This window comes from Marinobacter sp. M-5 (assembly GCF_032911545.1).
Taxonomy (GTDB): domain Bacteria; phylum Pseudomonadota; class Gammaproteobacteria; order Pseudomonadales; family Oleiphilaceae; genus Marinobacter; species Marinobacter goseongensis.
Genome location: NZ_JAWJEK010000002.1, coordinates 1 through 57,671, shown reverse-complemented (window position 1 = coordinate 57,671; position 57,671 = coordinate 1). Strand labels below are relative to the sequence as shown.

Genomic DNA, 57,671 nt, shown 5'->3' with positions numbered 1-57,671 from the left:
TGCTGCAGGTGCGCGAACAGATCCAGGCGCGCCAGGCCCTGCCGCTGCTGCCCACCGGTGATCTGGTGGACCAGTTTCTGGAAGAACTGCCCTTTCGCCTGACCGGGGCCCAGCAGCAGGTGGTGCGTGACATTCGCCAGGATCTCAGCCAGCCATTGCCGATGTTGCGGCTGGTGCAGGGGGACGTGGGATCCGGCAAGACGGTGGTGGCCGCGCTTGCCGCACTACAGGCGATCGGGGCCGGCGCCCAGGTGGCATTGATGGCGCCAACGGAGATACTGGCGGAACAGCATTACCAGAATTTCTGCAGCTGGCTGGAGCCTCTGGGTATCCGTCTGGCGTGGTTGTCCGGCAAGGTCAAGGGCAAGGCCCGTCGTGAAGCACTGGAGCAGGTCGGCAGCGGTGAGGCCCGTGTAGCCATCGGCACCCACGCGCTGTTTCAGGACGAGGTGGTGTTCAACCGTCTGGCGCTGGTGATTGTGGACGAGCAGCACCGTTTCGGGGTTCATCAGCGCCTGGCGTTGCGGGAAAAAGGCGTAGGCGGCACCCTGGCACCCCACCAGTTGATCATGACGGCTACGCCAATTCCCCGCACCCTCGCCATGAGTGCTTACGCCGATCTCGATACCTCGGTGATTGACGAACTGCCCCCCGGCCGTAAGCCGATCGAGACCGTGACCATTCCGGACAGTCGCCGGGAAGACGTGATCGGGCGGGTGCGCAATGCCTGCCGGGAGGGGCGTCAGGCCTATTGGGTGTGCACCCTGATCGAGGAATCCGAAGCGCTGCAGTGTCAGGCGGCAGAGGTGACCGCGCAGGAACTCACCGAGCGCCTGCCGGACCTGTCCGTGGGGCTGGTTCACGGTCGCCTGAAGGCGGCAGAAAAAGCCGCAATCATGGCGCAGTTCAAGAATGGTGAGCTGGATTTGCTGGTGGCGACTACAGTGATAGAGGTGGGGGTGGACGTGCCCAACGCTTCGCTGATCATCATCGAGAACCCCGAGCGGCTGGGGCTGGCCCAGTTGCATCAGTTGCGGGGCCGGGTGGGGCGGGGCGAGCAGGCCAGTTTCTGCGTGCTGATGTATCACCCGCCGCTATCGCAGAACGGCAAGGCCCGCCTGCAGGCGCTGCGGGACAGCCAGGATGGCTTTTTCATCGCCGAGAAAGACCTCGAGATCCGTGGTCCGGGTGAAGTGCTGGGCACCCGCCAGACTGGCATGATGCAGTTCCGTCTGGCGGACTTCGAGCGGGACAAGGGCTGGATCGAGCCGGTTCGTGCCATGGCGCCGTCATTGATGGCAGATTCGCAACGGGTCAATGGTCTGGTGCGTCGCTGGTTGGGTGAGAGGGTCCGGTATGGTGACGTTTAGCGGTAGCCGCGCGCAGGAACGCAGGATTAACCCGGGTTAGATCAAAACCCCGGGTGTTTTACTGCCGTATACTGAAGAAACGACCATCCTGCCCTGCGTGGGCACCTTATTGTGTTTTGGAGAGGCTTATGGAATTACCTGTTGTGGTCCGGCAGGCACTGGGTGAAACCGCGGGGGAGGTGTCTCTGCGGGATGTCAGCCAGGCCCGTAACGACCAGCTGCTGAGAATGGTGTTGCTCAGTGACGAACAGGGAAACCTTCAGGCGGTCTGCCGGCAGGATGATCTGCTTGATATCAATGCCCTCAATCAGCAGCTGGGGCGGGATCTTCAGGTCATGAAACGCCGTGATCAGGTACGAGCGCAGGAACGTGCCGGGCTGGCCGAGCTGCCGGCGTTGCCGTCACTGACCGGCTGGCCCAGCGTGGTGGACGAGCGGGTGGACAGCCTGCAGGCCGTGGCGCTGTCGCTCGGCGCACAAAATCTGGCCATGGTCATGCCCGCTGCAGATTTCCGTGCGTTAACGGCCAATGCCGAGCGGGCTGCCTTTGCCGTTGTGCCGGAGACCATTGCCGTTAATCTGGATCGTCCCGAACGGGATCGGGACCAGCTTCATTCAGCCATCAAGAAGTTCACCGGCCTGCGGATACAGCAACGGCTGGAAGATACCCTGGAGCTGCCACCCCTGCCGGAAACGGCTCAGCGGATTATTCATCTGCGGGTCAATCCCAACGCTGTGATGGGCGACCTGGTGGATATTGTGGAGAGTGATCCGAGCCTTGCCGCCCAGGTGGTCAGCTGGGCGTCATCCTCTTTTTACGCCGCGGCGGGGCAGGTCAAATCCGTTCACGACGCGGTTTCCCGCGTGCTGGGTTTTGATCTGGTGATGAATCTGGCCATGGGGCTGGCGCTGGGGCGCGCCCTGAAACAGCCTCAGGATCACCCTGAGGGGTATGTGGATTACTGGCAGCAAGCCATCTGGCAGGCCCAGTCAGCCGGTATTCTGGCCAGCATGATGCCCCGCACTGAGCGCCCGGCCTTTGGCCTGGCCTATCTCGCCGGGCTGCTTCACAACTTCGGCTATCTGGTGCTCGCCCAGGTCTTTCCGCCACACTTCAAGCTGGTGTGCCGATTGCTGGAAGTGAATCCCGGCATGGACTCGTCGGTGACCGAACATTACCTGCTCGGCATTACCCGTGAGCAGATTGCGGCGGAACTGATGCAGAACTGGGGGATGCCGGACGAAGTGACCCTGGCCATCCGCTACCAGAAGAACCCCGGCTACGATGGCCCTCACAGCGTCTACGGCAAATTGCTGTGGCTGGGGCGCCAGTTGCTGGCCACGCGGGGTGTGGCCATTGGCGCCGGCGAGGAGGTATCGCCGGCCTTCTACGCATCGCTGGGACTGGACAAGACCAGAGTGGAGGAGCAATTCGACGAGCTGGTCAATAACAAGGCCAGTATCATGGCCATGGCCGGCATGATGACCTCCTGATTCGACGTTTTCGCAACCCGAACCCGCAAAAAAGCCGGCCCTTAGGCCGGCAAGCTCACCCGCTTGTTGCAGAGTCGTCCAAACTTTTCAGGAGAAAACAACGCAAGGTGTCCGCAGAGAATGGTTCGGGCCACCTTGTCTTTAAATCTAGCTCATGAAGTCGGAAATAAAAGTCAACCCTTCCGCCAGAATGACCCTGATCAACGTGTCACATTTTTTTCATATCGGAATGCGTTGATTTCCAATACTAAATGGCGCGATCCCCGGCCTTTTCTGTTACAAAAAATTACAATCAGGTCTGGAAACAGCCAGTTGGACACTTCGTGAACAGGCGCTTCCTCAGAAGGCGTGCTGTCGGAGCGCGGTGGCGGCGCGGCGGATGGTGTCCGCATGCTGTTTTTCCAGGGCCAGCCGCTCCTGATCCATCTTTTCAATGAAGCGGGTGTCGGTGGCCTGTCGCGCCCGGTGGGTGGGCATGTGCTGCAGCTGGTCGGATATTTCCCGGAAGATACGGTAGGGTGACCGCTCCAGCAGCTCCGGCGCCACGTGATCCAGCAGGCCCTTGAGGCGCAGGCAGGCCTCCGAGTACTCCACCTGATCCTCTTCTACCGCCATGGCGATTACCTGAATGCTTTCGACCATGGATTGTCTGCGTTTTTCGCGGAACGCACGGTTCTTGTCATCCCGCCGCCGGCTCAGGCTGAGCAGCCGGCTCTGGCGCACAATGAAGGCAATCAGGGTCGCGATTGCCAGCAGACCCGCGATGATCAGTGTCCATTGCAGCCACAGGGGCATGGGTAACTCCTTTTGCGTCAGGCGCGTTTACGCTGACGTTCCGCACGCCAGACTTTAACCTTCACTTTCTGTCCATTGAGTACGGAGGTACCCACCAGCGGATCAGTCTGTTGGTCGCTGAGCACATCATTGATACTGGCGCCCGCATGGGCGGCGGCCACGGTCTGGCCAGTGCCTTCGCGGTGGTGACCCCACCCATGGGGCACCGAGACCACCCCCGGCATGATGTCTTCGGTAATCTCCACCGTCAGTACAATATTTCCTTTGACCTCTGGCGCCTGGGAGGTGACCTCCGCCGAGTCCCCGGCCTGCAGGCCACAGCGGGCGGCATCTTTCGGATGAATCATCAGAGTGCAGCGGTCCTTGCCTTTCACCAGTCGCTGGCTGTTGTGCATCCAGGAATTGTTGCTGCGCACGTGACGACGGCCAATCATCAGCAAGTCCTTGCTGACCGGGCTGGCCAGCAGGGCGTGCAGGCGATCCAGATCCTGCAGATAGCGCCGTGGTCCCAGGTTGACCTTGCCATCCCGGGTAAACAGGCGTTCCGGCATGCAGGGGCGCAGGGCGCCGAGATCCACACCGCTGGGATTGTCGCGCAGTGCCCTCAGTGACAGCCCTTTGGGCAGGTCCTGCCAATGGCGGTTCAGCGGGCTGAGTTTGGCCAACCCCTGCAACGGATGACGCTTGGGCAGGATGTCCATCACCAGATCGATGGCCGGTTGCACCAGGCCGCGAGCCGGCCCGATATCCGCGCCGTAAGGGCCGGAGCGCAGCAACAGATCCAGAAGAGTGTCGGGCCCGATCTGCTTGAATGCCCGCCAGCCCAGCTCCGCGCGCAGCGGCAGTCGACCGCCCTTGCGGTTTCTCTCCAGACGGTGCGCCAGCTCCAGCAGGATTTGCCAGTCATGGCGGGTATCCTCGCCGGCATCGAACAGGGCATCGCTGTATTTGGCAACGTTGCGCACCGCGAACATGCTGAAAATCAGGTCGTAATGGCTACGCTCAAGTGCCGCGGTCGGTGGCAGGATTACATCGGCATGGCGGGTGGTCTCGTTCAGGTAGTAATCCACCGAGACCATGAAGTCCATGCCCTCCAGCGCCTGATCCAATCGACCGCCATTGGGGTTGGACAGCACCGGGTTACCGGCCACGGTCACGAACGCCTTGATCTGGCCCTCGCCCGGAGTGAGCATTTCGTCGGCCATAGTACTGGCCGGGTACTCACCGGCAAATTCCGGCAGCTTTTTTACCCGGCTGAAGCGGTTACCGAAATGCCCCTGCTGGCCCGACAGGCCGCCCAGGGCGATCAGATCGATGGCCGGCTGGGTGAACATCATGCCGCCGGTGGCATCGAGCTTGCCGGTGAGAATGTTCAGGCAATAGGCCAGCCAGGTCGCAACGCCACCGAACGCCTGGGTGCTGGTCCCCATGCGGGTATACAGAGCGGCTTTGCGGGTGTTGGCGAGCTGGCGCGCCAGTTCCCGAATGTCGTCGGCACCCAGGCCGGTGTGTTCGCTGACCGCTTCCGGCGTAAAGGCCAGGGACGCCAGGCGCAGCAGATCCACATCCTTGGTCCAGTGTTCCGCATGGCCCAGGTTCACCAGGTTTTCATCAAACAGGGTATGCACCATGGCCATCAGCAACAGGGCATCGGTGCCCGGGCGGATGAAGTGGAACTCGTCCGCCAGCTTGCCGGTTTCGGTGCGCCGCGGATCCACCACGACCATCTTGCCGCCACGGCTTTTCAAGGCTTTCAGCCGGCCGCGCACGTCCGGCACCGTCATCAGGCTGCCATTGGAGGCCATCGGATTGGCGCCAATGCAGATGAACAGGTCGGTGCGGTCGATGTCCGGGATCGGGAACAGGATCTGGTGCCCGAACATGTCGAGGCTGGCCAACATGTGGGGCAGCTGATCGTTGGAGGTGGCGGAGAACCGGTTCTGACTGCCGATGGCCCGCAGAAACGGCATGGTGGCAATCAGCGAGCCGTGGTTGTGCACGTTGGGGTTGCCCAGGTACACGCCAATGCTGTTGCGGCCATGTTCCTTGCGCACCCGGTGCAGGCGGTCGGCCACCAGATCGAAGGCTTCGTCCCACTCCATTTCCTGCCAGCCGCTGGCGGTGCGGCGAACCGGTTTCTTCAGGCGGTCCGGATCTTCGTGCAAATCCTGCAGGGCTATGGCTTTGGGGCAGATATGCCCATGGCTTAACGGATCCTCCTCATCGCCTTTGATCGAGGTGATGTGGCCGTCCTGAACCTCGATGGCAACGCCGCACATGGCTTCGCAGAGGTGGCAGGTACGATAGTGGGTTCCGTTTTCCATGGTTTCGCTCTCCAGGTGATTGTTGTTATCTGACTGTCGTAAGCACAGGCCTGTGGGTACGGGGTTCGGAATTCAGTAGTTGGTTTCAACAGGCAACCAGATTAGCAGGAAATGGTGCCGAGGGGAAAAGTCCGAACCGGCAGAAACCCCACGAAAAAGGCCAGCCCGAAGGCTGGCCTGAAATGCGGGTGAGGTCCGCAGGTTAGTACTCTTCCGGGATCTCCTTGATCGGATTCGAGATGAAGTTGAGGTTGATGCCGCCCGCAGGGATAACGAGCGGAATATTGATCACCGCATCACTGTCTCCTCCGCTAAGAAGGTTCGCGAGGAGCTCAGTGATAGTACCGACAACCGGCACGCCGACCTTGACCTCAACGGAAAGTGCGACTTCGTTGAGATTTTGCTCCGTAATTTGCATGCGTCCATCATCGAAGAACTTGACCGGTCCGTCGAGACTCACAGGGACCTTCAGGCTATACAGGTTGTGCTCCAGCAAGGTTCCACCGTCCGGTAGTGCGAGATTTGGTGCGTCCAGACTCAGTTCGGTTGTCGTCCGGAACCGGGGGCCATTCTCGCCCTCGAAGACCACGCCTTCGACGAGGCCCAGCGGGTTGTCTTCGGTCGGTTCGGCATAGACCAACCGCAGGACCTGGGGGCCCGTGACTTGTTCACCAAAACCCGTCAGGAAAACACTGGCGGATGTTGTCGGCAGCATAGTGGGGTAAAGCAGGATCCTGACGCCGATCTCGTTGCCGTTGTCATCAAGTTCAGGACCGACCACCTCAACGTTGAGGCCGAAGGTTTGGTAGATGAACTTGTTTTCGGGGCAGGATTCGCTCGCGGGACAGCCAACGCTGGCCTGAAGCAGGCCGGGCAGGCCCAGTACCGTAGCTGCCTGGCCAACCACTTCCAGTTTCGCTGCATTTTCTGAAGGTAAGAACCCGCCTTCGCCGTCCGATGGATGATTGAACGGCTCCAGACAGTCGGTGCCGCCAAGTTCCGGGCAGTCGACCACGTAGTTGGAGTTAGTGTCCCTGACAGGCAGGTTCCGCAGTGGCGTGAATACCATGCTGGTGGATTCCACCCCGCGGAAGAAGATCTGCATATCCGGTCCGCCGACCCTCTCCGGATCGATCAGCAGGTCGGTCTTGAACGCCAGGCCGTTTTCGCCGCAGATGAAGTTGTCTGACGCACCATCGGTACATACGCCTTGATCACTTGAACTCATCGTGTAGCGATAGAAACCGCCGACTTCCCAGGGTTCATCCGGGAAGAAGCGGATGCGTTGGTTGTTTTTCTCCAGGCGGCCACTGACCGAGCTTTCCACTGCGCCACTGGCGTCCACCTTTTCGACGGTAAACGTCTCATCAAGCCGAATGGAATCGAGGTTCATCGACTGAGAGAAGACCACAACAATAGGGCGGTCTTTCGGCATGGTCGACAGCGGCAGTACCTGACCCAGAGGACCATCGGGCGCAGCGTCTGCACACTGGCCGTGGGTGCCTGCATTCAGATCGACCGGGGTATCCTCCTGATCGACGTAGCAGGGGAAACCCGGAAACGTGGTCAGCGCGACCGGTGACCGTTGCGTAACTTCGTTTTCCGCACCGATGTCCGGCAACCGGAACGTCAGGGCCGGCACGTTGGCGGCGTTACCCGAGGTGTCGGTCACGCCGTTGACGGTTACGGTGTAATCAACGCCGTGCTCGAGACCACCGGTCGGGTTGATGACCAGCACGGTACCGTCCACTTTGGTTCTGAGACCGGCCACATCGCCCTCGCTGGTGGAGAGTGTGACGTTGCCCGGCACTGAGTCGTGGTCCAGCGGCTCATCAAAGTTCAGTACTACCGGGTCACCCGGGCGCTGCATGTCCTGCCGCGTCGGCGGGAAGGCATCTACGGGCCCGGGTACCCAGCTCACCAGCGTCGGGCCGGTCAGGTCTTCCAGCTCATCGTCGCGTTGATCGGCAGCGTCGAGCTGTGAGGTGGCGTCTGTGTCCGCCTGAATCCGGAAGGCAATGGTGGAGTCTGTGAGCTCCTGTCCCAGCAGATTGGGCTCCACGATGCCGATGGCGTCGATGGTCAGAACGCCATCCTCCACCAGGGCGATACCCGTCAGTTCAACGCCGAGGAGGTCCTGGGACAGCGACGCGTTGGGCTGGGCCGCCTCGGTGTTCATGGAGACGTCCATGAACAGGCGAACGTGGCGCGGGGCACTTTGGTCATCGGTGTACGGATTGGGCGAGAGATAACCGGTGGCATCGGAGATCATAATGACCTTGATGTCGCCGGTCTGCTGAATGGCGCCTGTGGCCTCGTCAATGATCGGCACGAGGCCATTAACGCGGACCGCCAGATTGCTACTGCTCAGCAAGCTGCCTTTCGGCACGCGCAGCGGAAGTGGCTCGTCCGCCTCGAAGCCCGGCGCAAACGCCAATTCCGCGAACAGCCCGCCGGTTTGTTGCGAGGTGTCCGTCGTACCCTGCAGTACGGAGTTGAGGACAATACCGTTGACCACCTGCCCGTTCAGTTTGGATTTGCTGGCTTCCTGGGTGGTGTCGCCTGCGTTCAGGCCGGAATCAATGACTTCCTGGAACAGAACCACTCGGGGGCCGGTGTCGCGGGGCGTAATTTGCTGACTGAAGCTTTCCACGACGCCACCGTTGATGCCGGGCAGGTTGCGCACAGAGACGGTGTAAGTTTCGCCGGGAGTCAGGAAGTCGTCGTCCCGACCGCAGAGTTCCGGTGTGCCCGGAACGCACGGATCGATCGTGACCAGTCGACCCTTGACCAGAACAATCGCTGGCACCGTTTCGCCGTTGCTGTCGGTGATTTCAATCACGCCGCCCCGTTCTTTCCATTCCGGATGAACCGGGTGAGTGAGACGAAGCCGGAATGTGGAAATGTCCATCGGACGGAACACGGCGTCGGGCGCCGGAATCATCTCGGCGACCTTGAAGCTCTCATCGGTGTTGTCCAGACCGGCAATGCCGGTCAGCCCGCCGCGAGTGGAGAACTGGATGCCCTCGGGCCCCTCCGCGTTGGGCGTGCCAATAATCCGGTTGCCCTCGGCGAGCAGACCCTCGGCAAACTCGATGTTGTACTCGGTGCCGGGTTCGAGCTCACGCTGGGGCGACAGTTTGAGGCTGCGGTTGCCGTCGACACCTTCAACGGTGAACGGCACCGCGGTTTCGCCCGCGGTCACGCGGATCTTGCTGGTCAGGTCGTCATCGGACACGGCGTGGGAAAAGCGCAGCACCAGGTCGGCCTTTGGGCTGACCTCACGCTGACCATCCGCCGGATAGGAGTAGACCACTGAGCCCTGAGTGCGTGGCTCGTTGATTTCCTGTCCATCCCCGCCGCCACAGGCGGCGAGGATGGCTGCGGGTAACAGTGCCAGTGTATTTTTGTAGTTCATGGCAAGCCTCTCCTCAGAACTTCAGGGTGATCGAACCACTGACGACGTGGATGTCGCCGTCGGCGGTCGCCTGCTGTTCGTTGCCGTCAAAGTCGACGATGGTGAAATCCCGCTCTTGCAGTTGCTGGTACTGATAGCCAAGGTCCAGGCGAACCGGATAGGCCAGCAGACGTGTGCGGCTATAGGTGGCGCTGAGGCCCAGGCCGACCACAATTTTGTCCGTGTCCAAATAGTTCAGCTCAGGGTTGCGGGTAGTTTTGAGCGGAGATTCCTCATAGGCCACACCGCCACGCAATGCGAAATGCTGGCCGAACTCGTATTCTGCGCCAATCCGGGGTATCAGCACGTCATCAAAGCGGATGCGGGCAGCGGCACTGACACTTTGCTGGTCGCGAATGGTGTCGCGGCTGAATTCGTCTTCCAGTTCCGACCAGTTCTGTTGCTCAATGCTGCCACCAATACGCCAGCCGTCACCACGGTACTGAGTGCCGAAGGAGAAGGTTTCCGGCTGGAAAGAGTCAATCGTGGCCACTGCCAGGCTCAGACCGGGATCCGGAATGGTCTGAGTGACGATGATATTGGAGTTAACAGAGGTAGACGCTGCTGACTTGGTGCGGTAGCTGAGAGCGGATTCCCAGCCGTCCAGGAAGCAGCTGCTGTCGGGGCAGAACGTTTCGCCCCACTTGATGGTAGTGCCGAGAATGGACTTCAGCGAGGGCTCAGCATTGACGGACAGTCGCTCGCGGGTGGTTTCGCCACCCAGCGTAGAGACGGCGTCCAGCTGCGCCACAGCTTCAAGTGTTACCCGCGCAGAGAAACCAACAGAGATGCCCCGCCAAAGCGGCGTTGCACCACCCACGTTCAGAAACAGCGGCTCCTTGCCATACTGAAGGAATTCTCCGGTTTCTGAGGTCTCAGATGAAAATGCCAGCAGCTCCTTGCCATACTTTTCCACACCGACAATGAAACCCAGGTAAATCGGGTGATTGAATCGCGTGAGGGAGCCAAGGTTGGTTTTCAAACCGAGCAGCAGGTGTTGACTGGGTGAATCTGAGACGATGTCACCATCGGCATCCGAACGACTGGAGCGCAGCTCCTGTTCAGAGTGCAGAATGCCGCCTGTCAGTTCCCCACGTTCATCTGCGGTCAAATAGGACGGGTTGTAATAGGTGACAGAAACCTGGTCGTTAAACATGGACAGTGCCTGTGCCGTGGCGACGTCCACAGGCATCACGCCGTAGGCAGTGCCGAGGTTGCCCATGCTGGCTGAGGCGGTGGTTGCAAGTCCTGCTGAAGAGGTGGCGATGGCAAGCGTAAGCGCCCGTACTACGAAACGGTGAGAACCGGACATGAATCTGACTCCTGTTATTTTTGTCTTTCATGTTCACGTGACTCAGGCCAGGGCCGGGTCACATTTATTGGGTATTGGTACAACTGTTTCAGAGTGTAGTCGCCTTGTCTTTTTGGGACGTTGGCCTCAATGACAGGGAATGTCGTCTAAAAGATCACCTGTAGAGTGCCCTTACAGGATTGACCAGTCTCTGATTTAGCGCGAGGCCTGAACAGACAGGGTTTGTAGGGAAAGTGTCAGGGAGTGCGACACTTTGTTGCTGTTCAGCACCCAAGGGCCGGGCGGCTCTCGGGTGCTGAACGGTTTCGGACTGTCAGTTCTGGGTGTACGGAGAGATGTAGTTCAGACGCAGTTTGCCGGCGGGAATTTCCAGATGAATGCGGGTGTTCGCATCGATCGCGGAGTTCGCTATGCCCTCACACAGCCAGCTGAAAAGAACGCTGCCGCAGATACCGCTGGTATTCGCGGATGTGATGTTGATCTGACCTGTGACTTCGACATCGATCGGAACCGGGTTCAGATTTTCCAGGGCAATCTGCATCCTGCCATCGTCCAGAAAGGTAATGGGGCCCCTGAGTTCAAGGCCATTGATCGGGTAGCTCCTGAGATTGTGGCTAAGGTTGGCCGGCCCTATGCTCGGATTCAGGAAGGGCGCGTCGAGGTAAACGTCCAGTGTTGTAGCAAAGGTCAGCTCCCCGTTGTCGTTCGTGAGGATCTTGCCGCCAGGTGGCACAGGGTTTCCCTGCTCATTTTCGACGTAGCGAATGCGCATCAGCATCGGACCCGTGGCGATTTCTTCATTTTTCTCCAGATCCACGCTCAGCACGAAATCGGGAAACAGATCGACGAAGCTGGTATCAATGAATGCCCAGACGCTGTTGGACGTCGTGGCGAGAATGGAGGGCAGGATATCGACTGGTATGCTGCCATCCTCGTCTGTGTCACCCGCAACAAGCGTGTCCAGCATGGCAGACAGGTAGATAAACTGACTCTGCTCGCAGTTCAGCCCAACGGCGCAGCCAATATTTGCACCCTGCACCAGGGTTTCGTCATTGATGGCGCTAACGCCGGCCGCCCGCAGCCCGGCCGCGTTTGCGACACTTTCACCCGAAACGGAGCCAGCCTCCAGCCCGGACTGGTAATCCAGGTCGGCATTGGCGTCCGCTGCTGGCAGGTTGCGCAGGGGCAGGGCAACACGATCCGTCTGGGGTGCGGCTCCGGTGAAGTAGTTCACCATGGGCTCGCCGCCAAATGTGCGGTTATTCTGATTGCGCGTCCCCTGGGTCAGTATCTCGGTTTGCAGTGGCAGTCCGGATTGCGATCGCAGTGGGGTATTGGCGTTCAGTGTGTAGCGGTAGAGTGTACCCTCGGTCCAGCCCAGCACCGGCGTTACGGTCAGATGCCGCGGACCGGTGTCGACCACGTAATCTGAGGTCGGCACAGGCATCCAGCTGCCATTCTGAAAGGACTCAAACGTCAGAGAATTGCCCACGGAAATGCTGGCCGGGTCCATGTTCTGGGAAAAACGCACCGAGACTGGCCTGTTGTTCGGGTGCGCGGGGATTGGCAAAACGTCATCGGAGCTCTTGCCGCCAGCGCATCGGCCCTGGTACCCGCTGGCGGTGTTCACCGCCGCTTTGGTGCAGGGGAAGCCCGGCAGGGTGGTCAGCGCAATCGGAGACTGTGCCGCTGATGTGCCCTCCAGGGTTGGAGGCAGCACAAAATCAAGTTGGGGAGCGGCCACTGCGTGGCCGGCCAGATCGGTCATGTCGTCAAGCACCAGGCTGTAGTCTGCATCATGCTCCAGCGGGAGGGCGGGCGTAACCACCAGTGCTGAGCCATTCAATGACTGTGAGGCCGTCTGTTCAACCCCATCCCTATACAGTTTTACAGAGGCGGCGGTCACCGAGCCGGGCAGAAGCGGTTCGGAAAAATACACGATAACCGGGTCACCGGGGCGCATCTTGTGCTGATTGTCCTCACCGGGCACCCAGCTCTTGATGGTTGGCGCGTCGTTGTCGGCAAAACTCGCCTCTGGCGGTGCGTCGTCCGGGTTGCGGTAGCCCTCCAGCCGGAATGAGATAAGCCCGGAGGCGACGTCAACGCCCATCACGTCCGGCTCGATCACACCCACGGCCTCAATGGTCAGAGTGCCGTTTTCCACCAGCGCGGTTCCGACCAGATGCACGTGCATCAGCTGTTGCCCGAGGGCGGCGTTGGCAATTGTGTTCTCTGTATTCAGGGCCATATCGATGTAGAGCTCGACCAGTCGTGGCGAGTTCTCGTTGTCGGTGTAGGGGTTGCTCATCAGGAACCCGTCGGCATCGGACAGGAAGCGCACCTGGATGGCTTCGGAGGAGAAGCCGGCCGGCAGTTCTCCCGCGACGTTTACCACGACATCCGACCCGGTCATCAGTGCGCCTCGATCAATGCGCAGGGGCACGCTTTGTCCGGCCTTATCGAATTTGGGAATAAAGCCCAGTTCGGCGAAAACGGTCCCGGTTGCCGTCGTGGCGTTGTTGCTGCCGAGCAGCAGCGAGCTGAGTTTTACCGAATTGTAGGTCTCGTTGGAGAGCGCGAGCTTGCCGGTATCGGTTGTGGCTTTCTGCGCCATGCGCTCACGCTCGCCATTTGGCGAGGTGGAATCCAGCGGACGGAACGTCCAGGGTGCCTCGGGCGGAAGCTCCAGGCGTGCTTCGGCGATGGTGCTGCGAATGCCGGTGGTCAGGCTGATGGTATAGGTCTGAGCCGGATCCAGGTCTTCCTCCGGATCTACGGTCACGCGATGGCCCTGAAGGTACATTTGTGCGGGCACCGGTTCGCCATCAGTATTTAACAGGCTGATGGTTTCGCCATATCGAAGAGAGCTCTCATCCACCGGCTCGGTAAACTGAATGCGCAGCACCGACATGTCTGTGACCGGGTAGATATCATCTCCCGTTGGAATGAAGCGGGCGACCCGGAAGCCGTTGCCCTCGGTGCGATCCAGTAGCGGGCCGCTGTTGGCGGGGGCGGTGGTAAACGAGATTCCGCCACCGGGCAATTCGATGTCTCCAATGCTGGTGGAGAGCCCCTGATTGGTCAGGGTGTATCGTGTGCCGGGCCTCAATGGTTCCACAGGGCGTGCGGCAATGCCGCGCTGTCCGCTGGTCATGGTGACGTCGGTCAGGGGGACCACATCGCCCTGATCACTCTGCAACTGCAGCATGTCTGGCGCCAGCTCGCTCTCGTCCATGCTCAGTTCGCGGGTGAAGCGCATGAACACTGGCGCCGTCACCGGCACAGCTGCCTGATTCGCAGAAGGGTAGCTGAAATAGAGTTCACCGGCTGAGCGATCCGTGTCGCGGATTGACTGCTTGTCTCCACCGCATCCAGCGAGGCCTGCCACCGTCAATGCGAGGGTGAGAAGCGCCTTGCAGGAGGAGTGGGTAAGTTGAGACGGGGATGGGTGCTTGCAGCCGCGGGAGCGGTACATCATGACAATACTCCATTATTGTTGTGGGTCGTTGCAGCGTTCTCTGCCGCAGGATCTGTTGTGGAGATGGTAGGCCTGAGCATTGGGGCAAAGGTGTGGCTTGGTTGACGCCTCCGCTGTCTGAGTAAGGTCAACCTGACCTGTAGCCAGCATGGTTACGCGCTTTGCAATAATTATCGAGAACAGTGTGTTATGGTTCATGTTGTAAAAGTGTGACGCAGTTAACACTCCTCTCCGGCAAATCCTACTCTGTATAAATTGCTGACATCCGTTTGCTCTGCCTCGAGTCCCGCAGGATATCGGGGTAGCGATCGCGCGCGCCGCCATTGTGTTTTCACGAACTGTCGAAGTTTCTTACAGTTATTGGTCCGCTCCCCGGTGACAAAACGGCTGAGCCCCCGCTAACCCCCTGTTTTGCCTATTCGGAAATATGTTGGCTCGGCCTATGCTTCCCTTCAATAAGAAGTCATTTCCAGGTTACGTGACAAACCGCGGTTGGAACCCTGACTGTCAGGAGTGATACGGGCAAATAGGGAATGTCTGTTTGAACGCTGATCATTAACAGGCAATGTGTGGAAAATGGAGAGACCCAAATGAAAACGTTCTCAAAATCCTTGGTACTGGTGGCGGCTGCGTCGTTTGCGGGTGCCGCATGGGGAAACCTGATCGGGGGCGTTGATGTCGGGGATCTGGATCCTTTGACAGCTCAGACCGGAAGCTTGTCCCCCTGTGGTCCGGGCAGCAGCGAAGCGGCAGAGGCGTGCTGGATTGGAAGCGTGGTGGGAGCAGGCGTAACCTATAACGAAAAGACCGAGACGGTGTCCTACCAGATGGTTGATGGCAGTTCCTCGCTCATCGGATTCCAGCTCACGAGTGCAAGCGAGTATTTCATGATCAAGAACGCCACCTGGTGGGGGCTGTTCCAGAACAACGCGGATCTTAACTGGGCGGTCATCGATACCAGCCTGTTGAATGCTGGCTTCAACCTCCCGTCTGAAGATTTCGAAATCAGTCACGTTGCCACCGTTGGTGATGTGGCAGAGGTGCCGGAGCCGGGTTCCCTGGCGCTGATTGGCCTTGGCCTGCTGGCACTGGGCATCCGCAGCCGCTGGAACAAAACCCGTAGCTGAGCATCAGGCCGTCGACCGACGGTTTACAGGAGTTATGCAGGAGCGCCTCTGAGTTCAGGGGCGTTTTTGTGTCTGGAGTGGTGGGCCCACCTGGACTCGAACCAGGGACCAAAGGATTATGAGTCCTCTGCTCTAACCAACTGAGCTATAGGCCCTTGCGCAGCGAAAGCTGTTCAGGAAGTGCGGTGCTGAACCCGGGCGGGAACAGCAAAGCGGGCGACATTATACCGGTGAGGTGTGGCGCCCGCTACTGTTGTGGTGCTTCTTATCCGTTGCCCTGATCGTCAATAAAGCCACGCAGGTGATCGGAGCGGGAAGGGTGCCGCAGCTTGCGTAGCGCCTTGGCTTCGATCTGACGGATACGCTCCCGGGTGACGTCGAACTGTTTACCGACTTCTTCCAGAGTGTGGTCGGTGTTCATCTCGATGCCAAAGCGCATGCGCAGGACTTTCGATTCGCGGGCGGTGAGGCCGGCGAGTACCGAGCGAGTGGCTTCGCGCAGACCCTCGGCGGTGGCAGAATCCACCGGAGACAGGGCCTGGATGTCTTCGATGAAATCGCCCAGGTGGCTGTCTTCATCGTCACCGATCGGTGTTTCCATGGAGATCGGCTCTTTGGCGATCTTCAGCACCTTACGGATCTTGTCTTCCGGCATCTCCATGCGCTCACCCAGCTCTTCCGGTGTGGGCTCGCGGCCCATCTCCTGCAGCATCTGGCGGGAGATGCGGTTGAGCTTGTTGATGGTCTCAATCATGTGCACCGGAATACGGATGGTGCGGGCCTGATCCGCGATGGAGCGGGTGATGGCCTGACGAATCCACCAGGTGGCGTAGGTAGAGAACTTGTAGCCGCGGCGGTATTCGAACTTGTCTACCGCCTTCATCAGGCCGATGTTGCCCTCCTGGATCAGGTCCAGGAACTGCAGGCCGCGATTGGTGTATTTCTTGGCAATGGAAATAACCAGACGCAGGTTGGCCTCGACCATTTCTTTCTTGGCGCGACGGGCCTTGGCTTCCCCAATGGACACCCGGCGGTTGATTTCCTTGATGTCGGCCACGTCCAGATCCACTTCGGTCTGGATATTGGCAATCCGCTTCTGCAGGCGAACGATTTCGTCAATGCGCTCGCTCACGGCGGCGGCGTAGGGCTTCTTGCTCTTGCCGATTTTCTCGGCCCAGTCGTGGCTGGTCTCGTTGCCGGGGAAAGACTTGATGAAGTCCTTGCGCGGCATTTTGCTTTCCTTGACGCAGATCTGCATGATCGCGCGCTCGTTTTCGCGCACCAGATCGTTGGTCGAGCGAACCACGTTTACCAGTTCTTCAAAGGCTTTGTTAGCCAGCTTGAACGGTGCGAACACCTGGCCCAGTTCGTTCAGGGCAGCCTGAGTTTTCTTGTCACCGCGGCCGTGCTTTTCCAGCGCCTTGTGGGCGGCGTCGAGCTTTTCTTTCAGCAGCTCGAAGCGCAGGCGGGTCTCTTCAGGATCCGGGCCGTTATCGGTTTCTTCTTCGCTGTCGTCATCGTCGTCATCGGAGGAGGAGTCGGAATCAACGCTGCTGTCCGCCGGTGTCTCTTCACCCATGAACGGCTCGGCGTCGTCCGGGTCGAGAAAGCCGGTCACGATGTCGCTGATGCGACCTTCGTTCTCGATGATGCGCTCGTAGGCCTGCAAGACCGTGCCCGCGGTGCCCGGGAAGTGGGCAACGGCGGCCATGACATCACGGATGCCTTCCTCGATGCGTTTGGCGATGACAATTTCGCCCTCGCGGGTCAGCAGTTCAACGGTACCCATTTCCCGCATGTACATGCGGACCGGGTCAGTGGTGCGGCCAGCGTCGGTTTCAACGGCGGCAAGAGCGGCAGCAGCTTCGGCGGCAGCGGCTTCGTCAGCGGTGGAGTCGCCCTCGGTCATGATCAGGGTATCGGCGTCGGGTGTTTCCTCGCACACCTGAATGCCCATGTCGTTGATCATGCGAATGATGTCTTCCACCTGATCCGGATCAGCAATGTCCTCCGGGAGGTGGTCATTTACCTCGGCGTAAGTCAGGTAACCTTGTTCCTTGCCTCTTGCAATGAGGTCTTTCAAACGTGATTTCTGCGAATTGCCTGACATAGACACCCTGTGGACTCGCTGGTAAAAGGAAAAAAGTTAAGCAGCCATTATAGCTGTCGCTCGGTTGCTCTGCCACCGGATGGTTAGATGGTGATCAACGCTTCAAGTTTCAAGTGCAATACGGGGCGAACCCTGTACTTTCCGGTTTTTACCGGCGGTCTTGAGAGGCCGTTCAATCGTCTGTGCCCCCGCTCAGAGCTTTCAGTTCCTGGCGTTCTTCCGGACTCAGATCCGCAAGACTGCGCTTGGAGGCGAGCAGCGAGGTTAGCCGCTGTTTTCGTGCGGCCTCCTGGTTCGGGCTCAGTAACTCCCGTGCGCCGGCGAGGGTTCTTTCCCGCGCCGGTATGTGTTCGATACCGTCAAACAGGTTGTAGAACCGGTCCCGGGCCTGTCGGTCCGTGGCCAGTGTGCGCACCAGGGTGCCCCGGTCGCTGATGCCGCGGTCCAGAATCCATTCGGCGAAGCCCCGGGCCAGCCGGAAATGCCTGGACTGGCGCGCCAGTTCAACCACGTCGCTGGCCATGTCCGGCGCCTCCACCAGAGCCAGGCACAGAGTGCTGTCCTTGCTGAGCCGCACATCAATGCGGTCTTCCTGAACCCGGTCCCGGCGGTCGCCGAAGCGTCGCTGGCCCGGCTGCGGGCGGCGGTTCTGCCAGTCGTTCCGTCCGCTGCACAATCGCAGCATCTCGTGCCACATGGCATCCCGCAGGGTGCTCTTAGGCATCTTGTTCAGCATCGGCTCAACCCGAGCCCTGAGCTCGCCCCGATGCTCCGGCAGTTGCAGGTCCAACCCTTCACTCTGTCGATCAAACAGATAGCGGGACAGCGGCGTGGCGCTCTCGATGCGCTTGCGGAACGCCTCGGGCCCCTCCTTGCGCACCAGCGTGTCAGGATCCTCGCCATCAGGCAGCATCAGGAATTGCAGGTGCATGCCGTCGGCCATCAGTTCCAGTGCGTTTTCCATGGCGCGATCGGCGGCCCGGTACCCGGCCTGGTCGCCGTCAAAACAGAACACGATGTGCCGCACCTGCCGCAGCAGGGCGGTCAGGCTGTCCTGATTGGTTGCGGTGCCCAGCGTCGCCACTGCAAAATGGATGTCGTGCTGAGCCAGCGCGATCACGTCCATATAGCCTTCTACCACCAGCAGCTTGTCCAGCTGGCGGATGGCCTGTTTGGCTTCGAACAGGCCGTATATCTCGCGGCTCTTGTGAAAGACATCAGACTCCGGAGAGTTGATGTACTTGGCCTTGTCGTCGCCGAGTGTGCGGCCGCCGAAGGCGATGGTCTTGCCCCGGCTGTTGCGGATGGGAAACATCACCCGGTTGCGGAACAGATCCCGCGGTCGGCCATACTTGTCAGAAACCGTGCCGGTCTCGATCAGTGGCGCCTGCAAATCCTTGCTGCAGGTATCAAACAGCGCAGTGCCGGTACCAGGGGCAAAGCCCAGTTGGTACAGCTGAATGATGTGGTCGTCCAGCCCCCGTTGCTTGAGGTAGTCCCGCGCCAGTTTGCCCTGGGCGCCCTGCAGCGACGACTGATAAAAGCGGCTGGCGTAATCCAGCGCATCCGTCAGTGTGCGGGCTTGCTGGATCTCCTGGCGCGCACTCTGGTCGTAAGGCACTTCCAGACCGGCGCGCCGGGCCAGCTCCTCTACCGCATCGGTGAACCCCAGTCCTTCAAACTCCCGAACGAAACTGATGGCGTCGCCATGGGCGCCGCAGCCAAAGCAATGGTAGAAGCCTTTGTCTGGGCGAACGTTGAAAGACGGTGTTTTCTCATCATGAAACGGGCAGCAGGCCTTGTAGTTGGCCCCGGCTTTCTTCAGCGTGATGCGTGATCCGATCAGCTCCGCCAGATCGATCCGGTCCAACAGATCTTCAACAAAGCGTTGAGGGATCAGTCCGCTCATGATGACTCCGGTTGCGCAGAAAGTGCCGGCTTAGCGCCGCCAATAGCCAAAAATGCCGCCGAAGCCAGGCCTCGGCGGCATTTTGGAATCGCTCTGTGCAGCCTGTGGCTTGAACAGGCGATCAATGGTTTGCAGTCAAGCGGCGTCAGCTGAAACTTAGTACAGACGCTCGAACTTGCGCTGTTCCCGCTGAAGCTTCTTGAGATGACGCTTAACGGCAGCTGCTGCTTTGCGCTTACGTACGGAAGTCGGCTTCTCGTAGTGCTCACGACGACGGACTTCGGACAGTACGCCTGCTTTTTCGCAGGAGCGCTTGAAGCGACGCAGTGCTACGTCAAACGGTTCATTCTCTTTCACTTTAACAGCTGGCATTCGAAAATCACCTACCTGATGTATTCGGTTTCTGTTTTGTCTGATCGACTCGTGCGTCAAATCGACTCGATACCTGGTCAGATTGGCTAAAACTCGACCAGTGCATATTTAAGGGCGGCAATGATAGCGCCTGCTTGGGGGAAAGGTCAATGTTTGTTCTGTGAATCTGCAGACCACCAGAGCGAGAGGTTAACAGGTTTCAGGTTAATGGGTTTCGGCTTTCTGTTAAAATGGCGTCCCGAACCTATTAATACCATCGTTGCGACCTTAACTATGCTGATTCTCGGAATTGAAACCTCCTGCGACGAAACCGGTGTTGCGCTGTATGACAGTGCGCAGGGGCTGATGGCCCACGCCCTGTTCAGCCAGATCGACATGCACGCGGATTACGGCGGTGTAGTGCCGGAATTGGCCTCCCGCGACCACGTGCGCAAGCTGCTGCCTCTGTGCGATCAGGTGTTGGCGGAGGCCGGCCGCACTCGTGCCGACATCGACGGCATTGCCTACACCGCCGGCCCCGGCCTGGTCGGGGCGCTGATGGTGGGCGGCTCGGTTGCCCACGCGCTGGGCTTTGCCCTGGGAATCCCGGTGCTGGGTGTTCATCACATGGAGGGCCACTTGCTGGCACCGATGCTGGAGCCTGCACCGCCGGCCTTTCCGTTTGTGGCGTTGCTGGTGTCCGGTGGCCATACCCAGTTGGTGCGGGTGGACGGCATCGGAGAATACGAATTGCTCGGTGAATCGGTGGACGACGCCGCCGGTGAAGCCTTCGACAAAACCGCCAAGATGTTGGGGCTGGACTACCCGGGCGGACCCAGGGTGGCCGCGCTGGCTGAGCAGGGAACGGCGGGTCGATACCGGTTTCCGCGTCCGATGACCGACCGCCCCGGGCTGGATTTCAGTTTCAGCGGGTTGAAAACCTTTACGCTGAACACGGTCACGGCGGCACAGGAAAGCGGCACGTTGGATCAGCAGACCCGGGCCGACATCGCACTGGCGTTCGAGGCCGCCGTGGTGGATACCCTGACCATTAAATGCGGCCGGGCACTGGAGCAGACCGGCTGCAAACGGTTGGTGATTGCCGGTGGTGTCAGTGCCAACACGCGGCTGCGGGCGGGGCTGGAAAAGATGACTGCGAAGCTCGGGGCCGGGGTGTTTTATGCCCGCCCGGAGTTCTGCACCGACAACGGCGCGATGATCGCGTACGCCGGTTGCCAGCGGCTGATGGCCGGCCAACAGGACGGCGATCGTATTGTTGCGGTGCCGCGGTGGCCGATGAATACCCTGCCACCGCTGTCCCGGGCGTGCGATAACGGGTTGGCGGATTGGGTGTAAGGCATGGGTTCAGAGGCGGGTTTCACGCCCCTGGGCCAGGCGTATCAGATTGTTGCGATGGCGCACCACAATCAGGATGGCCAGCAGTCCGAACAGCGGCAGGGTGTCTGGTTCGATCAACGCGCTGATTACGGGGCCGCTGACGATGGCAATGATGGACGCCAGTGCCGAGATGCGCCATCGCCACATCACCAGGCTCCAGATGGCAGCCAGTAGCAGTGTGGTCAGCGGTGCCAGCGCCAGCCCGGAACCGAGCGCGGTGGCCACCCCCTTGCCGCCTTTGAAGCGGTAGAAGAGCGGCACCATGTGGCCGGTTACTGCGCATAGCGCCACCATGGCCTGGGCAAGAATTGAAAGCCCTGCGGCGTGGGCCAGCCACACCGGGACAAACCCTTTGGCCGCATCAAGAACCAGCGTCAGTGCGGCCGGCAGCCAGCCTCCGTTGCGGTAGACATTGGTGGCCCCCGGGTTGCCGGAGCCCAGCGCCCGCGGGTCTGGCAGTTTCCAGAGCTTGCAGATTTCCAGAGCAAACAGTATGGACCCGGCGGTATAGGCCAGGGCACACAACAGTACGGTCAGTAATGGATCGCTCATGGGAATCACGGTCAGTCTGGGTTGCGGGCAAAGACGCGCCCGGGCAATGTGTGCGAAAATGCCGGCCCGTTGGCGATGGCTGGCTCAATGAGCCGTAGTAAAGGGACCACAGTATCTCTAGCCTGTTCGTTATTCAATCAGCAAAGAGTGTAACCCGGGAGAGATGAGCCGGTGACAGACAGCGTTCTGATCGAGGGCCTGGCCGTGGAAGCGGTGATCGGCGTGTACGACTGGGAGCGGGAGGTGACTCAGACCCTGTTGGTGGATCTGGACATGGCCTGGGACAACCGGTTGCCGGGGGCCTCTGATGACGTCTCCGACGCGCTCGATTACGGCGCGGTCAGCGAGCGTGTGGCGCAGTGGCTGCGCCAGGCTCAGCCGGCCCTGCTGGAAACCGCCGCAGAAGGGCTGGCCCAAATGATCCGCGACGAATTCGGGGTGCGCTGGCTGAAGCTGACCCTGCGAAAGCCCGGCGCCGTTCCGGCTGCCAGGGCGGTAGGTGTGTGTATCGAACGGGGGCAGGTGTGATGGCGGCCAGGGCCAGGGTATACATCAGTATTGGCAGTAACATAAATCGGGAGCTCTATATTACGTCAGCTCTCGATGCGCTCGCCGAGTGGTTTGGTGAGCTGATCATTTCCCCGGTGTACGAGAGCGAGGCGGTGGGTTTTGACGGCTCTCCGTTCTACAACCTGGTGGTGGGTGTGGACACTCACTGGAGTGTTGGCGAGTTGTCGCGGCGGTTCAAGCAGCTGGAGGCAGACAACGGCCGTCGCCGGAATGTGCCTAAATTCAGCGCGCGTACGCTGGATCTGGACATTCTGACGTACGATAACGCGGTTGGTGAAGTGGACGGCGTAGAACTGCCCCGCTCAGAAATTCTCAGGAACGCCTTCGTGCTCTGGCCCCTGGCCGAGGTGGCGCCTGACGCCCTGCATCCGCGATGTGGTCAGTCCTATCGCCAATTGTGGCAAGATTACCGCAGTAACCAGAGGCTCTGGCCGGTGGATTTCACCTGGCAGGGCAGGCTTATTTCACGATCGCAGTGACCGGAAGCGACGGATAAGGTGTTCGGTGGAGGCGTCGGTGCTGCTGGCGTCAGGCTGATTACCGAGAATCCGCTCGAGAATGCCCTGGCCCATCTGCTTGCCGAGCTCCACGCCCCACTGATCAAACGAATCCACATCCCAGATCACCCCCTGCACAAACGTGCGGTGCTCATAGAGCGCGACCAGTGCCCCCAGCGTGTGTGGCGTCAGCCGGTCCATCAACAGGGTGTTGCTCGGCTTGTTTCCGGCGATCACTTTATGGGGCGCCAGCAGGCGGGCGGCCTCGGCTGACAGTCCTTCGCCGGCGAGCTCTTTCCGTGCTTCGGCTTCGGTTTTGCCTGCCATCAGGGCGCGGGATTGGCTCAGGCAATTGGCGAACAGAGCCGCGTGGTGCTCGCCCACCGGGTTTTGACTCTGCAGCGGGATAATGAAGTCGGCGGGAATCAGTCGGGTGCCCTGATGCAGCAGCTGATGGTACGCGTGCTGTCCATTGGCGCCCACGCCGCCCCAGATCACCGGTCCGGTTTGGTAATCAACATCCTTTCCGGTCTGGTTCACACACTTGCCATTGCTCTCCATGTCCAGCTGCTGGAGATGCGCCGGCAGGCTTTCCAGATAGTGGTCGTAGGGCAGAATGGCGTGGGTTTCCGCGCCCCAGAAATTGCTGTACCAGACGCCGAGCATGGCCATCAGAACGGGCAGGTTCTGCTCCAGCGGTGTATGCCGGAAGTGCTTGTCCATGGCGTGGGCGCCTGCCAGCAAGGCACGGAAATGGTCCATGCCCACAACCAGCGCAATGGGCAGGCCAATCGCCGACCAAAGCGAGTAGCGACCGCCAACCCAGTCCCACATGGGAAAGACGTTGTCAGGCGTAATGCCGAACTGTGCCGCATCGGCCGGGTTGGCACTGACGGCCGCGAAATGCAGGGGGACAGCATCCTCGGTACCGCCGTTGGCGAGAAACCAGTCCCGTGCGACGCGGCTGTTCTCCAGGGTTTCCTGGGTGCGGAAGGATTTGGATTGCACCAGAAACAGGGTGGTCTCCGGATTGATCCGGGCGAGCACCTCGGCAATGTCGGTGCCGTCAATGTTGGCTACGAAGTGAGGTCTGAGCTGGCCGGTGTGGTAGGGGCGAAGCGCCTCGATGGCCAGTTTCGGCCCGAGATAAGAGCCGCCGATGCCAATGCTCACCACATCGCTGAACGGCTTGCCGGTAAACCCGCTGCGCTGGCCGCTGAGCACTTCTTCGGTGAAGGCGTCCATTCGCGCCAGGGTGGCTTCGATTTCGGGCATAACGTTCTGGCCATCAACTTCAACCGGGTCGCCGCCGGTGTTTCTCAGGGCGGTGTGCAGCGCTGGGCGGTTTTCGGTCACGTTGACGTGTTCACCGCGGAACAGGGCCTCCGTGCGCTCGGCGAGGTCACAGCTCCGGGCCAGGTCCACCAGCGCATGCAGTACCTCGTCGGTGAGGCGGTTTTTGGAGAAGTCCAGCGCCAGCCCGGCACCCTCCGCAAAGTAGCGCTGTGCTCGCTGCGGATCCCGTTGAAACAACTCCCGCATGTGCAGCGACGTCAGCCCCTGCTGCAGTTCGGCCAGAGTTCGCCACGCGGGGCTTGAGGCGGGAGAAGTAGGGGCCGGGGTCATGCGGGAGTCCTTTCAGTCTGGTGCGGTCAGCGTGTCACTGACAGATTATCGATCAGTCGCGTGGTGCCGAGAAACGCGGCTACCAGCAGGGTAAGTTCGCTGTCGCCGGCCGCCGCCGGTTTCAGAGTTTCGCTATTGACGATGTTGAAGTAATCAGGGCGCAGGCCAGCGGCGGTGAGCGTCTCGTTGGCTTCACGCTCAATGGCGTTGAAGTCGGTACGGCCCTCGCCAAGCTTGCGGGCGCTTTCCTGAAGGGTGCGATAAACCGTCGGTGCGGTGGCGCGTTCGGACTCACTCAGGTAGCCGTTGCGGGAGCTTTTGGCGAGGCCGTCCTCTTCGCGAATGGTCGGGGCGCCAATCACTTCGACCGGGATCATCAGGTCCCGCACCAGCTTGCGTATGACGGCGAGCTGCTGGAAATCTTTCTCACCGAAAACGGCAATGTCAGGCTGCACCATGTTGAGCAGCATGGTAACCACCGTGGCCACACCCTCGAAGTGTCCAGGCCGACTGGCACCACAGTGGCCGTCGCTGACTTCCGGTACCACCACTTTGGTCTGCTTCACCAGGCCCTGGGGGTAGATTTCCTCCACACCCGGGGCGAACACCAGAGTGTTGCCTGCGGCTTCGAGCTGGCGTTGATCTTCCTCCAGGGTGCGGGGGTAGGTGTCGAGATCTTCGCTGGCACCAAACTGCATCGGGTTGACGAAAATGCTGGTGACCACCACGTCCGCCGCCTCGCTGGCTTTGCGGACCAACGAGACATGGCCCTCGTGCAGGTTGCCCATGGTGGGTACCAGGCCGATGGTTTTGCCCTCGCGGCGATAGCCGCGAAGCATGGTGCGCAGTTCTTTCAGGGAGTTGACGGTTCTCATGCTTTGAACGTGTGCTCCTCGGCGGGGAATGAGCGGTTGCGAACCGCGTCTACGTAGGCGGTGATGGCGCCCTGGATGGACTCGGATTCCGCCAGGAAGTTTTTGACGAAGCGCGGCTTGCGCCCGGTCGTTACCCCCAGCATGTCATGCAGTACCAGAACCTGGCCATCGGTATCCGCGCCGGCTCCAATACCGATCACCGGTGCTTTCACCGCCTGGGTGATGCGTGCGGCCAATGGCGCGGGTACGCACTCCAGAAGGATGATGTCCGCTCCGGCCGCTTCCAGCTCGCAGGCGTGTTCGATCATCATCTCGGCGGCTTTTTCGTCGCGCCCCTGCACCTTGTAGCCCCCGAACTTATTGACGAACTGGGGGGTCAGGCCAAGGTGGGCACATACCGGCACACCGCGCTCGCTCAGGGCGGCAATGGTGTCGGTCATCCAGGCAGTACCCTCAAGCTTCACCATGTGCGCGCCCGCCCGCATCAGGTCGGCGGCATTTTCGAGGGCTGCCTCGGTGGTGCCGTAACTCATGAATGGCATGTCGGCCATGATCAGTGCGCCACGGTTACCCTTGGCCACAGCGCTGACGTGGTAGACCATCTGGTCCATGGTGACCGGCAAGGTGCTGTCGTGCCCCTGCAGAACCATGCCGAGGGAATCGCCAATCAGGATGACGTCAACACCGGCCTCGCTGACAATCTGTGCGAAGGTAGCGTCATAGGAGGTCAGGGCCGCAAACGCTGTGCCCTTCTGCTTGTATTCCCGCAGGGTATTGATGGTTACAGCCATAGAATCCTTGCCTTGTGGGTGGATGGGCCAAGACTGTGCCGGGGTCTGCCGGCGTTCAGACGTTAAGGGTAATCCGGTGGGTGTCGCTGAGGCAATAGTAGCATGAAGCCGGACATTCAACAGGGCGGCTGATGCGCCCGCGGAAGCGGCGGCAGTAACCGCAGGTGGTTGTCCGGGCATTGTTGCCGGAGGGCAGCAACGGTGCGCCCGTCCGGCAGCATGAGATCGGCGTTCAGATCGAGCAGGGGTTGGAGCACGAAATCCCGGTTCGGCAGTTCTCGGTGGGGAACCGTGAGGCGATCGTTGTGAATGGTGTCTGTGCCGAACAACAGCAGATCCAGGTCCAGGGTTCTGGGCCCCCAGTGCTGTTTACGCTCGCGTCCGTGCTGAAGCTCGATCTGTTGCAGGTGGTCCAGTAAGTCAAGCGCGCTGAGCTCCGTGCGCAGCCACGCTGCGCCGTTGACAAAGTCGGGCTGATCCTGGGGGCCGACAGGGCGGCTGCAGTAGAACGCCGATTGCGCGATCAGCGATGTCCGTGGCAGGCCCGCCAGTTCGCCAATGGCGCGGGCAAGTTGCGCCGTCGGGTCTGCCAGGTTACTGCCCAGACCGATAAAGACGTCGGTCATCGGTACCGTCAACTCCCGGTGGCGGGCTTGCGTTTGCGCCGGCGTTTTTTGGGGGCGTCTGTGCTGAGCTCGCTGAGCATGCGCTCCTGGCCGCGCTCGTCGTTGGCCTGGAAGTCCGTCCACCATTGGCCCAGGCCCGGCTCGATTTCGCCTGCCGATTCCCGCACCAGCAGGAAGTCGTAAGCCGCGCGGAAGCGCGGGTGCGACATGGTCAGGAAAGCGCGTTTTCCCTGGCGCCGGGGCAGGCGCATCTGCAGCTCCCAGATCTCCTTCATGGGTCCGGAGAACCGCTTCGGGATGGAGGTGGCCTGCACCTGGCGCCCGATCACCTTGGCAATCGCGCCGTGCAGAGCCGGCTGCACCGGATCGCCGTTGTCCTGGCGACGCCGCCACTCGGATTGCAGCGCCGGCCACAGCATGGCTGCAAACAGGAAGTAGGGGGTGACGGATTTGCCCTGAGCGATGCGGGCGTCGGTGTTGCGCAGGGCCTGGCGAATCAGTTCGTCGGGCTCGCCGGCATTCAGGGCACGGACTGTCTCCGGAAACAGCGGAGCCAGTAGGTTGTATTCGCGCAGCAGATCGTAGGTCGCCTCGCCGTAACCCGCCGAGAACAGCTTCAGAACCTCGTCAAACAGGCGTGCAGGTGGAATGTGAGTCAGCAGCGGCGCGAGTTCCTGGATGGGCTCCTCGGTGTCTTCCTCGATGTCGAAGCCGAGCTTGGCCGCAAAGCGCACCGCCCGCAACATGCGCACCGGATCTTCACGGTATCGGGTCTCGGGGTCGCCGATCAGACGGATCTGGCGGTTCTTGAGGTCTTCGATGCCGTCCGCGAAGTCGATCACTGTAAAATCGCGAATGCAGTAATAGAGCGCGTTTACCGTGAAGTCGCGACGCAGGGCGTCCTCCTCCAGAGAACCGTAAACGTTGTCCCGCAGCAACAGGCCGTGCTCGCTGGTGCGACGATCGTCGTCTTCGGTGTCGTCGTCCGCTTCAATGGCATTGCCGCGGAAGGTGGTGACTTCGATGACCTCGCGCCCGAACACCACGTGCACGATGCGGAAGCGGCGGCCAATCAGACGCGAATTGCGGAACAGGTCATGAACCTCTTCCGGCGTGGCGTTGGTGGCGATATCAAAGTCTTTCGGCTGGCCACCCAGCAGAATATCCCGTACCCCGCCACCGACCAGGTAGGCGTCAAAGCCGGACTTGTTCAGTCGGTGCAGCACTTTCTTGGCCGGCTCGCTGATGGCCGTGCGCGATACCGTGTGCTGGTCCCGGGGGATTTCCCGCCGTGTATAAGGGCGCTGCTTTTGCTTTCCGTTGCCGGGCACAAGAGCGCGGAGTTTTACGACCGACTGCTCGAAGAGAGAAGAGATTGATTTAGGCATTGAATTCCGTTAGTGCATGAGCAAAAACGAGAGTTTAACGGTTTGGGCGGGATTTGCACACGTTTGCAACAGAATGGATGGGAAAAACGGTGGCATTCAGAGGGCAGGGTGGTATAACGCATTGTTCCGTACCCCAGATAATCAAAAGGCGGATTCGTTTTCACGAACCCGCCCTGAAAGCGTTGACGATCTGCATTGTTTTTGTTTTTGCCGGGATTTTTCTTCGTTTTTGTACCCCACTGCGTCTCCCCAAACTTGGAGATGTCAGTAGTGCAAACGGAAGGCTTTGAATACACAGAGCGGTCAGAAGCATCGGGCAAGTTACGGGTACATGCAGCGTCGCCTGGAAGACGATTCTTCTCCACATCTACAACTCGCTCGTGCCAAGGGACCCCTAAAAAGCACAGTACCCAAAACACTCAGTTCGCTCACGTTCTGTTCTTGTTTTTGTTGCTGAACGTTTTCCTGCAGCTTCTTGTTTTTGTTTTGACGCTGCGTTGTCACTCTTGTTTTTGTTGTTGTGCGCCAAATAGGTTGCAGGGCATGTGCCAGTTTTATGAATCCCTTTGTTTACAGCTAGTTAAGAAAAAGTGATCCATAAGTGTTACCCCGTATAGGTCTGAAGTGTTACCCCGATCTCATTTTGAGGCTCGGGAGTGTTACCTTACGGAACAGGGGGTAACAACTGAGCGGGGGTTCATACTTTGGGTTCGGTGGCCGGTGCGCATCGAGCCGGCGGCGGCCGTATGGTCAGTTCCCCGAGGCTTTCTTGCGGGGGATGCCGAGCCGCTGGCGACGTTCCCAAAGGGACTTCCGGCTGATACCAAGCTTCTGGGCCAGTTCGGTTTCGCTCATCTTGTCCTGGTTTTCCAGAACAAAGTGCTGGAAGTAATCTTCCAGCGAAAGGTCGTTGGAGGATTCCGGTTCCCGCGCCCGAACCTGTTCGTTGTTGCCTTCCACCAGCGTTTGCGGAATGTATTCGTCACCGCCCTCGTACTCCAGATCCAGCAGCGACGGGGTGATCAGGTCGGTGTCACACAAAATGGTGGCGCGTTCGATGGCGTTCTCCAGTTCACGGACGTTACCGGGCCAGCGGTGCCGTTCCAGGGCACGCATGGCTTCCGGGCTGAGGTTCAGGTGTGGCTTGCTCATTTTCTCACCCTGGCGCGTGAGGAAGCGCTGGGCCAAACCAAGAATGTCGCCGTGGCGTTCCCGCAAAGGTGGGATGCGCACCTGCATAACGTTCAGCCGGTAATACAGGTCTTCGCGGAACTCGCCGGTGCGGGTCATGGCTTTCAGGTTGCGGTGGGTAGCGGCAATCATCCGGACGTTGACCTGGCGGCTCTGGGTTGAGCCCACCTTGCGGATCTCCCCCTCCTGCAGCACGCGCAATAGCCGTGCCTGGGCTTCCGGTGGCAGCTCACCGATTTCATCCAGAAACAGGCTGCCACCATCCGCGGCCTCGATCAGTCCGGTGCGGGCCGACACCGCACCGGTGAACGACCCCTTCTCGTGACCGAACAGCTCCGATTCAATCAGGCTTTCCGGGATGGCCGCGCAGTTTACCGAGATCAGCGGTTTCAGCGCCCGCGGGCTCATCAGATGAAGTGCGCGGGCGGCCAGTTCTTTACCGGTACCGGATTCGCCCTGGATCAGCACTGTGGTCTCCGTGGGGGCCACCTTGCGGATCAGCGTGAAAACTTTCTGCATGGCGTCGCATTGGCCGAACATGATGCTGGCCGGATCGCTGCTGGCCTTGTCCGCGGTGGCGGGCGTGGGCCCGGTTTCCGGGTCGACTTCGGTCTGTTGTTTGCGGGCGAGGATGTTCTCCACGGCGGCCAGCATCTCATCATGATCAAACGGCTTGGCGATGTACTCCACGGCACCCATTTTCATGGAATCAACGGCGGAGCGCAGGCTGGCGTAGCTGGTCATGATCAGCACCGGGGTGTTCGGCGCCCGGTTGATCAGTTCGGTTCCCGGGGCGCCGGGCAGCCGCAGATCCGAAATGATCAGGTCAAATTCATCGGGCTCATGCTGTTGTTCTGCTTCTTCCACAGAGCCGGCGTCCGCAACGTCGTAGCCGGCGTGCTGCAGCAGTTTGCGCACGGCGGAGCGGATTATCTCTTCATCTTCCACGATCAGAATGCGAGGCATAGGGTATTACGACCTTTCGTTCAGGCTGATGGCGGCGTTACCGGAGTCCGGTTCGTAGGCCGGCAATTTCAGGCGCACGCAGGTGCCCAGACCGGATTCCGGATCCGCCGGGCTGCCTACGTGTATGTTGCCGTAATGCTCTTCGACAATACTGTACACCAGTGACAGACCAAGGCCTGTGCCCTTATTGGGTGCCTTGGTGGTGTAAAACGGCTCAAAGATGTGGTCCAGCTGATCTTCCGGAATGCCGGACCCCTCATCGGTGACCTCGATAATAGCGGAGTAGCCATCGCGGTTTCCACTGACCCGGATGCTGCCGCCCTCGGGTGACGCGTCACGGGCATTGGCCAGCAGGTTGACGAATACCTGCACCAGCCGCTGCTCGTCACCCAGCACCATCAGGTTGTCCGGGCAGTCGTTAACGTAGTGGATGCCCAGGCCACGGTCACTCAGGGACAGCAGGTTGATTGACTCATCGACACAGCGGCGGATCAGCACCGGTTCGTAACGGTTGGCCTGGGAGTGATTGCCGGTGCGGGCAAAGTTCATCAGCGATTGCAGGATGGTCGAGATGCGTCGGGTTTGCTGCTGAATCTGCTCCGCCGTCGAGAGAATGTCGGGGTCATCGGTTTCCAGCTTCAGATTCTGCGCGAGGGACGAGATGCCCGTGACCGGGTTGCCGATTTCGTGGGCCACGCCGGCCGCCAGGCGGCCCACCGATGCCAGGCGTTCGCTGTGCATCAGTTCGTCTTCCAGTAGTCGTGTCTCGGTCTGGTCTTCCACCAGAATGATGCTGCCGCCTTCCGGATGATCGGGACCACTCAAGGCGGCCTTGTGCAGGTTCAGCCAGTGCGGTTTGCCGTTCAGGTCGAGCCGGTGTTTGTATCGGTGCAGATCCTCGCCACTGTTGAAGTCGTCCAGCAGCAGGTGCCAGTGTTCGGGCAGGGCCTGCAGGCGCGCGCCCACCACGTCGTCGGCGGTGATGCCGGTGAGCTGCTCGATGGCGTGGTTCCACATCAGAATCTCGCCGTCATCGCCCATGGAACAGGCCGGGATTGGCAGGTTCTGCAGAGTCTGGCGATAGTGGCGGCGCAGATTGTCCAGCTCGCCGGCAAGGCCGGTCAACTGATTCTGGTAGTCGCCAAGGGCACGTTCCACATAGCGGATGTCCTGGGCCATGCCGCCACTGGCCATGGCTTTGTAGCCCAGATGGCGCTTGACCAGGTCCCGCGCCACGGCAGGGCCGAGCAGACCAGAGAGGTTGACCTCCACCTGGTCCCGCAGCCGGCGCAACTGGTAGGGCCGATATTCCACATTGGGCAATTTGAGCTGGCCGAGGGCGCGCTCTACCTCGCGTTTGGCCACACCCAGCCCCAGTGGGTCCGCAAGCTGGCGGATAAAGTCGGCAGAGGACGTGGCCACCAGTTCACGCCGATGGGGGCGGGACAGGGCGCCCAAAGAGCAGGCCTGGGCCGCGCTGGCTTCCTCGGCGGTGCTGCCGCTGAGCACTGAGACCAGTGTGAAAACGGTAACATTCACCGTCAGGCTGATGAAGGTGAAGATGTGCCAGTTGCTGTAGTCGGGCACCAGTGGCGCGCCCAGCCACTCCAGCAGGTTAGCGGTGTGGGAGAACGGCAGCACCAGGGTGACGATCCAGATCGCCAGGCCGGAGATGAGTCCTGCGATCAACCCGCGCCGGTTACCTTCCGGCCAGTAGATGACGCCGAGGGCACCCGGTAACAGCTGGAGGGTGCCTGACAGTGAAATGGCTCCGAGGATGGACAGGTCAAGATTGGTGCCAATGGTCTCGTGGAACAACAGCGCCGCAAAAATAATGACGGCAATCAGCAGGCGTTTGATCCAGCGCAGCCAGTGGTAGATGTCGCCATGGTCTCGCGGTGTCTTCAGGGGCAGCACAATGTGGTTCAGAACCATGCCTGCCAGCGCGAGGGTGCTGACAATCATTAGCCCGCTGGCGGCAGACAGGCCGGCAATGTACATCAGCAGCGTCAGGGCCGGGCTTTCCAGCGCCTGGGCAACACCGATGGCGTAGAAATTGGGGCCAGTGGTGGCTGCCAGTTCCTGTCCGCCCCAGAGGATCAGCGGTACCGGCAGCCCCAGCAGCAACAGATACAGGGGCAGGCCCCAGCTGGCTTTGGCCAGGGCTTTCGGCGACGGATTTTCACTGAACGTCATGTGGTACATGTGGGGCAGTACCAGGGCGCCGGCGAACGCCATCAGCATCAGTGCGCGCCAGCTGCCATCGTCGATGGTCATGGTCATCGGGCGGGCTGGTGAATTCTGGGTGTTGAGCCAGGTTTCCAGCCCGCCCATGCCGCCAAATACGCCGAACAGGATCACGCCACCCATCACCAGCAGGGCCACCAGCTTGACCAGTGAATCAAAGGCAATGGCCAGCACCAGTCCCTGATGGCTCTCGGAGCCCTGATTACGGCGGGTACCGAACAGCATGGCAAACAGCACCACGGTGATGCTGAACATCACGCTGATCACGTCGGGGGAGGTATCAGGTGCCAGCAGGCTGGCGGAGGTCGACACCGCCTGAATCTGCATGCTTAAAAGCGACAGAATGGCGGCGCCTGAGCAGATGGTTACCAGCGTGCCTGCCCATTGGCTGCGGTAGCGATAGGCGAACAGGTCGGCCAGCGAGGCCAACTGGTAAGCGCGGCCGATGCGCATTATCGGGTTCAGCAACACCGGCGCCAGCAGGAAGGCGCCGCTGATGCCCAGATAATAGGCCAGGAAGCCAAAGCCGGACTCAGCCGCCACGCCCACCGCCGCGTACACCGCCCAAATGCCAGCGTACACGCCGAGGCTGAGGGTGTAGACCAGCGGGTGTCTGACCCAGTGTCGGGGCAACAGGTCGCGCTCGGTAATCCAGGCAACGCCGAACAGCAGGATCAGATATAACAGGCTGGCCAGCATCAGGCCGGGGGCGCTAAAACTCATTGGGGTCTCGCCGCCATTCCAGCCAGAAGCCGATGGCAATCAGGCCGGCCCAGATGATGTAGGGGGTGTACCAGGCGTTTCCGGGAGAGGTCCACCAGTCGAGAATATTCGGCGAGAAAATATAGATGGCCAGAACCAACAGGAAGACCAGGCGATAGATATACATCAGGCATGCGATCCGCGCTGAGTTTGTGACAGGCTTTATACCATGTAGCTTACAGGGATGTCAGGGGGATTGCGCCCCGCCGCCAGTGTCGGACTGCCCAGTCAAGAATGTCGTTGGTGCCGGATCGCTCAAGGGCTACTGGCGGTTGCTGTCCGAGCGCCTGAAGTGCCGTCATCAGGTTGCGGGAGGGCTGGGTGCCATCCAGTGCCGGTGCATGGTTCTGTTTGCTGAGCTTCTGGCCCTGCTCGTTGAGGATCACCGGAATGTGCAGCCAGCGCGGCGGCGCGGCACCCAGAGCGCGGTAGATCTGCTGCTGCTGGGCGGTCATGTCCAGCAGGTCAGAGCCCCGCACCACGTCGGTGATACCCTGATCAATATCATCAGCCACTACGGCCAGCTGATAGGCGTAGAAGCCCTCCTTGCGCAGAATGACCGGGTCATCGAGCTCGGCCCGCACGGTTTGGGTCTGTTCGCCCAGCAACTCGTCATGCCAGTCGCTTGTTTCATCATGCAACGCAAAGCGAACGGCGAACGGACGATCGCCGGGCACGCTGTTGCCATTGCGACAGCGCTCGGGATGTCGGCCCTGATGCGCCAGCAATTGCTTGCGGGAACACGCGCAGCGATAGGCAGTGCCGCGTTGCAGCAGGGTATCGATGATTGTCTGGTAAGCGTTGTGGCGCCGGGACTGGAAGCGAACCGGTTCGTCCGGGATCAGGCCGTGGCAGGTCAGACTGTGAAGGATCTGGTCGGTGGCGTGCGTGCTTTCTCGCAGCGGATCAAGGTCTTCGATGCGCACCAGCCATTGGCCCTGATGGGTTCTGGCCTCCATAAAGCTGGCCAGGGCGGTCACCAGTGAGCCAAAGTGCAGCGGCCCGGTCGGGGACGGGGCAAACCGCCCGCGGTAGGTTTGTTCAGCCATGGTAAACAATCAGCCGGCCCGGGAGGGGCCGGCGGGCAAGGGTAAACGGCTCAGATGCCGGTCTGGCGTTCGCGGATTTCCGCCAGGGTTTTACAGTCGATGCACAAGGTGGCCGTCGGGCGCGCCTCGAGACGGCGGATGCCGATTTCCACACCGCACTGGTCGCAAAAGCCGTAATCGTCCTTGTCGATGCGATCAATGGTCTTGTCGATTTTCTTGATCAGTTTGCGCTCGCGGTCGCGGGTGCGCAGCTCCAGGCTGAATTCCTCTTCCTGGGTTGCACGGTCGCTGGGATCCGCGTAATTTGCGGCATCTTCCTGCATATGGTGCATGGTGCGGTCGACTTCTTCCATCAACTCCTGCTTCCATTGCAGCAGCAGATTCTTGAAGTGCTCCAGCATGTCAGCACTCATATACTCTTCACCCTTCTTCATTTCGTAGGGGGTGAAGTTGGTAAAACGTTCGCGTGGCTGTTGTGCAGTGTTTGCCATTGACCCGGCCTCTTGATTGTACTTCACAAGAACGCTTTGCTTCCCTCCGCACCAGCCTTCGCTGCGCGGTTTGACCCTGGATAAAGCATTCGTCCTGAAACAGGAATTTGCGGAAAATAGCAGATAAGTCACAGGGGTGCCAGCCTTGTGATCAGACTTTCACACGGAGACCACCATGAAGTTCCCCCTGCCATTGATTGAAGGCCGGCTGATCCGGCGCTACAAGCGGTTTCTGGCCGATGTGCGGCTGCCGGACGGCAGCGAGGTAATTGCTCACTGTCCGAACACCGGTTCCATGCTGGGTTGCCAACCCGCGGATGCGCGGGTCTGGCTGAGTGAAAGCGATAATCCCAAGCGCAAGCTCCGTTACACCTGGGAACTGGTGGAAACTGCGCCGGGCGAACTGGCATGCATCAACACCGGCCGACCCAATGCCCAGGCACGCCATGGCATTGAGGCAGGTGCGGTCGCGGAACTGGACGGATATGGCAAGGTTCGCACGGAGGTGCGTTACGGCTCCGAGAGAAGCCGGATTGATCTGCATCTGTCAGAGCATCCGTCTCTTGCCGACGCCTGGGTGGAGGTGAAAAATGTCACCCTGTGTGAGGCCGGCGCAGGGTTTTTCCCCGATGCAGTGACCACCCGTGGACAAAAACATCTGCGTGAGCTGATGGCCCAGGTGGCGGTGGGCGAACGCGGTGTGCTGCTGTTTGTGGTGAATCACAGCGGTATCACGTCGGTGCGGCCGGCGGATCACATCGACGCGGCCTATGGGGCGTTGCTCAGGGAAGCGGCGGCAGCCGGTGTGGAAGTGCTCGCTTACCGTGCAGAGCTGGGTGATGCGGGCGGACCCTCCGGCGGTCTGTCTCTCGTGGGCCCGGTGCCGGTTATTCTGGAGGCCTGATGTAAATGCCGTCGGGCCGTTCCACCACCTCCAGCGGCGTCAGCGCGTCCCCCTGGCAGGGCCCGGCAATGCACTCGCCGCTCTTCGGCAGAAACAGGGCGCCGTGGGTTGCGCACTGGATGAAGCAGCCGTCAGAGTCCATGAAGCGCCCCGGCATCCAGTTCAGCTCAATGCCCAGGTGGGGGCACTGATTGACATAGGCCCTCATCTCGCCGTCATGACGAAGTGCAAAGCCCCTCTGCGGCGCAGTACCGGCCGTGTCCGCTGTCAGCGCGAACTCGATGGCACCGGTGTTCAGGTCTTCCGCCCGCCCGATGTGTGTCCAGTGCCGTTGATCGGTCATTTGCCGGTGGTGTAGCGCATGCGGGTGCCGTGGTTCAGGGACATCACGATTTCGTCCGCGTGCAGTGCACGGGGGAAGAAGCAGCCGGAAATCTTGGCTCCGGCGATGCTGGCGCCTTCCATTTCGCACTGGCTGAAATCAATGCCGCGCAGGTCGGCTCCCCGGAAATAGGCATGTCTCAGGTCCATGCCGTGGGCGTCCATCCCGCGCAGGTCGAGACCGCGGAAATCGCCATGGGCGAAGCTTGGCAGCGCCGGCTGGGTCGCCTTGGCGGTGTTAAACGCCTCCATGTTTTCACTTCTGAGCTTGTCGTAGAGTGGGTCGTTGATCTGGCGTACTGCGTCTGTGTCCATGGTGCTGACCTCTGCTGGCTTGTGCCGGTATCCGCTAACGAGCACCCGACCCACGGGCCGGGTGCTAACAGTGTAGACGATTCAGGCCGACGGCAGCCCGAAGTGCTGACGGATCCGGTCGGCTACCGCCTCCGCTACGTGTTCCTGGTCAGTATGCAGGTGAATGGTGTGGGTTTTCTCTTCCGTGGTCAGCGGCTCGAACCAGCCCTGCTGTTCATCCAGCAACGCTTCGGTGGCTTCTGAGGCGTCTCCGGAGCGGTTGCGGATCCATTCCCGGCGCAGGTGCTCGGGTGCTTCGCAGTGAATCAGGGCGAAGGGCAGGCCCTGGTTCTCGGCCACCTCGGCCAGCAGCGCCCGTTCCCGCTGCTTGAGGGAGGCGGCATCCACAATTACCGGAAGGCCTGCATGCAGCAGATCCGCGGCCACGGTGGCAAGGCGTTGATAGGTTTCCCGGGTGGCTTCCTCAGTGTACAGGTTGGCGCCGGTGGGGGATTTGCTTTGGTCCAGCGGTCCCAAGCCGAACAGCCGCTTGCGTTCAACGTCCGAACGCAGACGAATCAGCCCCAGTTCCGCAGACATGGCGGCGCTGACGCAGGTTTTACCGCTGGCGGACAAGCCCGTGGTCGCCAGCAGGTAAGGGTTCGGGATGGCGCTGTAGCTCTCCGCCAGTTGGGCGTAGTCCTGATATCGCTGCAGCAGGCCGGCTCTTTCGGCGTCGGACAGTGATGGGTTGCCGAGGGTGAATAACGCAATCTTGGCGCGCACCATGGCGCGGTAGGCCTTGTACAATGGCAGCAACGGCAGCGCGTCGAAATCCCCGCGATGCTCCAGGTAGGTGTTGAGGACCAGGTTGGCCAGCAACGGTTCGCGGCGTGACTCGAGGTCCATCAACAGAAATGCGAGATCGTTGATTACATCGATCCAGCGGAACGGCTCGTTGAATTCGATGCAATCGAACACCGTGACTTTGCCCTCGAACACCGTGATGTTGGCCAGGTGGAGGTCGCCGTGGCACTCACGCACGAAGCCCTGCTGGCGGCGCTGGGCGATGAGATCCTGCTGGCGTTCGAAGGTGGTGCGGGTCCAGGCCTCGAGGTTGTCCAGCTGAGACAGCAATTCCTGATTGTCCAGCAGCGGGCGAATCTGGTCAAAGTTCTCCTGCATGGCGGCAAACACGGCCTCAGGAGTGCCCAGTGGTTTGTCATCGGCCACCGGCGACAGTGTGTCATGAAAACCCGCCGCCTGTCTGGCCAGGCTGGCGAGCAGATCGGCGCTGAGGGACCCGTTCTCCTGGCGTACGTCGAACAGCTCGCTCTGGTCGAACTGGCGCATGCGGATGGCGTATTCAAACGGCTCACCTTCGCCACCGATTATCGGCTCGTCGGCGGTGCCGGTGATTGGCACCACATCCAGATACAGGTCCGCGGCTAGGCGGGAGTTCAGACGCAGTTCCTCCTCGCAGAAATGCTTGCGGCGAGCCAGGGTGGAGAAATCGAGAAACCCGAAATCCATGGGCTTCTTGATCTTATAGGCGTAGTCGCCGGTGAGGATCACCTGAGAGATGTGGGTCTCAAGAACCTGAAAGTCGGTGACCGGGTGGTCGTACAGCGCCGGATTCTGTAACGCCAGAATCAGGTTGTGGGTATCGGTGTCGCTCACTGCTCTCTCCTCGCATTCCCTGAACTTGTTGATTTTTCTTGCGCCTATCATAACGGGCAGATTACAGAAATAACACACAGATGACCTGCCTCCAGCCGTGCCGCTTTCGTTATACTCGCGCCATGAAAAAAACATCTCCCCCCAAAAAGTCCGTCAAGAAAAAAACCGGTAAAGGCCGTTCCGCCCGGCGACCCTGGTTCTGGCGTCTGTTCTGGCGCGTCTCGCTGATCGGTCTGGTCCTGCTTGCCGGCTGGATGGTGTATCTCGATGCGGTAGTGACCTCACGCTTTGAGGGGCGTCGCTTTGAGGTACCGTCGCGGGTTTATGCCCGCCCGCTTGAACTGTATGACGGCGCCAGTGTCAGCTCCGGCAGTCTGCAGAGAGAGCTGGAGCTGTCCGGCTTCCGCAAGGGCGATGGCGTCAGACCGGGCACCTACAGTCGCAGTGGCGGTCGTTTTCTGATCAGTTCCCGCGGTTTTCTGTTCGCCGATGGGCTGGAGCCCCGGCGCCGGCTGGCACTGACCATCTACAGCGACCGGGTTCAGGAGTTTCGAGTGCTGGAGGGTGATAACGCGCCGATCGTGCGTCTTGAGCCCGCCCAGATCGGCGGCATCTACCCGGCTCACAAGGAGGATCGGGTACTGGTTCAGTTGGAGGATGTGCCGGACCTGCTGACCGACGCGTTGCTGACCATTGAGGACCGCGGATTCTACGAGCATTACGGTGTGGCACCGCTGTCCATTGGCCGTGCAATGCTGGTCAACCTGCAGGCGGGCCGGGTGGTGCAGGGCGGCAGCACACTGACCCAGCAGCTGGTGAAGAATTTTTTCCTGACCCGTGAGCAGACCCTGATCCGCAAAGGCAACGAAGCGTTGATGTCGGTGTTGCTGGAGCTGCACTACGAGAAGGACGACATCCTCGAAACCTACCTCAACGAGGTGTATCTCGGTCAGGCCGGCACCCGCAGCATTCACGGTTTTGGCCTGGCAAGTCAGTTCTACTTCGGCGAATCGATCCGCGACCTTGGTCTGCACCAGGTGGCGCTACTGGTGGCCATGGTGAAGGGGCCCAGTTACTACAATCCGCGCCGGCATCCGGAGCGTGCCCTGGCCCGTCGTAACCTGGTCATCGACGTGATGGCCGACGACGGCATCGTCAGCGCCGCCGAAGCCAGTAAGGCCCGTGCCCGGCCGCTGGGTGTCAGTGAGCGGCCCTCATACTCCGAGAACCGCTATCCTGCCTATATCGATCTGGTCCGCCGCCATCTGTCACGGGACTACAAGGAGGAGGACCTGCGGAGCGAGGGGTTGCGGATCTTCACTACTCTCCATCCGGGGATTCAGTACGCGGCGGAGTTTGCAGTCACTGACACGCTGTCGCGGATGGATTCCGGCTCCCGGGACACCACGCTCGAGTCCGCCATGGTGGTAACCGCGCGTGACAGTGGCGAGGTGCTGGCGCTGGTGGGCGGTCGAGACCCCCAGTTTGCCGGTTTCAACCGGGCGCTGGATGCGCGCCGGCCGATCGGCTCGCTGATCAAACCTTTTATCTACCTGACTGCACTGCAGGATCCAGAGCGCTACACGCTGATTTCTCCGGTGGAGGACAAGGGGTTTGCCCTGGTGTTTGACGACGACCGGCGCTGGGAGCCGAAAAACTTCGACAAAAAGGAGCGGGGCGAAGTGCCGCTGCATCAGGCACTGTCCCGGTCCTATAATCTGCCGGCGGTGAGGGTCGGTCTCGATGTGGGCGTGGATGCCGTGCAGGAAACCCTGCAGGCGTTTGGTGTGACCAGTCCGATTTCCCGGTATCCTTCCATGCTGCTGGGCTCGGTGTCGATGACGCCGGTCACCGTGGCGCAGATCTATCAGGGGCTGGCCACATCCGGTTTCAATACCCCGTTGCGAACCATTCGCCAGGTCACCGATGCCAGTGGTGAGGCGCTGTCGCGCTACAGCCTGGAGGTGGACCAGGTGGCGGATCCGGCAGCGGTTCACCTGGTGCAATACGCCATGCAGGAAACCATGCAGGAGGGGACCGGGCGAGCGGCTTACCGTTCCGTGCCCCAGCAACTGTCACTCGCCGGCAAAACCGGCACCACGGACGACGGGCGAGATGCCTGGTTTGCTGGCTTCAGTGGCGATCTGCTGGCCGTGACCTGGATCGGTCGGGACGATAACGGCCCTACCACACTAACAGGCTCAACCGGTGCGCTGCCGGTGTGGGCTCGGTTCATGGAGCAGGTGCCCCAACACGGATTTTCACCGGTGGTGCCCGACGGCGTGACGTATCACTGGGTCAATGCGCAACGACAGGCTCTGACTGACGAGCACTGTGACAATGCACGCCTGGTTCCGTTTATGGCAGGCAGTGAGCCCGCTCAGGAGGTGACCTGTGCGGGTAATCTGCAGCGGCGGATCCGCGGCTGGTTTGAAGGACTTTTCCAATGAAGGCAGTAACACTGAAATACAGCGGCGCGCTGGCACTGGCACTCATCATCGGCGGCTGTGCCTCGCCCGGCGGCTCCATCTACGTGCCTGCCGGTGGCTCGTCACGGGATGTGGAAGACGCGCCGGAACCACCGCGGAGCGAACGGGAGGCGGCACCCACGCGCACGGAGCGCAAGAGTGAGCAGCCGTCTGAATCGGCAGCAGAACCCGAACAGGAGCGCCGCACCGGTTCTCCGAGCTATCAGGAAGCCGGAGACCAGCTGTCACCGGCGGCCAAGAGCCTCATCCAGCAAGCCGACAGCCTCCTGGCTCAAGGCAATGCGCCGGCCGCTATTGCGCAGTTGGAGCGGGCTCAGCGCATCGCTCCGAGATCGGCGGAGGTGTATTTCAAACTCTCCGAAGCCTACGTTGCCGCCGGACAGTTGGGCTCGGCGGAGCAATTCACGCTCAAAGGGTTGTCACTGGCCGGGAGCGATGCAAGGTTGCAGCGGTCTGGCTGGATGTTGCTGGCGGATATTCGGCGCGAGCGCGGGAACGTGGCGGGTGCCAATCAGGCCGAGCAACGGGCTAACGCACTGTAGTGATGTGTTTTCCGTTCAGCAGACACAAAAAACCCCGCAGTTGCGGGGTTTTTTGTCCGACTGATGTTACTCGGCCACGAAGTCTACCGTGGTTTGCGACTCAGCCGTCACGGTGACGTTCCGCGTTCCAAGGAACGTCAGCTCCTGTGCCGCCTCGTTGTCATCGGGGTCGCAGGTGTAGCTGACGGTGTACTCGCCTTCCACCAGGAAGGCCGCAGTGTAGTTGTACTCCGACACTTCCCCATCAAAGGCTACCGGTGCGGTCAGCAGCGGCTCGTTCTCGCTGCCAAGATCGCCGATGGTGGCGTCGCTGCCCTGATAGACGTAGACCATGCCATCGTAAGCCGGATCATTGACTGAGCACCGAACCTGGATAATGGTTGACTCATCTACCGAGCCGGCGATGGACCCGACCTCGAGATTGTTGACCAGTCGCAGCGCCGGTCTCAGCATGAAGTCGGCAAGCGCGTTGCCCTGGGGGTCGACCACGGCTTTGCGCACGTCGAAATCAATGGTGAAGCTGGTGGAGGTGTCGGCGGCGACAATAAAGTCCCCTTGCAGTTTCAGGCCGCTTTGCTCGCCGGACGGGACGGCAAGAGAAAATTCAGTATCCCCTGTGTCAGAGCGCTTTACGAACGAGTTTTCAGTATCAACGATCAATCGAACCTGGGAATACTCACCCGCAGGCACCTCCTGGTCGGTGATCAGCGGCTCACTGACGCCGCCCTGCAGGTCCAGCATATTGACGGTTTCGAACCCCTCCAGTGGGAACGAAATCCAGTCACCGTCTGTCGGTTTGAGGCGGATCTCGGTAAATGCAACGGTCACATTGCTGAGATCTGTGGCCGGTGCGTCGGTGATGCCGAAGGACACGGTACCGGTGGAATCGCTTGAGCCCGAACCACCGCCGCCACAGCCGGCGATGCCTGCGGTGAGGGCAGAAACGGCGAACATTTTGAGCGTGCTATTCATAAAAGCCTCCAAAAAAGGTTTGGTTATCGGTGCAGAGCGGCGTCTTTGCTCTCTATGTCCTCTACAAAACGCTGGCTGCGGTTATTGGGTTCCTGCAGTTTTGTGAACGTTGCCTAATGATTCGGCAATAAATGCTCAGGTGGCCCGGGGGCGCCCCATATCACGTCACCCTCAACTGAGGTAGACTGGCGGGCCGTTTCCAGCCATCTACTCGAAAGTAGCATAAGAACAGGCGAACACCGGTTTGGCATTACTTCCTTTTCGGCCGTCACGGTCCAAGCGATTTGAAAAGCTGGTCCAGCCGCATCTGCAGGCGCTGTACCGTTTTGCCTTTCGTCTGGCTGGCCAGCAGCAGGACGCGGAGGATCTGGTTCAGGACGTCATCGTGAAACTTTACCCTCGTCTCGACGAGCTGGAGGCCATTGAGCAACTGCGGCCCTGGCTGAACCGGGTGTTGTACCGTCATTTCATCGACCAGGTGCGTCGTAAAGGGCGGCAGTCTGATCGGCCACTGAGTGAGATGGTTGAGGCCGAGCAGCAGTCCTCCTACCTCGAAAGCTTCGCCTCGGACGACATTGGCCCGGAAGCTCACCTGGAGGCTGGCCGGCTGGGGCCGGCGCTGGACAAGGTCATGGCAGCGCTGGATCCGGATCAGCGCACCCTGATCATGCTCCATGACGTGGATGGGTGGCGCCAGGAAGACATTGCGGAAATCCTCGACATTCCGCTGGGCACCGTGAAATCCCGGTTGCATCGATGCCGTGCGGCACTTCGTGAAAAATTGCAAAAGGAACTGGAACCTTTCTCGGGCATCGGACGTGTGAAAGAATGAGGTGATGGATATGTCGTGTCGTGAATGCCGGGATCGGATTGCTCCCCTGATAATGAATGAATTGTCTGCCGAACAGGCTGCGATTGTTGAGCAGCATGCGGCAGAGTGCGTTCACTGTGCGGCGATTCTGGCGGATGAACGAGAGTTGCAGTCCGCGCTGGCGGACCGGTTATCCATTCCGGATCCATCGCCGGATTTCGAGACCCGGATTATGGCCGCTGCGCGCTCGGGTGATTCCATGCGCGGTGGCTGGAGTACTCCGGTTGTGGGTGGAGCGATCGCTGCGGCGTTGGCGCTGGGTATTGCCCTTGGGGTGGGCCTGAAGCCGGGCGACGAACCGCCGCGCGTGGACATGGCCACCACCACGGCGACCCCGGGGCAGGCTACGCCCGAATCCACGGTCTATGAGCCGGTGGTCCAGACTGTGCGTCTCGCGTTCAGCTCGGGCAAACCGCTTCAGGACGTCACACTGACGCTTGAGCTCCCGGCCAATGTTGAGCTGGCAAGCTTTCCCGGACGACATCAGCTGAGCTGGCAGGTCGATCTGGAACAGGGTGAGAACGTTCTGGCCCTGCCGCTCAGGGTGCTGTTCCCGGGCGCGGGCGATCTGGTTGCACACATTGACGATGGCCAGCGGCAGAAAACCTTCAGGGCAGTAATACCAGGTCAGGCCGAGACAGAGAAAATGGAGCCAGCATCATGACGAAGCACAGCAGGCAGTGGTTCAGGCCGGCACTGATGTGCATGGTTGCACTTTTTGTGTCGCCAGCAATGGCGCAGTCTTTCGACAACCTCGATGACCTTGATGTCACCATGAGAATGGTTGTCGACGATGAGGAACTCACCAATTCGGTGGTGCGTGAGATTGAGCTGCCGGAGCCGATGATCCGGGGGCAGGAGATTCGCCAGGGTGCTTCCGGAATGCCCGGGCAGGGTCGTCCCGAGAGGCCGGATCTCGACACAGCGCTGGATGCCATGGAACGTGGTCAGGAAATTGGTGAATCGGCGTCAGAGCGGGCCAGCGAGGCTCGCGAGATTATCGACTCCGAGAGGCCCGGTCGCGATGGTCTGCTGGACTCTTTGCCCGGCCGGAATGGACTGACCGATCTGCCCGGCAAGCATGATCTGCTGAATGACACGGAGCAATTGCTGGATGACGTTGGTGACAAACTTGACCCCGACAACAAACTGGAACTCTGATTCCTTGCCGGATTAGCGGCCCCTCCCGAACAAGCGAACTGGAGAAGATGTGTACCTTTGTGTCGCACGCTTTTTTCTTGTTTGTCGCTGTTATACTCTCCCTAATTAGCGTTGGTGGTTTTGAGCACTTGCTCAAGGCGCCGATGAGTTTTCTTCCGAAACGCTGGAGAGTTCCGTTTGCGGGCTGCAGTTTGGCTACCTACCCTGTCTGGCTTCTTGCTGATAGCGATCATTTCTATTCCGGCGGCGGCGTCCAGCACTCCGAGGGAGCGCCTGGCTGAAGGCATCGGGCACTACCAGAGCGGTGATCTTGAATCTGCCCGGGCCGCATTTGAAGAAGCCCGTGCCGCCGGGCTGGAAAGCCCGTCCCTGGTCTATAACCTGGGTGTTGTCTATTACCGGTTGGGCGAGTACCGCCTTGCCGCAAATACCTTCGCGATGCTGCTTGAGACCGAGAACAACGCACTGGCGCAGTACAACCTCGGCCTGGTGGCTCGGGCCGCGGGGGATGCAGAAACCGCTGACGTGTGGTTTGCCCGCGCGGCCAGCCGGTCCTCACCACCGAAAATCCGGGCGTTGGCAGAGGCGCAGCTGCAGCCAGCAGAAGCGGTCGCATCGTCTGCCTTATCCCAGATTCCCCGCATGGGTTACATTTCGCTGTCCGGTGGCTACGACAACAACATCGCCGGTGTACCCGAGGCCGGAAGCTCAGGCCGGGAGGGGGGCTTTGGCGAGCTGCTGGCGGCCGGGTCGGCGGATGTGTATCAGTTTGACCATTCGCTGGTGCGTCTCGAGGGCGCCGCCTACTCCCGCCAGTACCCCTCCGAGTCGGAATTTAACACCGATCTTCTCCAGGTCGGTGTCGGTTGGCTTCGGGAGCTCGGCCCCGGCCGTGCCGAAATCACCGCCGGCGTGAGTCAGTCCTGGTTCGATGCCGACGAGCTGGAGCGAACCTACCGGCTGGATGTCTCCTATCTGCTGAATCCGTGCCCTTTTGCTGGCCCTTCGGCCCGCTGCCAGGCCACTGTGTCTTCCGGTGTGGTGGAAGGCGGCGATGGTTTTGGAGCCTACGACGGTGAGTGGTATCAGGCGCGGTTGAAGGCGCGGAAGGATTACGCAGACTGGCGTGTGGATCTGCAGTATCGCGGTGAACTCAACAGCCGCGACGACCTGACCGCAGGGGATCAGTTTGTCAGTGTGTCGCCCCAGCGTCACATGGCGGAAGTGGCGCTGCGTTACAAAGTCTCGCAGCGCTGGCATTTGGGCGTGGCCGGCAATTATCGTTACAGCCGTTACGCCGACCCCCACCGGTTGTTCGACGAGGCCGGCGTTCTGGACGTCGAGCGACGGATTGATCAGCGTACGCAGGGTACCCTGTTGACGGAATTCGCCCTGAGCGCGGCCTGGTCACTGCGCGGTGAGTGGATGTTCCGGGACAACCAGAGCACTCTCGAGCGTTACGATCATCGGCGGCAGATGGCGATGGTGGGGATCGAGGGCTTGTTCTGACCGGCCAGTGGCGCCGTAATTGGAGGGAGTGGAACCCTGTCATAACAGCGACAGCATTCCCTCCCCACCGTTAGCGTCAGAGCGTTTTCATGACTCGTCTGGCGGCGTTCGTGGTGAACTCGATGTCGTCAGCGGTCAGAGCGGCGCTGGTGAAGCCCGCCTCGAACGCCGACGGTGCCAGGTAGATACCTTCCTTGAGCATGCCCTGGAAAAACTTCTTGAAGCGCTCAACATCGCAGGCCATAACCTGGTCGAAACGGGTAACCGTGTCGGCGTCGGTAAAGAAGAACCCGAACATCGCCCCGGCACTTTGCACGGCCAGAGGGATACCCGCCTCGTCGGCGGCGGCCTTCAGCCCGTCGCGGACCGCATTGGTTTTTTCCGTCAGCCGATTGTGGAAGCCGGGTTCGGAAATGGCGTTCAGCGTGGCCAGGCCGGCGCACATCGCCAGCGGGTTGCCACTCAGTGTGCCGGCCTGATAGACCGGGCCCAATGGCGCTATGTGCTCCATGATTTCGCGCTTTCCGCCGAAGGCTCCGACCGGCAGACCGCCGCCGATCACTTTGCCCAGTGCCGTCAGATCCGGTTTGACGCCGTAGAAGCCCTGGGCGCCGCCGAGGGAAATACGGAATCCGGTCATTACCTCGTCAAAGATCAGAACCGTGCCGTGTTCATCACACACCTCACGCAGTGCCTCAAGGAATCCCGGTACCGGCGGAATACAGTTCATGTTGCCGGCCACCGGCTCGACAATGATGGCCGCAATTTCATCGCCCCGGGCGGCAAAAGTCTCCCGTACATGGTCGATGTCATTGTAATTCAGCGTCAGGGTGTGCTCGGCCAGGCTGGCAGGGATGCCCGGGGAGTTGGGCACGCCGAGGGTCAGCGCGCCCGAGCCGGCTTTGACCAGCAGCGAGTCCACGTGGCCGTGGTAGCACCCCTCGAATTTGACGATCTTGTCGCGGCCCGTATAGCCGCGGGCCAGGCGAATGGCGCTCATGGTGGCTTCGGTACCGGAGTTCACCATGCGCACCAGCTCGATCGAGGGCACCAGTTCACACACCTTTTTGGCCATTTCAGTCTCGATGGCAGTGGGGGCACCGTAGCCGATGCCCAGATCCACCTGGGCGTGGAGCGCGTCCTTGATCACCTGATTGGAATGACCCAGGATCATCGGCCCCCAGGAGCCGATGTAATCGATGTAGCGGCGGTCATCCTCGTCATACAGGTAGGCGCCCTCGGCATGCTTGAAGAAAACCGGAGTGCCGCCAACGCCACGGAAGGCCCGCACCGGCGAGTTCACTCCGCCGGGAATGTATTTCTGTGCCTCTGCAAAGAGCGTTTCAGAGTGGTTCATGGTGTCAGGACTCCTGATTGCGTGTCGTCGTAGCGTTGGTAACAGTAGGCGCCCGGAACAGCAGGTGATGGGCTGTAAACAGGCGGGTAAATTCACGGGCTCGCTGTTCGGTTTGCTCGGGGTTACCGCCGAACAGGCCGCCGACCACCGCCAGCAGGTCCGCGCCGGCTTTGATCAGGGCGGCACCATTATGGATGGTAATGCCACCGATTGCCGTGGTCGGGCGTTGCAGGTAGCGCGCCTGCGCGAGAATGGCACGGTCGGCCGCCGGCGCATCGGGCTTGGTGGTGGAGCCATGAAAGCGCCCGAAAGCAAGATAATCGGCGCTGTCGTTTACCGCGGCTTTGGCCAATGCCAGATCACCGTGGCAGGTAGCCCCGATGATGGCCGCCTCGCCCAGTTGTTGGCGTGCGTGACTCAGCGCCTGGTCGCTCTGGCCCAGATGCACGCCGCCGGCAGCGACCCGTTTTGCCAGTGCCGGGTCGTCATTGATAATCAGCGGCACCCCGGCGTTACGGCAGATAGCCGCCAGGTCCAGAGCCTGGTTCAGACGCACGGTATCAGAGCTGTGTTTGTCCCGGTACTGCACCAGCACCGCGCCCCCGCGCAGCGCCGCCTCAATGGCGGGTCGTAACCGGTCATCCGGTAGCAGGTTGCTGTCGGTAATGGCGTACAGCCCCGGATTGAGGCCCTTGTCAAAAACGGATGGCATGGCGTTGTCAGCGCTCCCAGGGAATGCCGCGATCCGGCACGGGTTGGCCTTTGCCAACTTCCAGCGCATGGAGTATCGCGCGATTCACGAAATTCTGTGCCTGGGAGATGGCGGCCCGGGGAGACAGCGCGGCTGCCCGGCCCGCGGCAATCGCTGCGGCCAGCGTGCAGCCGGTGCCATGGTATTCACCGCCGACCCGTTCGATGTGCCAGTGTATGGGGTCGCCGGTGGCGTTGAACAGGGTGTTGACGATCTGTGGGCCTTCTCCATGGCCCCCGGTCGCCAGTACCGAACGGCAGCCAGCGGCCATCAGATGATTGGCTGCCTCCGCCGCGTTTTCACTGCCTCCCAGCAGAGCCAGTTCGATGCCGTTCGGGGTAATCATTTCGGCCAGACCAAACAAACGATCCTTCATGGCACCGATGAGTGCGTCATCGGCCAGGTCCCCGCCACCGGCTGCTTTGATGACCGGGTCGGTGATCAGTGGAATATTTGGGTGCTGTTCAAGAAACTCGACCAGCACGTCGACCACCGCGGCGTTGCCCAGAGCGCCGGTTTTTATGGCGTGAATCGGTGCGTCAGCCGCGACGCACGCCAATTGCCGGCGAATCAGCTCAGCATCGACCGCCTCCGCGCCATAAACATTGCGGGTGTCCTGTACGGTCAGGCAGGTAATGACCGGCAGCGGGTGGCAACCAATCGCTGTGACGGCCTGAATGTCTGCCTGTATGCCAGCACCCCCCGAGGGGTCAAGGCCTGACAGGATCAATACCTGGGGGCGGGAATGACGTTTGATGGTACAGCTCCTCGGAACGGTTTGGTGATCTAAAACGGCTTGACCGTGGCCAGAATCACCACGGCAACAAGAATCAGTACAGGGAGTTCGTTGAACCAGCGGTAGAATACGTGGCTGCGGGTGTTTTGGTCATCCCGGAACACCCGGACAAGATGGCCGCAATAAAAATGGTAGGCGATCAGTATGGCAATCAACAGCAGCTTGGCGTGCATCCAGCCCTGGCTGAAATAACCACTGGCGTTATAGCTGATCAGCCAGACGCCAAAAATGACGGTGGCAACCATCGAGGGCGTGGTAATGCCCCGGTACAGTTTGCGTTCCATGATTTTGAAGCGTTCGCGGCCGGGCGCGTCCTCGCAGGCGGCGTGGTACACAAACAGCCTTGGCAGGTAAAAAATGCCCGCGAACCAGCACACCATGGAGATGAGGTGGAGGGCTTTGACCCAAAGCATGGTTTAACTCCGTCGGTAATGGTAATAGCTCTCGATGTCGGATTTCAGCACGATGCCGTACACCCGCTGAATCATCGGAGCGACGTGGCGCTGCACATAAAGCGCTTCTACGTTGGTCTTGTCAAATTCGTCCAATGCTTCCTCCAGCGTGGCCTGGTACTGCACCGCTGCAATGTCCCGCCGGTTGGCTGGAATGTCCATCAAATCAAGCTGTTCCTGTAGCTCGGCGTCTTCCCCGGTGGCTGACGGGTCGGCATCCTCAAGGTAGCGGGCGAGATCAACCGCCGGCATCAGTGCGGTCGGCCCACTGCTGCCCTCGACGACCAGCCACTTGGGTTCGGACTTGAGGATTTTTCGTGCTTCGTTGATGCTCAGATGGCGCTCGGTGCGCAGAATACTCCGATCCATAATGGCACCCACGGATACCCGCCGCAGTGCCTGGATGATGGGGGAGTTCTGGTAGCTCAGGCCCTGGCTTTTCAGGATCGTCAGAAACAGTGACTTCTTGCCGAACACTTCGCTGGTGACCAGGCTGGCGGTGGTAATGATCAGCATGCCCGGCAGCATGATGTTCGGGTTTCGTGTCAGCTCCATCAGGGCCATCAGCGCGGCGAGGGGCGCTTGCAACACCGCGCCCATCATAGCACCCATGCCGAGCATGGCATAAAAGCCCACGGAGGAAGCCGTGTCTGGCGCAATCTGTGCGCCAATCAGCCCCATGGCACCGCCCAGGGTCGCGCCCATGAAGATGGTCGGACCGATTACGCCGCTGGGCATGCCCAGACCGATGGTTAAAGCTGTGATGATGAGCTTGGCAATACCGGCGCCCAGCAATAACCAGAACGCCAGGTGACCGTTAATGGCCATATCTACGGTGTCGTAGCCGATGCCCATGACTTCCGGCACCACAATGGCAAACGGCACCATCAGCAATCCGCACACCGCAATTCGCAACAGAACCGGGCGGTGGTGATAGCGGCCCATGGTATCCACCAGCTGAATGAAGATGGCGGCAGCGACGCCGATGATGACTGCAATGGCCAGAATCCAGGGAATCTCGACCAGTGAGTTCATGGTCAGTGCTGGTACGCTGAAGGCCGGCTCCGCCCCATACATGGCCTGCGTAACGATGGCCGCGCTCACGGCAGCAAGAATGATCGGGGTGAAACCGGCAATGGTGTATTCCATCATCACCACTTCCATGGCAAAAATCACGCCGGAGATAGGGGTATTGAAGGATGCGGAAATGGCCGCCGCACAACCACAGGCCACCAGTGTGCGGATGCTGTTGTTGGGTAACCTCATCCATTGCCCCATCAGGCTGGAGAACGCCGCGCCCAGGTGCACAGCCGGTCCTTCACGGCCGGCCGATTGTCCGGTCACCACCGTAGCCACGCCGGTGGCGAATTGCACGACGGCGCTGCGAACCGAAATATAGCCCTGGTGATAGTTAAGGCGTTCCATAACGTGGACAATCCCTACCTTGCGGTCGTGGGTCGCCAGCCGGTGCAGAAACAGGCCGAGGGTAAGCGCGCCGGCCAATGGCAGCAGGCCGCGGGTGAGGATGTCCAATTGCTCGAACGACTCGGAGCCATCGCCGGGCAGAAAATACTCGAGGGGCCACTCGATGGCCAGGCGAAAAACCAGGATGACGCCGCCGGTGATCAGTCCGGACAGCAATCCCAGCACGGCCAGCTGGGGCAGGGCGTCCACGCCGGAGAGCCTGCGACGGAAGACGGGAATCAGGTTCTCTGTGATCTGGTGCCAGAGGTTGCGCATGGGCGCCGGAGTTCCGGTAGTGGATGGATCGGGTGTTATTGTAATGCTCGCCTGCCCGGCTGCAATAAGTCCTTGGTTTATCATGTTAGACTAGCAGGTCAGACTTGACTCGATTTTACACAAACCGATGCCAGCGGGAGTGACAGGTGATAAAAGTAGGCATAGTGGGCGGAACCGGCTACACCGGTGTGGAGCTACTCAGAATTCTGGCGGTTCACCCCGAGGTGAAAGTGAGCTGCATTACATCCCGCTCCGAGGCAGGCATGCCGGTTGCGGAGATGTATCCGAACCTCCGCGGTCACTACGATCTGGCATTCTCTGAGCCGGATGCCGACACGCTGGCGGCCTGTGACCTGGTGTTTTTTGCCACGCCCCATGGCGTTGCCATGCGCATGATTCCCGGGTTGATGGCGGCGGGTACCCGGGTGGTGGATCTGTCCGCTGACTTCCGTCTGCGGGATCTGGATGTCTGGGCGGACTGGTACGGTATGGCGCACGAAAGCCCGGACTGGGCCGCTGAGGCGGTCTACGGTTTGCCGGAAGTGGTGCGTGATCAGGTGCGCACGGCGCAACTGGTGGCAAACCCCGGGTGTTATCCGACCGCCGTTCAGCTGGGGTTCCTGCCCCTGCTGGAAAAGGACCTGGTGGACCCATTGCGCCTGATTGCCGATGCCAAATCCGGTGCTAGCGGCGCCGGCCGTCAGGGCAAGATTGGCATGCTGCACGGAGAGATTGGCGAGAGCTTCAAGGCCTATGGTGCTTCCGGTCATCGGCATCTTCCTGAAATTCGCCAGGGCCTGACTCAGGCAGCAGGTGGACCCGTGGGCATTACCTTTGTGCCCCATCTGATTCCGATGATTCGCGGTATTGAGGCAACGCTTTACGCTGAGCTGCGCAACCCGGCGGATTTTGACCGGCTGCAGGGATTGTATGAGGATCGCTTCCGCGACGAGCCGTTTGTGGATGTCATGCCCTTTGGCAGTCACCCGGAAACACGGAGCGTGCGCGGGGCGAACCACTGTCGTATGGCGCTGCACCGCCAGGAAAACAGCAATGTGGTGATTATTTCCTCCGTCATCGACAATCTGGTGAAGGGGGCTGCAGGGCAAGCGGTGCAGAACATGAACATCATGTTCGGTCTGGACGAAACTCTCGGGCTGAACGCGCCCGCTCTGCTGCCATAGGATCTTCCGGTGAGTGCACAGAAAAAACCAGCGGAAGAATATGTTGTTATCCGCCACCGCCCGGGCTATCGGCTCAGGCGTTCGCTGATCCTGCTGGCATTCTCAGTGGCTGCAGCGGTGGGTGGTTATGCCACAGGTCTGGCCCAGGGGGGATTCCGCTTTTCATCGGTAGAGGACTCGCGGGACCAGTTGGAGCAGCAGGTCGACGAGCTGCGGGATAAATACCGCACTGCCTCTCAGCAGCTTACCAATCTCGACCGCGGGCGCACCATTGATCAGCAGGCATTGAACCAGGCCCGGCGATCCATTGTGAATCTGGAAACGCAGATCGCCTCGTTAAAGGCAGATCTGACGTTCTACAAGAACATCATGGCGCCCTCTGAAACCAGCAAGGGGCTGCAGGTGGACCGGCTTTCACTCCAGCAGGATCGCCAGGGGGATGGTTATAATTTCAAATTGGTGCTGACGCAGGTTGGCAACAACAAGAGTTATGTATCGGGTGTTGTTGCGGTCAATGTGATCGGCACTCGCAATGATGAGAAAGAGGTGATCGCGCTGCGGGACCTCTCGGACGATATCGACGATCTCGGTGTGAATTTCCGCTTCCGCTACTTTCAGGACATCGAGGGCCTGCTGACAGTGCCTTCGGATTTTACGCCCGAGGAAGTGCAGATCGTGGCCAAGTCGCAGGGGCAGAAATCGGCCCAGGCGGAACGTACGTTTGATTGGAAAGACCTAACGGAGAACTGACATGCTCGGAAAGAAAAAGCAGAAGCCGCGCCGCCCCACCGGGCACTTTGACACCCTGGTTTCCTCACGCACTACTGTTGAGGGGGATGTGCACTTTTCCGGTGGCCTTCATGTCGATGGCCGGGTTCGGGGCAAGGTGGTTGCGGAAGAGGGCAGCGATGCGGTGCTGCGTGTGTCTGAGGTGGGTGAGATTGCCGGCGACATCGTTGCGCCCCACGTGATCATCAATGGCACCGTGCACGGTGATGTCTATGCCTCTGCCCATCTGGAGCTGGCGGAGAAAGCCTCCATCAACGGAAACGTATATTACAACCTGATCGAAATGGCGATGGGCGCCTCGGTTAACGGTAATCTGGTTCACCAACGTGAACCCGTCGGGCTGTTGACCAAGGACACCCGAAAGGAACCGTCAATGCGCGATTCCGTGGCGGCGGAAGAGACCGACCCGGTCACCGGTGCGGAATAGTTGATTGTTTTAGTCAGGAATACCATAATCGTTGGCATAACACCTGTATTAACCCGGAGGCGGACTTGAGTGTAGTTCAGCAGCAGATGGCCATACCGCTGTTCCTAAGCGACAGCGCGGTAACGAAAGTGCGTGAATTGATTGAGGAAGAGGGCAATTCTGATCTCAAGCTGCGTGTTTTTGTGACTGGCGGCGGCTGTTCCGGGTTCCAGTACGGCTTTTCCTTCGATGACAGCCAGGATGAAGAAGATACCGCCATCGAAAAAGAGGGTGTCACACTTCTGGTTGATCCGATGAGTTATCAATACCTGGTGGGAGCGACGGTCGAATACACCGAAGGGCTTCAGGGTTCCCAGTTCGTGGTGAAAAATCCGAACGCCAGCTCCACCTGTGGCTGCGGCAGTTCGTTCTCCATCTGATCAACGGAAATAGACCGCACCCAGAATCCGCTCCCCGGATGCACCGGTAACCTCAGGCAGGTTGCCGGAGCGCCTTTCCAGCGTCTGTTTCGCCAGCCAGGCAAAGGCGACCGGTTCGACCCATTGCGGATCGAGACCCAGATCTGCTGTTGATGACAGTGTCAGCGGGCTGCAAGTTCGCCGCAGTTCTCGCATCAGGAAGCTGTTTCGCGTGCCCCCGCCGCAGGCAAAGATCGTCATCTCCGGTGATTGCGGCAGCTGACGGGCAATGGACACCACGGTCAGCTCCAGCAACGTCCGCTGAACATCCTCTGCGGAGACCTCAGGATGGCGGTGCGCCAGAGTTTTGGCCCACTCCAGATTGAATTTTTCCTTGCCGGTGCTTTTCGGTGCGGGGCGGGAGAAATAACCGTCCGACAGCATGTCCCCCAACAGTTCCTGGTGAACGATACCCTCCTGCGCCCAATGACCATCGTCATCGAAAGGTCGCCCTGTGTGCAGTTGGCACCAGGCATCCATCAGCGCGTTGGCCGGGCCGGTGTCGAAGCCGATGACGCGGTCATGGGAGTTTCCGGGCAGCCAGCTGATGTTGGCGATACCGCCGAGATTCAGAATGCAGCGGTCTTCCGTGTCCGAGCCAAAGAAGGCCCTGTGGAATGCAGGCACCAGTGGCGCGCCCTGCCCACCTGCCGCCATGTCACGACGGCGAAAATCTGCCACCGTGGTAATGCCCGTGCGTTCAGCGATCAGGTTGGGGTCGCCAATCTGCATCGAGAAGGGTGCGGTGCCGAGGGGCTGATGACGAATGGTCTGGCCGTGGCTGCCAATCGCCACCACGTCGGTTGACGCTACGCCGGCTTTTTCGATGGCTTTACGGGCGGTCTGGGCGAACAGGTCGCCGACGTTGTGGTCCAGTTCCCCGATATCGTCGGGCGTGCCATGATTCTGGGACAACTGAATCAGGCGTTGGCGCAGGGCGTCGGGATAGGGGGTGCTGTGAGTGGCGTGAATCCGGGTGCGGTTGTCGGAGAAAGACACCAGCACGGCATCAATGCCATCCATGCTGGTGCCCGACATCAGTCCAAGCCACATTGCCATGAAGTCAGTCTTCGCGGGCGAGAGCGAGTTGCTGGGTGCCGTCGCGATAGACCTCGAACTGGGCAACCTGCTGTTCAGCAAACTGGCGAAAACGGACGATTTCGGATTTCGGCACGGGCGTCGCGTCCGGCAAATCCACGGTCCGCGAATTGCGCGCCACGCCGTTCACGTGGAACTCATAGTGCAGGTGCGGCCCGGTGACCATGCCGGATGAACCTACGTAGCCGATGGTTTCACCCTGTTTCACCCGTGTGCCATTCTTGATCCCTTTGCCGAGCCGGCTCATGTGCGCATAGAGCGTAGTGATGTTGTCACCATGGGAAAGGATGACGGTGCGGCCATAGCCGCCTTTCCACCCGGCAAAATGAACGCGCCCGTGACCGGCAGCCTTGATCGGTGTGCCCGGAGGTGCCGCGTAGTCGGTGCCTTCATGGGGGCGAACCACATCCAGAACCGGGTGCCGACGCTGCTTGTTGAACGGTGATGACACTCGCGCATTGATGGGGGTGCGCAGGAAAGCCTTGCGCATACTGCCGCCATCTGGCGCGAAATAGTCGCTGTCACCATTGCTGTCGGTGTACAGCAGCGCAATGTTTTCTTTGCCCCGGTTTACAAAACGGGCAGACAGAATGCGTCCGGTGTCGAACATCTCCCCATCGAGGTAAAGCTCTTCGTAAATAACTTCGAACTGGTCACCCTTGCGAACGTCGTAAACGAAGTCGATGTCCCAACCGAAAATGCCTGCCAGTTCCATGGCCAATCGATCGCTCATGCCGGCCTCGCGAGCGGCCACATAAAGAGAGCCGTCAATGATGGCGGTGGCAAAGGCCGGGCGCGCTTCCGGCTCTCTGACGACGGTTTCACCCTCGAAGCCGTTCTCTGTTCTGGCGATTTTCAGGCTTTCGAGCAGGCTGCGCTTGAGCTCGATGGCTTGCAGGTTGCCCTCACTATCGGTGGCGAAGGCAATGGTCTCGCCCGCATACAGGCGCTGAAGCTTGTTCGCTTCGCCCTTGCCATGAATGACCTTGAGCATGATGCCGTCATCGAATCCGGCATCCCGGAACAGGGATGACAAGGTATTCCCGGACTTGATCTTGTGCTCCTGCCATTGCAGAGCCGGCGTGGTGTCCTCGGCTACATCAACACTGGCAGTTTCATTTTGCGCAGCGACCGGCGAGTGCTCGTCGTTAGCGTTCGCAACGCCGGCGTCGGGCTCTGCGGGCGCGCGGGTGTCTCTGGGCGAGGCTTGCTGGACGCCATTGCCATTCAGATCCAGGGAATAGGACATCCGCTTGGCCTCGACCTCGGAGCTCGGGCTCATGAGAATGGCGGCGGTCACAACCACGGTCGCAGCAGCGGCGATGGTGATATGTGTTTTGGGAAGCGTTTTCAGCACGTGTGATACCCGTTTTAATCGGCATTCCGGTAGGTTGAACTACCTAATTAAAGCTGTTATTCAAGTATAGTCCAACAGATTACCGTATAAAAAGCGTGCGTGACAGCGTGAAACATTACAGTTGCCGCGTCACCCGCCGGATTTCTGGTGACGTCATTGCTATAATACGTCGCCCTTGATGCTCGGCATTGTACAAAAACTGAGCGCCTCTAATGTATCAAGGCTTCAGGTAACTCACAGATTTCTTTTGTTGAAGTCTGTAACTGTCAGAATCTTTTTAGATAAACCTAGGGACGAGTAGTTCATGGCATCTATCGATGAGGCGTTGGCCATAATCAAGCGTGGCGTTGACGAGTTGATTCCGGAAGACGACCTGGTGGCAAAGTTGGAGGAAGGACGTCCCCTCCGGATCAAGGCCGGTTTCGATCCCACGGCGCCGGATCTTCACCTCGGGCACACGGTTCTTATCAACAAGCTGCGGCAATTTCAGGATCTGGGTCACGAGGTCATCTTCCTTATTGGTGACTTCACCGGAATGATTGGTGATCCCACCGGCAAGAGCGCAACTCGTCCCCCGCTGACCGAGCAGCAGGTCGCCGATAACGCGGTCAGCTATAAAGAGCAGGTCTTCAAGATTCTGGATCCCGCCAAGACCCGGGTGGTTTTCAATTCCGAGTGGATGAGCAAAATGACCGCCGCCGATATGATTCGCCTGGCCGGTCAGTACACGGTGGCGCGAATGCTGGAGCGGGATGATTTCACCAAGCGTTACCGGGCAGAACAATCCATTGCGATTCACGAGTTCCTTTATCCGCTGGTGCAAGGTTACGACTCTGTTGCGTTGGAGGCAGATGTGGAGCTCGGGGGTACTGACCAGAAGTTCAATCTGTTGATGGGTCGGATTCTGCAGAAGCATTACGGTCAGGCGCCGCAGGCAATCCTTACCATGCCTATCCTTGAGGGTCTGGACGGTGTCCAGAAGATGTCCAAGTCGCTGGGTAATTACGTGGGGGTAAACGATGCTCCCGGCGAGATGTACACCAAGCTGCTGTCCATGCCGGATCAATTGTTGTGGCGCTACTTCGAGTTGCTAAGCTTCCGTCCTCTTGAAGAAGTCAGCGAGTTCCGTCAGCAGGTGGAGGCGGGGGCCAATCCCCAGGACTTCAAGAAACTGCTGGCCGAGGAAATCATCACGCGCTTCCACGATGCCGACGCGGCGAAGTCTGCGCACAAGTCTGCCGGCAATCGTGTTGCCCTTGGTGAGATTCCTGAAAACGTGCCGGTGGTGGAAGTATCCCTTGAGGGTCAGCCGGAGATTCCCATGGCGGCTGTGCTTCGCCTGGCCGGTCTGGTCAAGAATGGTGCTGCCGCCCGGGATGTGCTCGGCCGGGGTGCTGTATTTGTGGATGGTCAGCAGTTCGAGGGCGAGCGCGCCTTTGTTGAGGGTGATGACTGCGTCATTCAGGCCGGAAAGAAGAAGATTGCCCGAGTGTTGGTTACTGCGTGACCGATCTCGGGCGAATTTGACGATTTTCGGAAATGGTCGTTGACACCTTCGGGCAGGTCTGTAGAATGCGCATCTCCTTCGAGGGGCAAGCCGATTAGGCGGCTCCGGATTCGGGGGTCAACTGTTTGAAAGTATTGAAGAAAACGAGTTTTGAAATTCTTCAGATAAACGGTTGACAAGGCGGCGGAACGATGTAG

48 protein-coding genes and 1 tRNA gene (1 of these 49 running past the window's edge) are annotated in these 57,671 nt (G+C 60.1%); 18 read left to right on the top strand and 31 right to left on the bottom strand.

The genetic code is table 11. From position 1 onward, the window contains the following. Together recG and R0125_RS09595 are read left to right on the top strand one after the other, a co-directional pair. A protein-coding gene (gene recG / locus R0125_RS09600) for an ATP-dependent DNA helicase RecG (protein WP_248185373.1) crosses the window boundary here: on the top strand, positions 1-1,370 show its 3' portion. It extends 706 nt beyond the left edge of the window; 1,370 of the gene's 2,076 nt are visible here — the last part of the coding sequence; the start codon falls outside the window, past its left edge; it ends in the stop codon at positions 1,368-1,370. Between the two features lie 128 nt (positions 1,371-1,498). After that, positions 1,499-2,863 (top strand): aminoacyl-tRNA deacylase and HDOD domain-containing protein, encoded by a 1,365-nt coding sequence (locus R0125_RS09595; RefSeq protein ID WP_317238008.1) that lies wholly within the window; start codon positions 1,499-1,501, stop codon positions 2,861-2,863. Between the two features lie 339 nt (positions 2,864-3,202). Here the strand turns inward: R0125_RS09595 and R0125_RS09590 are convergent, their stop codons facing one another. From R0125_RS09590 to R0125_RS09570, 5 genes are all read right to left on the bottom strand, one after another. Then, positions 3,203-3,658 (bottom strand): DUF2489 domain-containing protein, encoded by a 456-nt coding sequence (locus R0125_RS09590; protein ID WP_317238007.1) that lies wholly within the window; start codon positions 3,656-3,658, stop codon positions 3,203-3,205. Between the two features lie 17 nt (positions 3,659-3,675). Further along, on the bottom strand, positions 3,676-5,982 hold the full coding sequence (locus R0125_RS09585; protein ID WP_317238006.1) for a molybdopterin-dependent oxidoreductase: 2,307 nt from the start codon (positions 5,980-5,982) through the stop codon (positions 3,676-3,678). A 202-nt stretch (positions 5,983-6,184) separates the two neighbouring features. Next, the gene (locus R0125_RS09580; protein WP_317238005.1) at positions 6,185-9,400 is read right to left on the bottom strand and encodes an Ig-like domain-containing protein; all 3,216 of its coding nucleotides are present in this window, start codon (positions 9,398-9,400) and stop codon (positions 6,185-6,187) included. Positions 9,401-9,413: 13 nt separating this feature from the next. Then, complete coding sequence (gene aupA, locus R0125_RS09575) at positions 9,414-10,751, bottom strand: alkane uptake protein AupA (RefSeq protein ID WP_317238004.1); 1,338 nt, start codon at positions 10,749-10,751, stop codon at positions 9,414-9,416. 313 nt (positions 10,752-11,064) lie between these two features. Next, entirely contained in the window at positions 11,065-14,229 is a 3,165-nt protein-coding gene (locus R0125_RS09570) for an Ig-like domain-containing protein (protein WP_317238003.1), read from the bottom strand. A 590-nt stretch (positions 14,230-14,819) separates the two neighbouring features. Here R0125_RS09570 and R0125_RS09565 point away from each other — a divergent pair. Next, positions 14,820-15,356, top strand: a complete 537-nt coding sequence (locus R0125_RS09565) for a PEP-CTERM sorting domain-containing protein (RefSeq protein WP_317238002.1) — start codon at positions 14,820-14,822, stop codon at positions 15,354-15,356. 78 nt (positions 15,357-15,434) lie between these two features. Here the strand turns inward: R0125_RS09565 and R0125_RS09560 are convergent. The 4 genes from R0125_RS09560 to rpsU all read right to left on the bottom strand — a co-directional run bounded on the left by R0125_RS09560 (position 15,435) and on the right by rpsU (position 19,747). Next, a tRNA-Ile gene (locus R0125_RS09560) sits at positions 15,435-15,511 on the bottom strand. Positions 15,512-15,621: 110 nt separating this feature from the next. After that, positions 15,622-17,466 carry an RNA polymerase sigma factor RpoD gene (gene rpoD, locus R0125_RS09555; protein ID WP_248185365.1) on the bottom strand — a complete coding sequence of 615 codons (1,845 nt, stop codon included), beginning with the start codon at positions 17,464-17,466 and terminating at the stop codon, positions 15,622-15,624. Positions 17,467-17,638: 172 nt separating this feature from the next. Continuing rightward, a complete protein-coding gene (dnaG, locus tag R0125_RS09550) occupies positions 17,639-19,375 on the bottom strand; it encodes a DNA primase (protein WP_317238001.1) in 1,737 nt (578 codons plus the stop codon). 156 nt (positions 19,376-19,531) lie between these two features. Then, a complete protein-coding gene (rpsU, locus tag R0125_RS09545) occupies positions 19,532-19,747 on the bottom strand; it encodes a 30S ribosomal protein S21 (RefSeq protein ID WP_072794797.1) in 216 nt (71 codons plus the stop codon). Positions 19,748-20,020: 273 nt separating this feature from the next. On the opposite strand from rpsU, the gene tsaD reads away from it, so the two are divergent. Further along, complete coding sequence (gene tsaD / locus R0125_RS09540; RefSeq protein ID WP_317238000.1) at positions 20,021-21,082, top strand: tRNA (adenosine(37)-N6)-threonylcarbamoyltransferase complex transferase subunit TsaD; 1,062 nt, start codon at positions 20,021-20,023, stop codon at positions 21,080-21,082. A 9-nt stretch (positions 21,083-21,091) separates the two neighbouring features. Here tsaD and plsY read toward each other — a convergent pair whose 3' ends face one another. Further along, positions 21,092-21,676 carry a glycerol-3-phosphate 1-O-acyltransferase PlsY gene (gene plsY / locus R0125_RS09535; RefSeq protein WP_282448508.1) on the bottom strand — a complete coding sequence of 195 codons (585 nt, stop codon included), beginning with the start codon at positions 21,674-21,676 and terminating at the stop codon, positions 21,092-21,094. Between the two features lie 171 nt (positions 21,677-21,847). Here plsY and folB point away from each other — a divergent pair, with 171 nt between their 5' ends. Both folB and folK (R0125_RS09525) read left to right on the top strand, forming a co-directional pair. Then, on the top strand, positions 21,848-22,204 hold the full coding sequence (gene folB / locus R0125_RS09530; protein WP_317237999.1) for a dihydroneopterin aldolase: 357 nt from the start codon (positions 21,848-21,850) through the stop codon (positions 22,202-22,204). Beyond that, positions 22,204-22,725: a 2-amino-4-hydroxy-6-hydroxymethyldihydropteridine diphosphokinase gene (folK, locus tag R0125_RS09525; RefSeq protein WP_317237998.1), complete on the top strand. Its 522-nt coding sequence runs from the start codon at positions 22,204-22,206 to the stop codon at positions 22,723-22,725. The genes folB and folK (R0125_RS09525) overlap by 1 nt, the downstream gene beginning before the upstream one ends. Here folK (R0125_RS09525) and pgi read toward each other — a convergent pair. The 10 genes from pgi to dksA form a co-directional block, all read right to left on the bottom strand. After that, complete coding sequence (gene pgi, locus R0125_RS09520) at positions 22,711-24,369, bottom strand: glucose-6-phosphate isomerase (protein WP_248185359.1); 1,659 nt, start codon at positions 24,367-24,369, stop codon at positions 22,711-22,713. The two genes, folK (R0125_RS09525) and pgi, sit on opposite strands and share 15 nt — an antisense overlap. Before the next feature lie 26 nt (positions 24,370-24,395). Beyond that, positions 24,396-25,244, bottom strand: a complete 849-nt coding sequence (panC, locus tag R0125_RS09515; RefSeq protein WP_248185358.1) for a pantoate--beta-alanine ligase — start codon at positions 25,242-25,244, stop codon at positions 24,396-24,398. Continuing rightward, a complete protein-coding gene (gene panB / locus R0125_RS09510) occupies positions 25,241-26,035 on the bottom strand; it encodes a 3-methyl-2-oxobutanoate hydroxymethyltransferase (protein ID WP_248185357.1) in 795 nt (264 codons plus the stop codon). The genes panC and panB overlap by 4 nt, the downstream gene beginning before the upstream one ends. 116 nt (positions 26,036-26,151) lie before the next feature. Further along, the gene (gene folK, locus R0125_RS09505; protein WP_248185356.1) at positions 26,152-26,661 is read right to left on the bottom strand and encodes a 2-amino-4-hydroxy-6-hydroxymethyldihydropteridine diphosphokinase; all 510 of its coding nucleotides are present in this window, start codon (positions 26,659-26,661) and stop codon (positions 26,152-26,154) included. A gap of 8 nt (positions 26,662-26,669) precedes the next feature. Beyond that, a complete protein-coding gene (pcnB, locus tag R0125_RS09500) occupies positions 26,670-28,049 on the bottom strand; it encodes a polynucleotide adenylyltransferase PcnB (RefSeq protein WP_317237997.1) in 1,380 nt (459 codons plus the stop codon). Positions 28,050-28,799: 750 nt separating this feature from the next. Further along, positions 28,800-30,206 carry a sigma-54 dependent transcriptional regulator gene (locus R0125_RS09495; RefSeq protein WP_317237996.1) on the bottom strand — a complete coding sequence of 469 codons (1,407 nt, stop codon included), beginning with the start codon at positions 30,204-30,206 and terminating at the stop codon, positions 28,800-28,802. Between the two features lie 6 nt (positions 30,207-30,212). After that, positions 30,213-33,176: an ATP-binding protein gene (locus R0125_RS09490; protein WP_248185442.1), complete on the bottom strand. Its 2,964-nt coding sequence runs from the start codon at positions 33,174-33,176 to the stop codon at positions 30,213-30,215. Continuing rightward, on the bottom strand, positions 33,166-33,342 hold the full coding sequence (locus tag R0125_RS09485; RefSeq protein ID WP_012139305.1) for a hypothetical protein: 177 nt from the start codon (positions 33,340-33,342) through the stop codon (positions 33,166-33,168). The genes R0125_RS09490 and R0125_RS09485 overlap by 11 nt, the downstream gene beginning before the upstream one ends. Before the next feature lie 49 nt (positions 33,343-33,391). Continuing rightward, entirely contained in the window at positions 33,392-34,264 is an 873-nt protein-coding gene (gluQRS, locus tag R0125_RS09480; RefSeq protein WP_317237995.1) for a tRNA glutamyl-Q(34) synthetase GluQRS, read from the bottom strand. Positions 34,265-34,314: 50 nt separating this feature from the next. Then, complete coding sequence (gene dksA, locus R0125_RS09475; RefSeq protein ID WP_248185440.1) at positions 34,315-34,755, bottom strand: RNA polymerase-binding protein DksA; 441 nt, start codon at positions 34,753-34,755, stop codon at positions 34,315-34,317. 175 nt (positions 34,756-34,930) lie between these two features. On the opposite strand from dksA, the gene sfsA reads away from it, so the two are divergent. Beyond that, positions 34,931-35,659 carry a DNA/RNA nuclease SfsA gene (gene sfsA, locus R0125_RS09470; RefSeq protein WP_317237994.1) on the top strand — a complete coding sequence of 243 codons (729 nt, stop codon included), beginning with the start codon at positions 34,931-34,933 and terminating at the stop codon, positions 35,657-35,659. On the opposite strand, the gene R0125_RS09465 is transcribed toward sfsA, so the two are convergent. The 3 genes from R0125_RS09465 to R0125_RS09455 all read right to left on the bottom strand — a co-directional run bounded on the left by R0125_RS09465 (position 35,643) and on the right by R0125_RS09455 (position 38,065). Beyond that, a complete protein-coding gene (locus R0125_RS09465; protein ID WP_317237993.1) occupies positions 35,643-36,002 on the bottom strand; it encodes a Rieske (2Fe-2S) protein in 360 nt (119 codons plus the stop codon). The two genes, sfsA and R0125_RS09465, sit on opposite strands and share 17 nt — an antisense overlap. Beyond that, a complete protein-coding gene (locus R0125_RS09460) occupies positions 35,999-36,355 on the bottom strand; it encodes a pentapeptide repeat-containing protein (RefSeq protein ID WP_317237992.1) in 357 nt (118 codons plus the stop codon). The genes R0125_RS09465 and R0125_RS09460 overlap by 4 nt, the downstream gene beginning before the upstream one ends. Positions 36,356-36,436: 81 nt before the next feature. Further along, the gene (locus R0125_RS09455; RefSeq protein WP_410797598.1) at positions 36,437-38,065 is read right to left on the bottom strand and encodes an AAA family ATPase; all 1,629 of its coding nucleotides are present in this window, start codon (positions 38,063-38,065) and stop codon (positions 36,437-36,439) included. A 71-nt stretch (positions 38,066-38,136) separates the two neighbouring features. On the opposite strand from R0125_RS09455, the gene mrcB reads away from it, so the two are divergent. Together mrcB and R0125_RS09445 are read left to right on the top strand one after the other, a co-directional pair. Beyond that, entirely contained in the window at positions 38,137-40,464 is a 2,328-nt protein-coding gene (gene mrcB, locus R0125_RS09450) for a penicillin-binding protein 1B (RefSeq protein ID WP_317237990.1), read from the top strand. Continuing rightward, a complete protein-coding gene (locus tag R0125_RS09445) occupies positions 40,461-41,045 on the top strand; it encodes a tetratricopeptide repeat protein (RefSeq protein ID WP_317237989.1) in 585 nt (194 codons plus the stop codon). Before mrcB ends, R0125_RS09445 begins: the two co-directional genes overlap by 4 nt. A gap of 66 nt (positions 41,046-41,111) precedes the next feature. On the opposite strand, the gene R0125_RS09440 is transcribed toward R0125_RS09445, so the two are convergent. After that, a complete protein-coding gene (locus tag R0125_RS09440; RefSeq protein WP_317237988.1) occupies positions 41,112-42,017 on the bottom strand; it encodes a DUF4382 domain-containing protein in 906 nt (301 codons plus the stop codon). Between the two features lie 244 nt (positions 42,018-42,261). Here R0125_RS09440 and R0125_RS09435 point away from each other — a divergent pair, with 244 nt between their 5' ends. The 4 genes from R0125_RS09435 (at position 42,262) to R0125_RS09420 (ending at position 45,558) form a co-directional block, all read left to right on the top strand. Continuing rightward, positions 42,262-42,849, top strand: a complete 588-nt coding sequence (locus tag R0125_RS09435) for an RNA polymerase sigma factor (RefSeq protein ID WP_248185432.1) — start codon at positions 42,262-42,264, stop codon at positions 42,847-42,849. A 4-nt stretch (positions 42,850-42,853) separates the two neighbouring features. After that, on the top strand, positions 42,854-43,552 hold the full coding sequence (locus R0125_RS09430) for an anti-sigma factor family protein (RefSeq protein ID WP_317237987.1): 699 nt from the start codon (positions 42,854-42,856) through the stop codon (positions 43,550-43,552). Beyond that, the gene (locus R0125_RS09425) at positions 43,549-44,049 is read left to right on the top strand and encodes a hypothetical protein (protein ID WP_248185430.1); all 501 of its coding nucleotides are present in this window, start codon (positions 43,549-43,551) and stop codon (positions 44,047-44,049) included. Before R0125_RS09430 ends, R0125_RS09425 begins: the two co-directional genes overlap by 4 nt. Positions 44,050-44,265: 216 nt before the next feature. Then, positions 44,266-45,558, top strand: coding sequence for a tetratricopeptide repeat protein (locus R0125_RS09420; RefSeq protein ID WP_317237986.1), 1,293 nt, complete (start codon positions 44,266-44,268; stop codon positions 45,556-45,558). A 76-nt stretch (positions 45,559-45,634) separates the two neighbouring features. Here R0125_RS09420 and hemL read toward each other — a convergent pair whose 3' ends face one another. From hemL to R0125_RS09395, 5 genes are read right to left on the bottom strand one after another with little or no spacing between them, the layout of a single operon-like run. Then, a complete protein-coding gene (gene hemL, locus R0125_RS09415) occupies positions 45,635-46,915 on the bottom strand; it encodes a glutamate-1-semialdehyde 2,1-aminomutase (protein WP_317237985.1) in 1,281 nt (426 codons plus the stop codon). A gap of 4 nt (positions 46,916-46,919) precedes the next feature. Then, positions 46,920-47,627 carry a thiamine phosphate synthase gene (gene thiE / locus R0125_RS09410; RefSeq protein ID WP_317237984.1) on the bottom strand — a complete coding sequence of 236 codons (708 nt, stop codon included), beginning with the start codon at positions 47,625-47,627 and terminating at the stop codon, positions 46,920-46,922. 7 nt (positions 47,628-47,634) lie between these two features. Then, positions 47,635-48,393 carry a hydroxymethylpyrimidine/phosphomethylpyrimidine kinase gene (locus R0125_RS09405; RefSeq protein WP_317238476.1) on the bottom strand — a complete coding sequence of 253 codons (759 nt, stop codon included), beginning with the start codon at positions 48,391-48,393 and terminating at the stop codon, positions 47,635-47,637. A gap of 59 nt (positions 48,394-48,452) precedes the next feature. Continuing rightward, positions 48,453-48,875, bottom strand: coding sequence for a protoporphyrinogen oxidase HemJ (gene hemJ, locus R0125_RS09400; protein WP_248185426.1), 423 nt, complete (start codon positions 48,873-48,875; stop codon positions 48,453-48,455). Positions 48,876-48,878: 3 nt separating this feature from the next. Then, the gene (locus R0125_RS09395; protein ID WP_317237983.1) at positions 48,879-50,654 is read right to left on the bottom strand and encodes a chloride channel protein; all 1,776 of its coding nucleotides are present in this window, start codon (positions 50,652-50,654) and stop codon (positions 48,879-48,881) included. Positions 50,655-50,800: 146 nt separating this feature from the next. On the opposite strand from R0125_RS09395, the gene argC reads away from it, so the two are divergent. The 4 genes from argC to erpA all read left to right on the top strand — a co-directional run bounded on the left by argC (position 50,801) and on the right by erpA (position 53,473). After that, entirely contained in the window at positions 50,801-51,838 is a 1,038-nt protein-coding gene (gene argC, locus R0125_RS09390; RefSeq protein WP_317237982.1) for an N-acetyl-gamma-glutamyl-phosphate reductase, read from the top strand. A 9-nt stretch (positions 51,839-51,847) separates the two neighbouring features. Continuing rightward, positions 51,848-52,588 carry a DUF6776 family protein gene (locus R0125_RS09385; RefSeq protein ID WP_248185423.1) on the top strand — a complete coding sequence of 247 codons (741 nt, stop codon included), beginning with the start codon at positions 51,848-51,850 and terminating at the stop codon, positions 52,586-52,588. Between the two features lies 1 nt (position 52,589). Continuing rightward, the gene (locus R0125_RS09380; RefSeq protein ID WP_248185422.1) at positions 52,590-53,054 is read left to right on the top strand and encodes a polymer-forming cytoskeletal protein; all 465 of its coding nucleotides are present in this window, start codon (positions 52,590-52,592) and stop codon (positions 53,052-53,054) included. An 86-nt stretch (positions 53,055-53,140) separates the two neighbouring features. Next, positions 53,141-53,473 carry an iron-sulfur cluster insertion protein ErpA gene (gene erpA, locus R0125_RS09375; RefSeq protein WP_248185444.1) on the top strand — a complete coding sequence of 111 codons (333 nt, stop codon included), beginning with the start codon at positions 53,141-53,143 and terminating at the stop codon, positions 53,471-53,473. Here the strand turns inward: erpA and R0125_RS09370 are convergent, their stop codons facing one another. Together R0125_RS09370 and R0125_RS09365 are read right to left on the bottom strand one after the other, a co-directional pair. Next, on the bottom strand, positions 53,474-54,571 hold the full coding sequence (locus R0125_RS09370) for an anhydro-N-acetylmuramic acid kinase (protein WP_248185421.1): 1,098 nt from the start codon (positions 54,569-54,571) through the stop codon (positions 53,474-53,476). A gap of 4 nt (positions 54,572-54,575) precedes the next feature. Continuing rightward, entirely contained in the window at positions 54,576-55,967 is a 1,392-nt protein-coding gene (locus R0125_RS09365) for an OapA family protein (protein ID WP_248185420.1), read from the bottom strand. A gap of 304 nt (positions 55,968-56,271) precedes the next feature. Between R0125_RS09365 and tyrS the strand changes: the two genes are divergently transcribed. Then, positions 56,272-57,474 (top strand): tyrosine--tRNA ligase, encoded by a 1,203-nt coding sequence (gene tyrS / locus R0125_RS09360; RefSeq protein ID WP_317237981.1) that lies wholly within the window; start codon positions 56,272-56,274, stop codon positions 57,472-57,474. The last annotated feature ends 197 nt before the right edge of the window (positions 57,475-57,671 follow it).

Coding starts and splice junctions, on each gene's coding strand:
- rpsU (WP_072794797.1), bottom strand. CDS start 19,747: ATGCCAGCTGTTAAAGTGAAAGAGAATGAACCGTTTGACGTAGCACTG.
- R0125_RS09425 (WP_248185430.1), top strand. CDS start 43,549: ATGACGAAGCACAGCAGGCAGTGGTTCAGGCCGGCACTGATGTGCATG.
- panC (WP_248185358.1), bottom strand. CDS start 25,244: ATGAGAACCGTCAACTCCCTGAAAGAACTGCGCACCATGCTTCGCGGC.
- mrcB (WP_317237990.1), top strand. CDS start 38,137: ATGAAAAAAACATCTCCCCCCAAAAAGTCCGTCAAGAAAAAAACCGGT.
- aupA (WP_317238004.1), bottom strand. CDS start 10,751: ATGTCCGGTTCTCACCGTTTCGTAGTACGGGCGCTTACGCTTGCCATC.
- R0125_RS09440 (WP_317237988.1), bottom strand. CDS start 42,017: ATGAATAGCACGCTCAAAATGTTCGCCGTTTCTGCCCTCACCGCAGGC.
- thiE (WP_317237984.1), bottom strand. CDS start 47,627: ATGCCATCCGTTTTTGACAAGGGCCTCAATCCGGGGCTGTACGCCATT.
- plsY (WP_282448508.1), bottom strand. CDS start 21,676: ATGAGCGATCCATTACTGACCGTACTGTTGTGTGCCCTGGCCTATACC.
- folK (WP_248185356.1), bottom strand. CDS start 26,661: ATGACCGACGTCTTTATCGGTCTGGGCAGTAACCTGGCAGACCCGACG.
- tsaD (WP_317238000.1), top strand. CDS start 20,021: ATGCTGATTCTCGGAATTGAAACCTCCTGCGACGAAACCGGTGTTGCG.
- R0125_RS09590 (WP_317238007.1), bottom strand. CDS start 3,658: ATGCCCCTGTGGCTGCAATGGACACTGATCATCGCGGGTCTGCTGGCA.
- R0125_RS09580 (WP_317238005.1), bottom strand. CDS start 9,400: ATGAACTACAAAAATACACTGGCACTGTTACCCGCAGCCATCCTCGCC.
- R0125_RS09565 (WP_317238002.1), top strand. CDS start 14,820: ATGAAAACGTTCTCAAAATCCTTGGTACTGGTGGCGGCTGCGTCGTTT.
- R0125_RS09395 (WP_317237983.1), bottom strand. CDS start 50,654: ATGCGCAACCTCTGGCACCAGATCACAGAGAACCTGATTCCCGTCTTC.
- rpoD (WP_248185365.1), bottom strand. CDS start 17,466: ATGTCAGGCAATTCGCAGAAATCACGTTTGAAAGACCTCATTGCAAGA.
- panB (WP_248185357.1), bottom strand. CDS start 26,035: ATGGCTGTAACCATCAATACCCTGCGGGAATACAAGCAGAAGGGCACA.
- pcnB (WP_317237997.1), bottom strand. CDS start 28,049: ATGCCTAAATCAATCTCTTCTCTCTTCGAGCAGTCGGTCGTAAAACTC.
- R0125_RS09585 (WP_317238006.1), bottom strand. CDS start 5,982: ATGGAAAACGGAACCCACTATCGTACCTGCCACCTCTGCGAAGCCATG.
- R0125_RS09485 (WP_012139305.1), bottom strand. CDS start 33,342: ATGTATATCTATCGCCTGGTCTTCCTGTTGGTTCTGGCCATCTATATT.
- R0125_RS09595 (WP_317238008.1), top strand. CDS start 1,499: ATGGAATTACCTGTTGTGGTCCGGCAGGCACTGGGTGAAACCGCGGGG.
- folK (WP_317237998.1), top strand. CDS start 22,204: ATGGCGGCCAGGGCCAGGGTATACATCAGTATTGGCAGTAACATAAAT.
- dksA (WP_248185440.1), bottom strand. CDS start 34,755: ATGGCAAACACTGCACAACAGCCACGCGAACGTTTTACCAACTTCACC.
- R0125_RS09460 (WP_317237992.1), bottom strand. CDS start 36,355: ATGGACACAGACGCAGTACGCCAGATCAACGACCCACTCTACGACAAG.
- gluQRS (WP_317237995.1), bottom strand. CDS start 34,264: ATGGCTGAACAAACCTACCGCGGGCGGTTTGCCCCGTCCCCGACCGGG.
- tyrS (WP_317237981.1), top strand. CDS start 56,272: ATGGCATCTATCGATGAGGCGTTGGCCATAATCAAGCGTGGCGTTGAC.
- hemL (WP_317237985.1), bottom strand. CDS start 46,915: ATGAACCACTCTGAAACGCTCTTTGCAGAGGCACAGAAATACATTCCC.
- pgi (WP_248185359.1), bottom strand. CDS start 24,369: ATGACCCCGGCCCCTACTTCTCCCGCCTCAAGCCCCGCGTGGCGAACT.
- hemJ (WP_248185426.1), bottom strand. CDS start 48,875: ATGCTTTGGGTCAAAGCCCTCCACCTCATCTCCATGGTGTGCTGGTTC.
- R0125_RS09570 (WP_317238003.1), bottom strand. CDS start 14,229: ATGATGTACCGCTCCCGCGGCTGCAAGCACCCATCCCCGTCTCAACTT.
- R0125_RS09495 (WP_317237996.1), bottom strand. CDS start 30,206: ATGCCTCGCATTCTGATCGTGGAAGATGAAGAGATAATCCGCTCCGCC.
- R0125_RS09465 (WP_317237993.1), bottom strand. CDS start 36,002: ATGACCGATCAACGGCACTGGACACACATCGGGCGGGCGGAAGACCTG.
- R0125_RS09370 (WP_248185421.1), bottom strand. CDS start 54,571: ATGGCAATGTGGCTTGGACTGATGTCGGGCACCAGCATGGATGGCATT.
- R0125_RS09455 (WP_410797598.1), bottom strand. CDS start 38,065: ATGATAGGCGCAAGAAAAATCAACAAGTTCAGGGAATGCGAGGAGAGA.
- R0125_RS09490 (WP_248185442.1), bottom strand. CDS start 33,176: ATGAGTTTTAGCGCCCCCGGCCTGATGCTGGCCAGCCTGTTATATCTG.
- R0125_RS09445 (WP_317237989.1), top strand. CDS start 40,461: ATGAAGGCAGTAACACTGAAATACAGCGGCGCGCTGGCACTGGCACTC.
- sfsA (WP_317237994.1), top strand. CDS start 34,931: ATGAAGTTCCCCCTGCCATTGATTGAAGGCCGGCTGATCCGGCGCTAC.
- R0125_RS09380 (WP_248185422.1), top strand. CDS start 52,590: ATGCTCGGAAAGAAAAAGCAGAAGCCGCGCCGCCCCACCGGGCACTTT.
- erpA (WP_248185444.1), top strand. CDS start 53,141: ATGGCCATACCGCTGTTCCTAAGCGACAGCGCGGTAACGAAAGTGCGT.
- dnaG (WP_317238001.1), bottom strand. CDS start 19,375: ATGAGCGGACTGATCCCTCAACGCTTTGTTGAAGATCTGTTGGACCGG.
- R0125_RS09430 (WP_317237987.1), top strand. CDS start 42,854: ATGGATATGTCGTGTCGTGAATGCCGGGATCGGATTGCTCCCCTGATA.